This window comes from Streptomyces sp. NPDC059897 (assembly GCF_042730865.1).
GTDB lineage: Bacteria > Actinomycetota > Actinomycetes > Streptomycetales > Streptomycetaceae > Streptomyces.
The window spans coordinates 505,233-555,826 of sequence record NZ_JBHWKQ010000001.1 but is presented as its reverse complement, the minus strand read 5'-3'; the positions used below and the strand labels follow the sequence as shown (position 1 = coordinate 555,826).

53 protein-coding genes (1 of these 53 only partly in view) are annotated in these 50,594 nt (G+C 71.3%); 26 read left to right on the top strand and 27 right to left on the bottom strand.

Annotated features, from left to right (window positions below):
* The first annotated feature begins 179 nt into the window (after positions 1 to 179).
* Together ACFV9W_RS02680 and ACFV9W_RS02675 are read left to right on the top strand one after the other, a co-directional pair.
* Positions 180 to 791 carry a TetR/AcrR family transcriptional regulator gene (locus ACFV9W_RS02680; RefSeq protein ID WP_385754835.1) on the top strand — a complete coding sequence of 204 codons (612 nt, stop codon included), beginning with the start codon at positions 180 to 182 and terminating at the stop codon, positions 789 to 791.
* Positions 792 to 969: 178 nt separating this feature from the next.
* A complete protein-coding gene (locus ACFV9W_RS02675) occupies positions 970 to 1,707 on the top strand; it encodes a class I SAM-dependent methyltransferase (RefSeq protein ID WP_385754832.1) in 738 nt (245 codons plus the stop codon).
* A gap of 9 nt (positions 1,708 to 1,716) precedes the next feature.
* Here ACFV9W_RS02675 and ACFV9W_RS02670 read toward each other — a convergent pair whose 3' ends face one another.
* The 4 genes from ACFV9W_RS02670 to ACFV9W_RS02655 are packed head-to-tail and all read right to left on the bottom strand — an operon-like array spanning position 1,717 to position 6,111.
* Entirely contained in the window at positions 1,717 to 2,517 is an 801-nt protein-coding gene (locus ACFV9W_RS02670) for a GntR family transcriptional regulator (RefSeq protein ID WP_385754829.1), read from the bottom strand.
* A gap of 41 nt (positions 2,518 to 2,558) precedes the next feature.
* Positions 2,559 to 3,431 (bottom strand): sulfite exporter TauE/SafE family protein, encoded by an 873-nt coding sequence (locus tag ACFV9W_RS02665; RefSeq protein ID WP_385754825.1) that lies wholly within the window; start codon positions 3,429 to 3,431, stop codon positions 2,559 to 2,561.
* Complete coding sequence (locus tag ACFV9W_RS02660; RefSeq protein WP_385754821.1) at positions 3,428 to 4,861, bottom strand: rhodanese-like domain-containing protein; 1,434 nt, start codon at positions 4,859 to 4,861, stop codon at positions 3,428 to 3,430. Before ACFV9W_RS02660 ends, ACFV9W_RS02665 begins: the two co-directional genes overlap by 4 nt.
* 47 nt (positions 4,862 to 4,908) lie before the next feature.
* Positions 4,909 to 6,111, bottom strand: a complete 1,203-nt coding sequence (locus tag ACFV9W_RS02655) for an FAD-dependent oxidoreductase (RefSeq protein WP_385754817.1) — start codon at positions 6,109 to 6,111, stop codon at positions 4,909 to 4,911.
* A gap of 169 nt (positions 6,112 to 6,280) precedes the next feature.
* On the opposite strand from ACFV9W_RS02655, the gene ACFV9W_RS02650 reads away from it, so the two are divergent.
* From ACFV9W_RS02650 to ACFV9W_RS02640, 3 genes are all read left to right on the top strand, one after another.
* A complete protein-coding gene (locus tag ACFV9W_RS02650) occupies positions 6,281 to 6,859 on the top strand; it encodes a DUF5655 domain-containing protein (protein ID WP_385754814.1) in 579 nt (192 codons plus the stop codon).
* Positions 6,860 to 6,957: 98 nt separating this feature from the next.
* Positions 6,958 to 7,344 carry a VOC family protein gene (locus ACFV9W_RS02645; RefSeq protein ID WP_385754813.1) on the top strand — a complete coding sequence of 129 codons (387 nt, stop codon included), beginning with the start codon at positions 6,958 to 6,960 and terminating at the stop codon, positions 7,342 to 7,344.
* 138 nt (positions 7,345 to 7,482) lie between these two features.
* Complete coding sequence (locus ACFV9W_RS02640) at positions 7,483 to 8,862, top strand: aminopeptidase C (protein WP_385754812.1); 1,380 nt, start codon at positions 7,483 to 7,485, stop codon at positions 8,860 to 8,862.
* Between the two features lie 8 nt (positions 8,863 to 8,870).
* On the opposite strand, the gene ACFV9W_RS02635 is transcribed toward ACFV9W_RS02640, so the two are convergent.
* From ACFV9W_RS02635 to ACFV9W_RS02600, 8 genes are read right to left on the bottom strand one after another with little or no spacing between them, the layout of a single operon-like run.
* The gene (locus tag ACFV9W_RS02635) at positions 8,871 to 9,482 is read right to left on the bottom strand and encodes a hypothetical protein (protein WP_385754810.1); all 612 of its coding nucleotides are present in this window, start codon (positions 9,480 to 9,482) and stop codon (positions 8,871 to 8,873) included.
* Entirely contained in the window at positions 9,479 to 9,763 is a 285-nt protein-coding gene (catC, locus tag ACFV9W_RS02630; protein WP_385754807.1) for a muconolactone Delta-isomerase, read from the bottom strand. The genes ACFV9W_RS02635 and catC overlap by 4 nt, the downstream gene beginning before the upstream one ends.
* Before the next feature lie 28 nt (positions 9,764 to 9,791).
* Positions 9,792 to 10,640, bottom strand: coding sequence for a catechol 1,2-dioxygenase (gene catA, locus ACFV9W_RS02625; RefSeq protein WP_385754804.1), 849 nt, complete (start codon positions 10,638 to 10,640; stop codon positions 9,792 to 9,794).
* Between the two features lie 38 nt (positions 10,641 to 10,678).
* The gene (locus ACFV9W_RS02620) at positions 10,679 to 11,782 is read right to left on the bottom strand and encodes a mandelate racemase/muconate lactonizing enzyme family protein (RefSeq protein ID WP_385754802.1); all 1,104 of its coding nucleotides are present in this window, start codon (positions 11,780 to 11,782) and stop codon (positions 10,679 to 10,681) included.
* Positions 11,779 to 13,140: an MFS transporter gene (locus ACFV9W_RS02615; RefSeq protein WP_385754800.1), complete on the bottom strand. Its 1,362-nt coding sequence runs from the start codon at positions 13,138 to 13,140 to the stop codon at positions 11,779 to 11,781. Before ACFV9W_RS02615 ends, ACFV9W_RS02620 begins: the two co-directional genes overlap by 4 nt.
* 23 nt (positions 13,141 to 13,163) lie before the next feature.
* Positions 13,164 to 14,117: a PDR/VanB family oxidoreductase gene (locus ACFV9W_RS02610; RefSeq protein ID WP_385754797.1), complete on the bottom strand. Its 954-nt coding sequence runs from the start codon at positions 14,115 to 14,117 to the stop codon at positions 13,164 to 13,166.
* On the bottom strand, positions 14,114 to 14,632 hold the full coding sequence (locus ACFV9W_RS02605) for an aromatic-ring-hydroxylating dioxygenase subunit beta (protein ID WP_385754795.1): 519 nt from the start codon (positions 14,630 to 14,632) through the stop codon (positions 14,114 to 14,116). Before ACFV9W_RS02605 ends, ACFV9W_RS02610 begins: the two co-directional genes overlap by 4 nt.
* A complete protein-coding gene (locus tag ACFV9W_RS02600; protein ID WP_385754791.1) occupies positions 14,625 to 15,923 on the bottom strand; it encodes a Rieske 2Fe-2S domain-containing protein in 1,299 nt (432 codons plus the stop codon). The genes ACFV9W_RS02605 and ACFV9W_RS02600 overlap by 8 nt, the downstream gene beginning before the upstream one ends.
* A gap of 151 nt (positions 15,924 to 16,074) precedes the next feature.
* On the opposite strand from ACFV9W_RS02600, the gene ACFV9W_RS02595 reads away from it, so the two are divergent.
* From ACFV9W_RS02595 to ACFV9W_RS02555, 9 genes are all read left to right on the top strand, one after another.
* Complete coding sequence (locus tag ACFV9W_RS02595; RefSeq protein ID WP_385754788.1) at positions 16,075 to 16,614, top strand: flavin reductase; 540 nt, start codon at positions 16,075 to 16,077, stop codon at positions 16,612 to 16,614.
* Entirely contained in the window at positions 16,611 to 16,904 is a 294-nt protein-coding gene (locus ACFV9W_RS02590) for a hypothetical protein (protein WP_385754787.1), read from the top strand. The genes ACFV9W_RS02595 and ACFV9W_RS02590 overlap by 4 nt, the downstream gene beginning before the upstream one ends.
* Positions 16,901 to 18,163: an amidase gene (locus tag ACFV9W_RS02585; RefSeq protein WP_385754784.1), complete on the top strand. Its 1,263-nt coding sequence runs from the start codon at positions 16,901 to 16,903 to the stop codon at positions 18,161 to 18,163. Before ACFV9W_RS02590 ends, ACFV9W_RS02585 begins: the two co-directional genes overlap by 4 nt.
* Positions 18,160 to 18,768, top strand: coding sequence for a nuclear transport factor 2 family protein (locus tag ACFV9W_RS02580; RefSeq protein WP_385754781.1), 609 nt, complete (start codon positions 18,160 to 18,162; stop codon positions 18,766 to 18,768). Before ACFV9W_RS02585 ends, ACFV9W_RS02580 begins: the two co-directional genes overlap by 4 nt.
* 127 nt (positions 18,769 to 18,895) lie before the next feature.
* Entirely contained in the window at positions 18,896 to 19,528 is a 633-nt protein-coding gene (locus ACFV9W_RS02575) for a response regulator transcription factor (protein ID WP_385754778.1), read from the top strand.
* A 6-nt stretch (positions 19,529 to 19,534) separates the two neighbouring features.
* Positions 19,535 to 21,037, top strand: coding sequence for an ATP-binding protein (locus ACFV9W_RS02570; protein WP_385754775.1), 1,503 nt, complete (start codon positions 19,535 to 19,537; stop codon positions 21,035 to 21,037).
* Positions 21,038 to 21,162: 125 nt separating this feature from the next.
* Complete coding sequence (locus ACFV9W_RS02565) at positions 21,163 to 22,308, top strand: acyl-CoA dehydrogenase family protein (protein WP_385754772.1); 1,146 nt, start codon at positions 21,163 to 21,165, stop codon at positions 22,306 to 22,308.
* Between the two features lie 48 nt (positions 22,309 to 22,356).
* The gene (locus ACFV9W_RS02560; RefSeq protein WP_385754769.1) at positions 22,357 to 22,719 is read left to right on the top strand and encodes a hypothetical protein; all 363 of its coding nucleotides are present in this window, start codon (positions 22,357 to 22,359) and stop codon (positions 22,717 to 22,719) included.
* Positions 22,716 to 23,495, top strand: coding sequence for an SDR family NAD(P)-dependent oxidoreductase (locus ACFV9W_RS02555; protein WP_385754766.1), 780 nt, complete (start codon positions 22,716 to 22,718; stop codon positions 23,493 to 23,495). The genes ACFV9W_RS02560 and ACFV9W_RS02555 overlap by 4 nt, the downstream gene beginning before the upstream one ends.
* 49 nt (positions 23,496 to 23,544) lie before the next feature.
* On the opposite strand, the gene ACFV9W_RS02550 is transcribed toward ACFV9W_RS02555, so the two are convergent.
* The 9 genes from ACFV9W_RS02550 to ACFV9W_RS02510 form a co-directional block, all read right to left on the bottom strand.
* A complete protein-coding gene (locus tag ACFV9W_RS02550) occupies positions 23,545 to 24,300 on the bottom strand; it encodes an enoyl-CoA hydratase/isomerase family protein (RefSeq protein ID WP_385754763.1) in 756 nt (251 codons plus the stop codon).
* Positions 24,297 to 25,544: a cytochrome P450 gene (locus tag ACFV9W_RS02545; RefSeq protein ID WP_385754761.1), complete on the bottom strand. Its 1,248-nt coding sequence runs from the start codon at positions 25,542 to 25,544 to the stop codon at positions 24,297 to 24,299. Before ACFV9W_RS02545 ends, ACFV9W_RS02550 begins: the two co-directional genes overlap by 4 nt.
* Before the next feature lie 89 nt (positions 25,545 to 25,633).
* A complete protein-coding gene (locus ACFV9W_RS02540) occupies positions 25,634 to 27,061 on the bottom strand; it encodes a cytochrome P450 (RefSeq protein WP_385754760.1) in 1,428 nt (475 codons plus the stop codon).
* 10 nt (positions 27,062 to 27,071) lie between these two features.
* Positions 27,072 to 27,635: an ATP/GTP-binding protein gene (locus tag ACFV9W_RS02535; protein WP_385754910.1), complete on the bottom strand. Its 564-nt coding sequence runs from the start codon at positions 27,633 to 27,635 to the stop codon at positions 27,072 to 27,074.
* A 2-nt stretch (positions 27,636 to 27,637) separates the two neighbouring features.
* A complete protein-coding gene (locus tag ACFV9W_RS02530) occupies positions 27,638 to 28,021 on the bottom strand; it encodes a DUF742 domain-containing protein (RefSeq protein WP_385754757.1) in 384 nt (127 codons plus the stop codon).
* Complete coding sequence (locus ACFV9W_RS02525; protein WP_385754908.1) at positions 28,014 to 28,832, bottom strand: roadblock/LC7 domain-containing protein; 819 nt, start codon at positions 28,830 to 28,832, stop codon at positions 28,014 to 28,016. Before ACFV9W_RS02525 ends, ACFV9W_RS02530 begins: the two co-directional genes overlap by 8 nt.
* Before the next feature lie 17 nt (positions 28,833 to 28,849).
* Positions 28,850 to 30,052: an ATP-binding protein gene (locus ACFV9W_RS02520; RefSeq protein WP_385754754.1), complete on the bottom strand. Its 1,203-nt coding sequence runs from the start codon at positions 30,050 to 30,052 to the stop codon at positions 28,850 to 28,852.
* A gap of 261 nt (positions 30,053 to 30,313) precedes the next feature.
* Positions 30,314 to 31,084 carry a FadR/GntR family transcriptional regulator gene (locus tag ACFV9W_RS02515; RefSeq protein ID WP_385754751.1) on the bottom strand — a complete coding sequence of 257 codons (771 nt, stop codon included), beginning with the start codon at positions 31,082 to 31,084 and terminating at the stop codon, positions 30,314 to 30,316.
* Positions 31,081 to 32,511, bottom strand: coding sequence for an amidase (locus tag ACFV9W_RS02510; RefSeq protein ID WP_385754748.1), 1,431 nt, complete (start codon positions 32,509 to 32,511; stop codon positions 31,081 to 31,083). The genes ACFV9W_RS02515 and ACFV9W_RS02510 overlap by 4 nt, the downstream gene beginning before the upstream one ends.
* Positions 32,512 to 32,633: 122 nt before the next feature.
* Between ACFV9W_RS02510 and ACFV9W_RS02505 the strand changes: the two genes are divergently transcribed.
* The 7 genes from ACFV9W_RS02505 to ACFV9W_RS02475 are packed head-to-tail and all read left to right on the top strand — an operon-like array spanning position 32,634 to position 40,187.
* On the top strand, positions 32,634 to 34,184 hold the full coding sequence (locus ACFV9W_RS02505) for an ABC transporter substrate-binding protein (protein WP_385754746.1): 1,551 nt from the start codon (positions 32,634 to 32,636) through the stop codon (positions 34,182 to 34,184).
* A 16-nt stretch (positions 34,185 to 34,200) separates the two neighbouring features.
* The gene (locus ACFV9W_RS02500) at positions 34,201 to 35,148 is read left to right on the top strand and encodes an ABC transporter permease (protein WP_385754744.1); all 948 of its coding nucleotides are present in this window, start codon (positions 34,201 to 34,203) and stop codon (positions 35,146 to 35,148) included.
* Positions 35,148 to 36,014, top strand: coding sequence for an ABC transporter permease (locus tag ACFV9W_RS02495; protein WP_385754741.1), 867 nt, complete (start codon positions 35,148 to 35,150; stop codon positions 36,012 to 36,014). Before ACFV9W_RS02500 ends, ACFV9W_RS02495 begins: the two co-directional genes overlap by 1 nt.
* Positions 36,011 to 37,051 (top strand): ABC transporter ATP-binding protein, encoded by a 1,041-nt coding sequence (locus ACFV9W_RS02490; RefSeq protein ID WP_385754740.1) that lies wholly within the window; start codon positions 36,011 to 36,013, stop codon positions 37,049 to 37,051. Before ACFV9W_RS02495 ends, ACFV9W_RS02490 begins: the two co-directional genes overlap by 4 nt.
* Positions 37,044 to 37,892, top strand: a complete 849-nt coding sequence (locus tag ACFV9W_RS02485) for an ATP-binding cassette domain-containing protein (protein ID WP_385754737.1) — start codon at positions 37,044 to 37,046, stop codon at positions 37,890 to 37,892. Before ACFV9W_RS02490 ends, ACFV9W_RS02485 begins: the two co-directional genes overlap by 8 nt.
* Complete coding sequence (locus ACFV9W_RS02480; protein WP_385754734.1) at positions 37,889 to 39,388, top strand: aldehyde dehydrogenase family protein; 1,500 nt, start codon at positions 37,889 to 37,891, stop codon at positions 39,386 to 39,388. Before ACFV9W_RS02485 ends, ACFV9W_RS02480 begins: the two co-directional genes overlap by 4 nt.
* 4 nt (positions 39,389 to 39,392) lie before the next feature.
* A complete protein-coding gene (locus tag ACFV9W_RS02475; protein ID WP_385754732.1) occupies positions 39,393 to 40,187 on the top strand; it encodes an SDR family NAD(P)-dependent oxidoreductase in 795 nt (264 codons plus the stop codon).
* A gap of 17 nt (positions 40,188 to 40,204) precedes the next feature.
* Here ACFV9W_RS02475 and ACFV9W_RS02470 read toward each other — a convergent pair whose 3' ends face one another.
* Complete coding sequence (locus ACFV9W_RS02470) at positions 40,205 to 40,933, bottom strand: class I SAM-dependent methyltransferase (protein WP_385754729.1); 729 nt, start codon at positions 40,931 to 40,933, stop codon at positions 40,205 to 40,207.
* 178 nt (positions 40,934 to 41,111) lie between these two features.
* Between ACFV9W_RS02470 and ACFV9W_RS02465 the strand changes: the two genes are divergently transcribed.
* Positions 41,112 to 41,414, top strand: coding sequence for a hypothetical protein (locus ACFV9W_RS02465; RefSeq protein WP_385754726.1), 303 nt, complete (start codon positions 41,112 to 41,114; stop codon positions 41,412 to 41,414).
* A 28-nt stretch (positions 41,415 to 41,442) separates the two neighbouring features.
* Here the strand turns inward: ACFV9W_RS02465 and ACFV9W_RS02460 are convergent, their stop codons facing one another.
* On the bottom strand, positions 41,443 to 42,288 hold the full coding sequence (locus ACFV9W_RS02460) for a helix-turn-helix transcriptional regulator (protein ID WP_385754723.1): 846 nt from the start codon (positions 42,286 to 42,288) through the stop codon (positions 41,443 to 41,445).
* 154 nt (positions 42,289 to 42,442) lie between these two features.
* On the opposite strand from ACFV9W_RS02460, the gene ACFV9W_RS02455 reads away from it, so the two are divergent.
* Positions 42,443 to 43,498 carry an aldo/keto reductase gene (locus tag ACFV9W_RS02455; protein WP_385754721.1) on the top strand — a complete coding sequence of 352 codons (1,056 nt, stop codon included), beginning with the start codon at positions 42,443 to 42,445 and terminating at the stop codon, positions 43,496 to 43,498.
* Here the strand turns inward: ACFV9W_RS02455 and ACFV9W_RS02450 are convergent.
* Positions 43,476 to 44,462, bottom strand: a complete 987-nt coding sequence (locus tag ACFV9W_RS02450; protein ID WP_385754718.1) for an ornithine cyclodeaminase family protein — start codon at positions 44,460 to 44,462, stop codon at positions 43,476 to 43,478. The genes ACFV9W_RS02455 and ACFV9W_RS02450 overlap by 23 nt on opposite strands.
* 53 nt (positions 44,463 to 44,515) lie before the next feature.
* Positions 44,516 to 45,274: a helix-turn-helix domain-containing protein gene (locus ACFV9W_RS02445; protein WP_385754716.1), complete on the bottom strand. Its 759-nt coding sequence runs from the start codon at positions 45,272 to 45,274 to the stop codon at positions 44,516 to 44,518.
* A 246-nt stretch (positions 45,275 to 45,520) separates the two neighbouring features.
* On the opposite strand from ACFV9W_RS02445, the gene ACFV9W_RS02440 reads away from it, so the two are divergent.
* Both ACFV9W_RS02440 and ACFV9W_RS02435 read left to right on the top strand, forming a co-directional pair.
* Positions 45,521 to 46,192, top strand: coding sequence for a DUF4097 family beta strand repeat-containing protein (locus ACFV9W_RS02440; protein WP_385754714.1), 672 nt, complete (start codon positions 45,521 to 45,523; stop codon positions 46,190 to 46,192).
* Between the two features lie 111 nt (positions 46,193 to 46,303).
* The gene (locus ACFV9W_RS02435; RefSeq protein ID WP_385754712.1) at positions 46,304 to 47,119 is read left to right on the top strand and encodes an alpha/beta fold hydrolase; all 816 of its coding nucleotides are present in this window, start codon (positions 46,304 to 46,306) and stop codon (positions 47,117 to 47,119) included.
* Between the two features lie 11 nt (positions 47,120 to 47,130).
* Here ACFV9W_RS02435 and ACFV9W_RS02430 read toward each other — a convergent pair whose 3' ends face one another.
* Positions 47,131 to 48,021: a hypothetical protein gene (locus ACFV9W_RS02430; RefSeq protein WP_385754710.1), complete on the bottom strand. Its 891-nt coding sequence runs from the start codon at positions 48,019 to 48,021 to the stop codon at positions 47,131 to 47,133.
* Between the two features lie 282 nt (positions 48,022 to 48,303).
* On the opposite strand from ACFV9W_RS02430, the gene ACFV9W_RS02425 reads away from it, so the two are divergent.
* Positions 48,304 to 49,758 carry a tannase/feruloyl esterase family alpha/beta hydrolase gene (locus ACFV9W_RS02425; RefSeq protein WP_385754707.1) on the top strand — a complete coding sequence of 485 codons (1,455 nt, stop codon included), beginning with the start codon at positions 48,304 to 48,306 and terminating at the stop codon, positions 49,756 to 49,758.
* 28 nt (positions 49,759 to 49,786) lie between these two features.
* Here ACFV9W_RS02425 and ACFV9W_RS02420 read toward each other — a convergent pair whose 3' ends face one another.
* Positions 49,787 to 50,594, bottom strand: partial view of an SLC13 family permease gene (locus ACFV9W_RS02420; RefSeq protein WP_385754704.1) — the 3' portion only. It continues 446 nt past the right edge of the window; the window shows 808 of its 1,254 coding nt (coding positions 447–1,254); the start codon falls outside the window, past its right edge — the gene reads right to left on this strand; its stop codon occupies positions 49,787 to 49,789.

The window sequence follows — 50,594 nt, the reverse complement described above, 5'->3', positions numbered from 1 at the left end:
GTCCGCACGGGGGCGGGCCGCCGAGCCGGACACTTTCCCTGAACGTTCGTTAGGCACAAAACGAGACCGGTGCGGGCTCGGCGCCGAGGACACACGGCGCTACGATAACGGCTCCCGTCGCCGGCTTTACGAATGTTCAGTCGCGGGGCGGACTGAGCGGCCCAGCAGATCGGAGCATCGTGTCCACTCGCCCCGCAGGTCACCGGGCCATCATCGAGGCCGCCCGCGAAGAGTTCTCCGAGCAGGGCTACGGGGCCACCTCGATCCGCGACATCGCGGGGCGCGCGGGCGTCAGCCTGTCCGCGCTGTACTACTACTACAAGGGCAAGCAGGACCTGCTCGTCGCCATCCTCGAAGAGGGCCTCGACGCCTACTTCGGCGCCTGCGGCACCGCCCTCGAGGAAGCCGGCGACGACCCCGCCGAGCAGCTCGAAGCCCTGGTCACCGCGACGGTCCAGTTCCGTATCGAGCACCCGGTCAAGAGCAGCATCGTGCTGACCGAGGGCCGCAGCCTGGAACCCGAACACCTCGCCCGCTACCGCAAGAACGAGGAACGCGGCACCCAGCAGTTCCGCGAGGTCATCGAACGGGGCGTCGCCGAGGGCGTGTTCCTCACCCCTCACCCGGACGACGCCCGCCGCGCCGTGATCGCCATGTGCAACGCCATCGCGCAGTGGTACCGCACGGACGGCGAGGTGACTCCCGACGAACTCGTCGAGCGGTATGTGTCGTTGGCGCTGACGGTGGTGGAGTACCGGCCGCGTTCGGTGCGGAGGGCGGCTCGTGCGTAGCCCTGGACTCCACCAGGCCCGTATGGCAAGGGAGTTGGCTTGCGCATGCCCTCTCGCCCACCCGCCCCGGCACGGCTACGGTGACCCGGTGGATCACGAACCGTTCTCATCCAGGCACGTAAAACAGGCACGAGACGCTGAGCAACGGCAGCGGCATCGGCACGCCTCCTCGTTCGGGGTGGCGGCGGTCTCGTATGCCGAGCATCGGCCCGACTACGCGCAGGACGCCGTGAGTTGGGCGCTCGATGTCGCGCCCGGGGCGCGTGTGCTCGATCTCGGGGCCGGGACCGGGAAGCTGACGGGCACGCTCCACGCGCTGGGCTCCGATGTCGTCGCCGTGGAGCCGGATGCGGCCATGCTCGCCGAGCTGCGCCGCTCGCTGCCGGGTGTCCGGGCTCTGGCGGGGAGCGCGGAGAGGATTCCGTTGCCGGACGCCTCGGTCGATGTCGTGCTGGCCGGGAACGCCATGCACTGGTTCGACATGGCGGTCGCGGGGCCGGAGATCGCCCGCGTCCTCGCGCCCGGCGGCGTACTGGCCGGGCTGTGGAACCTCATGGACGACGAGGTGGAGTGGGTCGCCGGGCTCGCACAGGTCGCAGGACCCGCGGCCGTCGGTCCCCGTGACACTCCCGCCGCCTGGCGTGCCGCGACCGCGGGCATGCACCTTCCGAAGCGTGGGGCGGCTCCGCGGTTCGGGGCGCCGGAGCAGGCCGAGTTCGGGCACGGGCAGCGCCGTACCGCGGACTCGCTCGTGCGGACGCTCGCGACGCGGGCGGGGGTGCTGGTCATGCCCGAAGGGGAGCGGGAGGCCCTGTTGGGGCGGATCCGTGGCTTCCTCGCGAGTGTGCCGGAGACCGCCCACGGCGAGTTCACCCTGCCGATGCGGACCGGGGTGCTGCGTGTGCGGCGGCTGTGAGCGCCCGCGTCACGGTGTGGGGACGGGGCCGCCCAGGCGGTAGCCGTCGTCCGCCGAGAACGCGGCGGCCACCGCGAAGCGGTCCGCGCGGACCAGGGTCTGGCGCCACTCCACCTGGCGGCGGTCGGCGTCGTGGCCGAGCCGGTCGATCGCGAACAGCGCCGTGGACTCGGGGCAGTCGAGCAGCTTGCGTTCCGCGCGGGTGGGCACGACGGCCCGGATCCGCTCCCAGCCGCCGCTGATGTGCGTACGGCAGTGGCGTTCCAGCTCGTCGTAGAGCGAGGTGTGCGTGAAGTCGACGGACAGCAGCGGGCGGGCGAGGTCCGCGGGGAGCCAGACCCGGTCGACGGCGAGCGGCTCCCCGTCGGCGAGGCGCAGGCGTTCGAGGTGGACGAGGGGAGTGGACTCCTCCAGGCCGAGGCGCGCGGCGATGACACCGTCGGCCCGTTCGTCGAGGCGGCGGACGACGCTGCGCTGGACCGCTCCCACCTCCTCGACGGAGCGGAACAGGCTGTACGCCTCGCCGACCTTCTGTTCCAGCGGCCGACTGGCGGCGAACCGTGACACCCGGCCCCGCTGCGCCGTGACCAGGCCCTCCGCGCGCAGCGTGCGCAGTGCCTCGCGGACGGTGTGCCGGCTCACCTGGTACTCGGCGACGAGGTCGTGCTCGCCGGGGAAGACGTCCCGGAACTCGCCGTCCTCGAGGCGCCGCAGCAGGTCGGCGCGGAGCTGGGACCACAGCGGCCTGCCCTTGGACCGGGTGAGCGGACGGGGGCCGGACTGTGAGCTGCTGGTGGGCACGGGATGCATGCTCGTCGATTTACGGAGGCGGTGCAAACGGCGGGACCCGCTCACGCGAACGCGTCCACCAGCATGAACGCCGCCGTCGCGAGCAGCAGGACCGCGAACGTGCGTTGCAGTGCCGGTCCTGACAGCCTGGCCGCGAGCCGCCTCGCGTCCCACGCCCCGAGGATCGCGGCGCCGACGAAGGGGCCGAGCACCGCCGGGTCGATGGAGATGCCCTCGGTGGTCAGGCGCGTGGTGAGGGACACCAGAGAGTTGAGGAGGGTGACGACGAGGCTGGTGCCGACGGCCACCCGCATCGGCAGCCGCAGCACGGACACCAGGGTGGGTACGGCGAGGAACCCGCCGCCCACCCCGAGCAGCCCGGTCACCGCACCGAGCCCGGCCCCGGCGCCTGCGGTGCGCAGCGGGCCGCCGCGGTCGGCTTCGATGACTGTCTTCGTCTCTCGTGTCCCCTGTGTCTCTTGCGTCTCTTCTGTCTCTTGGACTTGTACGACGGCGGGGGCGGGCCCCGCCGTCGCCCGTGCGGGCAGGCGGGTCCGGGCCGTGTCGCCACGGGCGCGGGTGCCGCGCAGCATCACCGTGGCGGCCACCCCGGCCAGTACGGCGAACGCGCCGGTCAGCAGGTTCTGCGGGAGGCGGTGCGCGAGCATCGACGCCCCGATCGTGGGCACCGCGCCGACCGCGGCGAACAGGACGCCCGTGCGCCAGCGGACGGTTCCTGTGCCGGCGTGGCGGGCGAGGGCAGTGGCCGAGGTGACGGTGACGATGACCAGGCTGGTGGTGCCCGCGTCGGCCGGGTCGACGCCCAGGAGGTAGACGAGGGCCGGGACCGCGAGGACGCCACCGCCGCCGCCGAGTCCGCCGAGGGCGAGGCCGACGACGGCGCCGCAGAGCACGGCGAGGATCAGAGTGCTCACGCGCGGACGCCGCCCCCGTCGGCCGGGCGCTCGACCGGTCCGTGCCATGCGGAGAAGCCGCCGCGCAGGTCGTCGGCGTCGAAGCCGCGGGCCCGGAGCACGGAGGCGGCCACGGAGGACCGGTTGCCGCTGGCGCAGACGACGATGAGTGGCTGGTCGGTCGTCAAGTCGCTTAGGCGGGCGGTCAGTTCGGGCAGTGGGATGAGGCGGGCGCCGGGGAGTGTGCCGGTGTCGTGGATCTCGCCGGGGCCGCGTACGTCGAGCACCGTGAAGGGGCGGGGGGTCTCCGTCAGGCGGTCGGCGAGGGGCGCTGCCTCGACGCGCGGCATCGAGACCGTGTGTTCGGTGGGCAGTGTGTCGGCGGACAGGGCGCCGATGACCCGGTCGTAGCCGATGCGGGCGAGGCGGTTGCGGGCCTCGCGCGCGGTGGCGGGGTCCCCGCACAGGACGAGGTCGGTGCCGGACGGGAGGACCTCGCCGCAGAGTTCGGCGAACCGGCCGCCGAGCGGGACGTTGATCGAGGCGGGCAGATGGGTGGCGGCGAAGTCGTCCGGGGCGCGGGTGTCGAGGACGGTCGCGCCGCCCGCGACGGACTGTCGTACGGCGTCGGGGGTGAGTGTGGGCACGGGTGCGTCCTCGTCGAGCACCGGACGTGTCTCGCGGTTGCGTGCGGAGGTGAACGAGAAGTAGGCGGGCGCGGCGGACTGGCCCGATGTCACGGCCTCGACGAAGGTGTCCTCGGACATGTCGGCCAGGGCGTAGTTGGTGCTGCGCTGGGTGCCCATGGTGCAGCTCAGCGCGGTCGAGAGGTTCTTGCCGCAGGCCGAGCCCGCCCCGTGCGCAGGGAAGACGCGGGTCGCGTCGGGGAGTGTGAGCAGGCGCTCGCGGGTGGAGCGGTACAGGGCGCGGGCCATCTCCTCGGCGGACCTGCCGCGCGCGCTGAGCAGGTCGGGGCGGCCGACGTCGCCGATGAACAGGGTGTCGCCGGTGAGGACGCCGTAGGGAACGGGGTCGGCGGGGTGCTCGCGGACGACGACGCACACCGACTCCAGGGTGTGGCCGGGGGTGTGCAGGATCTGCAGGTCGACCTCGCCGAGGCGGATGTGCTGTCCGTCGGCGAGGGGGTCGGTGTCGAAGGCGACGTCGGCGGCGGCGCCGTAGGAGATGCGGGCGCCGGTGCGTGCGGCCAGTTCCAGGTGGCCGGAGAGGAAGTCGGCGTGGACGTGGGTCTCGATGACACGCTCGATGGTGAGGCCGTGGTGTGCGGCGGTGGCGAGGTAGTCGTTGACGTCGCGCTGGGGGTCGACGACGACGGCGCGGCCGGTGGTGCGGTCGCCGATGAGGTACGAGGCGTGCGAGAGGCAGTCGAGGTAGAACTGCTCGAATATCAGCGGGCCGGTGCCGTCGTGGGTGACGGGCTCCTGGGGCATGACGGACTCCTGGGTCGTGAAGCTGCCGGCGGCGGGAGGTGTGGGGGTCACGCGAGTCCGCGGAGCATGAGGTTCCAGTACAGGAACGGCAGTCCGTGCCGCTTGAGGTACCACATGTCGGTGCGCTCGCGGACGGTGTCGATCAGCGGGATCGACGGGGTGGGCCGGCCGCTGTAGTCGAACTCGGCGAGCAGCATCTTGTTGCGGGCCGTGGTCAGTGGGCACGAGGAGTAGCCGTTGTAGACGGCGAGCGGTTCCTTGCCGTGTGCCGTCGCGAGCAGGTTCTCGACGACGACGGGCGCCTGCTGGCGCACGGCCGCGCCGGTCTTCGAGTTCGGTGAGGAGCCGGCGTCGCCGAGGGCCCAGATGTTGGGGTAGCGGACGTGCCGCATCGTGTGCTTGTCGATCTCGACGTAGCCGGCCGGGTTGGCGGCGTCCGCGAGCGGACTGCGCTTGATCCAGTCCGGGGCGCTCTGCGGGGGTACGAGATGGGCCATGTCGTACGGGATGGTGGTCTTGTCGCCGGTGCCGAGATCGCTGACGACGACCTCGCGGGACTCGGGGCGGACCTCGGCGACCTCGCTGCCGTAGTGGACGTGGATGCCGTACCGGCGGGCCACGCCCTCCAGGACCCGGGCGAACTCCGGGACACCGAAGATGGTGTCCGTCGGGAGCACCAGGTGGATGTCCATCCGGCCGAGGACGCCCTGTCGGCGCCAGTGGTCGGCGGCGAGGTAGGCGATCTTCTGCGGGGCGCCGCCGCATTTGATGGGTCCGGGCGGCATGCTGAACACGGCGCTGCCGGAGCGGGTGTCGCGGATGAAACGCCAGGTCACGGGCGCGGTGTGCGGCAGGTAGTTGCTGGAGAGGCCGTTGTGGCCGAGTCCGTCCTCGAGGCCGGGCACGCCGCCCCAGTCCAGCTGGATGCCGGCGCACACCACGAGGTGGTCGTAGTGCACGACACCGCCGTCGTCCAGGGTCACCTCCTGGCTCTCCGGGTCGACGGCGACCGCGGCGCGCCGGATCCACCGCACCCCCTTCGGCATCACGGAGCCCTGCGGCCGCACGCTCTCCTTGAGTGGCGCCCGTCCGCCGCCGACCAGCGTCCACAGCGGCTGGTAGTAGTGCCGCTCGCTCGGGTCGAGGACCGCGACGTCCCGCTCACCGGCGCGCCGGAGCCGCGCCGCGACCGAAATCCCGGCCGAGCCGCCACCCACGATCACCGTCCGGTGGTGCTGCTTGGTCACCAAGAGAATCCCTCCCGATAATGTACGTACATCTACGCTAGGTCGATTTCCTCGCGACGTACAAGTGGCTGTGGGGATTCTGGCGCAAGCTGTACGTACATTTGAGCCCGCTGTGCTTCTGCCGCGCTGCCGCTGCCCTGCTGTCGACGCCCGCGATCGATACGGTGACCCCATGGCGGAGACCCCCAGAATCAAGTCCTGGCAGGACATGCGGGAGTGGCAGATCGGGCTGCTGGAGCGCGGCACCGGGGAGACGCTCACGGCCTGGACCGGACGCATCCGGGAGCTGGCGCCGGACGGCGAACAGGAGCTGCGCGAGTGGCTGGGCGCGCGGGGCGTGACCGGGTACGCGCAGATGCTCCTGGTGCACGAGACCTTCGGCTACCCCGACTTCCTGCGGCAGAGCGCGGACGACCTGATCGACGCGCAGTACGCCGACCGGCCGGAGCTGCGGCCGGTACTCGACGCGGTTCTCCTGCGCGCCGCCGAGCTGCAACAGGTGACGATCCAGGCACGCAAGACGTTCGTGGCCCTCGTCGGACCGCGCCGCACCTTCGCCCGCATCCGCCCCACCACCCGCACCCGCGTCGACGTGGGGCTGCGGCTGCCGGGGGAGCAGCCGGCGGGCCGCCTGCTCACGGCGAAGGGGATGGGTGACGAGATGGGCCTGCGGGTCCCGCTGGGCGAAGTCGGCGAGGTGGACGAGGAGTTCGCGCGGGTGTTGGGGAGGGCGTACGACGTGAATACGTGAGCGGTGGCGGGGTGCGGCGGGAATAGTCCTTGCCGTCGGGCTGCTGCTGGGCTAAGCAGGCCAGCAGTAAGCAGCCGACAGAAACGGGGACGGAACCCATGCGTGTCAAAGCTCTTGATCACTTGGTGCTGAACGTGGCCGACGTCGACAAGTCGCTCGAGTTCTACACCGGACGCCTGGGGCTCGCGCCCGAGCGGGTGGAGGAGTGGCGGGCCGGGAAGGTGCCGTTCCCGTCCGTGCGGATCGACGGCAGCACCGTCATCGACCTGTTCGCCGCCGCTCGGGTCGAGTCCAACGTCGATCACTTCTGCCTCGTCGTCGACCCGCTCGACTGGCAGCAGGTCATCGACTCGGGGGAGTTCGAGGTTCTGGAGGGGCCCGTGCCGCGGTGGGGTGCGCGGGGGCAGGCGCAGTCCGTGTACGTCAAGGATCCGGACGGGAACACGGTCGAACTGCGGTGGTATCCGCAGGACGCCGAGAACTGAGTGGCGGGGCCAACTACCGTGCGGGTTGGTCCGTTGACTGGCTAGAACGGCCGTGCGACGGTGAGAGCGCGTTACCCCTTTTACCTGCCGAAGGCCCCGCGTGAGCACGGGCCGATTCAAGAACGGGAAGCGGATACTGTGACGCTCGGACACCCGCACACCTCTCGCTCCACCGACGCTTCCGCCGACGGCGACCGGGGCCTGACCGCCGCTCATATCGCGGGGTATGAGAAGGAGTTCGCCGCTCGTCCGGCGAACCGGTTGATGCAGAACGCCGTGACGCAGACGACGGTCGACGACATCGCACTGGACCGGCGGATCGTCACGGCGATCGACCACACCGTCTCGCACCACCTGGACGACTGGAAGGTCACCAACCAGAAGCGCAGCGGCCGTTGTTGGATGTTCGCCGGGCTCAATCTGCTGCGCGTGGGCGCCGCGCGCAAACTCGGTGTGAAGGACTTCGAGTTCTCCCAGAACTACGTGCTGTGGTGGGACAAGTTCGAGCGCGCGAACCACTTCCTGGAGAGTGTCATCGACACCTCGGACCGGGATGTCGACGACCGCACCGTGGCGCATCTGCTCGGCGATCCGATCAGCGACGGCGGGCAGTGGAACATGTTCGTGGCGCTGGTCGCCAAGCACGGCCTCGTACCCAAGTCGGCGATGCCGGAGACCGAGAGCTCGTCGGCGACCGGGCCGATGAACCGGGCCCTGATGAGCCTGCTCCGCCAAGGAGCCCGTGACGTGCGCCGCGCGGCGGCCGACGGCGTCGAGGCGCAGCGCGCCCGCAAGGCGGAGGTGCTCGGCGCCGTCCACCGCGTACTCAGCATCCACCTCGGCACGCCGCCCCGGACGTTCCTGTGGCAGTGGCGGGACAGCGACCAGGAGTTCCACCGCGAGGGCTGGCTGACACCGACCGAGTTCGCCGACGCGTACGTGCAGATACCCCTCGACGAGTACGTGTGTCTCGTGCACGATCCGCGCGAGTCCAGCCCCGTCGGCCGTACGTTCACCGTCGAGCACCTCGGCAATGTCGTCGAGGCCCCGCCCGTGGTGTACCTCAACGCGGACGTCGACCTGCTCAAGCGGCTCACCATGGAGGCCGTGGTGGGCGGCGAACCGGTCTGGTTCGGGTGCGACGTCGCCCAGCAGATGCGCCCCGACCTCGGGATCTGGGACGCCGAACTCTTCGACTACGAGGCCGTCTACGACGCGCCGTTCGACCTCGACAAGGCGGACCGGCTCCTCCACCACGAGACGCAGATGACCCACGCGATGCTCTTCACCGGCGTCGACGTGGTCGACGGCGTGCCGCGCCGCTGGCGGGTCGAGAACAGCTGGGGCGACGAGAAGGCCGACAAGGGCTTCTGGACCATGAACGACTCGTGGTTCGGCGAGCATGTCTTCGAGGTCGCGGTCCGCCGCTCCGCGCTCCCACCGGAGCTGTCCGCGGCCCTCGACGAGCCGCCGATCGTGCTGCCCGCCTGGGACCCGATGGGCGCGCTCGCCGACTGACCGGACAGTCAGGGGAGCACCGGTGAGGCCGGGTCCATCGGCACGGCCTCAAGGTCCGGGTGTGCGAGCAGCTGCTCCGCCGTCGCGGCGGAGCAGGCGATCCACGTCGCCGTGAGATCGGTGTCCCCGTGCACGAACCAGGAGCGGTCGGCCGGCCACCACAGGTCGGGGACGAGGGCGTCCTCCACGTCGGCCGGCTCGCCGAGTTCGCCGACGAGATCCAGCGACAGGGCCGTCACCGCGGTGAGCGGGCCATGGAACACGGCGTATCCGCGGTGCGGCAGTTCGAGGCGGGGCGCGCCCGTGACATCGACCGCACTCCGGTCGTCCTCCAGGTAACCGCATCCCTCCCACACCCCGAAGAAGCAGTCCCGGGGTGTGGCCGTGCCGACCGCCAGGATCTCCGCCAGCGGTGCCGCGAGCGGGCCCGGCAGCGTGCCCTCGCCGGGCCCGTCCCCGTCGCAGTCGGCCGGGTGCAGCACCCGCACGTACCGCTCGTACCCGGCGGGCAGCAGTGAGCCGACCATGCCGGCCGCGAAGTCCGGCAGGGCCGCGCGCACCCATGTCGTCGGGGTGAGGTCATGGCAGAGCGCGAGCCCTGCGGGAAGCGCAGACGTCATTCGCGCAGTATGTCCGACGGGTGCGCGGCCAGCGGTGTCACCTCCAGGGACATGTACGGGAACAGTGGCAGGCCCCACAGGATGTCGTGGAGCTCGTCGTTGTCGCGGACGTCAAAGACGCTGAGGTTGGAGTACTGGCCCACGCAGCGCCAGATGTGCCGCCAGACACCCTTGTGCTGGAGCTCCTGGGAGTACGCCTTCTCGCGGGCGATGGTGTCCGCGCGTACCTGGGGGTCGAGATCGGTGGGGATGTGGACGTCCATCTTGACGGCGAACAGCATGGCCGGGCTCCTCGAATCGGTTTCAGTGTCAGGCGGGGTCGAGGGTGAAGTCGTAGGTGACCTCGTGTCCCGTGCCGTTCGTGGCGGTGGTCGGGGCGAGGACCAGCTCCGGCTTCACGGCCTGCGCGATGTCGTCCTCGATGTGGCTGCCGCCCTTGAAGTACAGCTGGGTGGTGATGAGTTGGTGGCCGGCCGCCGACACCTTGAGGTGCAGATGGGCGGGGCGCCACGCGTGCCAGCCCGCGGCGGCGATCAGGTTGCCGCAGGAGCCGTCGGTGGGGATCTGGTACGGCGCCGGCTCGATGGTGTGTATGGCGAAGCGGCCCTCGGCGTCGGCGACGACGGTGCCGCGCAGATTCCACTCGGGGAGCTCGGGGGCGTACTGGGAGTAGTAGCCGTCGTCGTCGGCGTGCCACATCTCGACGCGCGCGCCGGGCAGCGGAGTTCCGTCGACGGAGGTGACCTGCCCCTGGAAGACGAGGGGTGTGCCCTGCTCGTCGGGGCGCATGGGGAGCGTGGCCTCGGCGGGCAGTTCGGGCGCGTCCGGCACGTAGTAGGGGCCCTCGATCGTGCCCTTGGAGCCCTCGCGGGACTCGTTCGCGACCTCCTCGACGACGTGCTCGATCCACACGTCGAGGAACAGCGGCCACTCGCCGTCCTCACCGACCTGGATCAGCCACGCCTTCAGCGCGTCGTACTCGGCGTACGTGACCTTGTGGCGGCGGACGATGTCATGGACGGCGGCGATGAGTTCGGAGGCGAGGGTGTCGACGCGCTCGGTGCTGCTGGCGGCGCCGGAGCGGGATTTCTGGGCGAACGCGGCGGTGGCGGCGTTGCCCGACGCGGAGGCCGTGGCCTGCTCGGTGGACGTGGTCATGATGCGGCTCCTTGAGGATGCGGGATGCGGAAGGGGATTCAGATGTCCTGGCGGTAGCGGTTCAGCTTCTCGGTGTCGAGTTCGATGCCGAGGCCCGCGCCCTCGCGGACGCGCAGTGTGCCCTCGCTGATGCGCAGCGGTTCGGCGAGCAGGTCGTCCGTCATGTCGAGGAAGTTGGAGAGTTCGCCCGCCCGGCGCGAGGTCGCCTCGTACGCGGCACCGAAGGCGACCGAGCACAACGAGCCGAGCTGGCCGTCGATCTGATTGCCCATCACCACCTCCACGCCGAGCCCCTCGCTCTCGAAGAGCACGCGCTGGGAGTGGCTGAAGCCGGTGCGGGCCGTCTTGATGCTGATGGCGGTGGCCGAGCCGCCGAGCAGTTCGCGCGTCACCTCGCCGGTGCGGGTGACGCTCTCGTCGGCGACGAAGGGGACCGGGCAGCTCTCGACGAGCCGGCGGCGGCCGAGCACGTCGTCGGCCGGGCACAGCTCCTCGGCCAGTGTCAGGTCCAGGTCGTCCATGGCGCGCAGGGCACGCGCCGCCTCCGAGGGCGTCCAGCCGCGGTTGCCGTCGACGTACAGCTCGACCTCGTCGCCGAACGCCTCGCGCAGCGCCCGGCACACCTCGACGTCGAGGCGGTAGGGGCGGCGGCCGACCTTCACCTTGAACGTCGTGATGCCGTACGTGTCCCGCATCCGCCGCGCCTCGTCCACCATCTGCTGCGGCGGGGCGAAGCCCAGCATGTGCGAGACCCGCATGAAGTCGCCGTGGCCGCCGAGGAGTTCGGACACGGGCAGGTCCGCCGCCTGGCCGACGATGTCCCACAGCGCCATGTCGATCGCGGCCTTCGCGGTCGGATTGCCGACGGTGCGGTTCAGACGGGCGTGCACGGCCTCGCGGCGGACGGGGGAGAGGCCGAGCAGCTGCGGCTCGAAGAGCTGCCCGATCACGGCGACGATGGACGCCTGCGTCTCGCCGTACGTGAACGGCCGCGGCGGCGCCTCCGCCGTCCCGGTCAGGCCGTCGTCGGTGTGCACGCGGACGAGGACGTGCTCGGCGGTGTGCACCTCGCCGCTGGCGAACTTCAGGGGCTTTCGGTACGGGATGGCGAAGGGGATCGCTTCTATCGCGGTGATCTTCATCGTGCTCCTGGAGTGACGGGCTCGGGGGCGGCCGGGGCCCGCTCCCGCTCGGAGGTACGGGCCGGCGCCGTCTCCGGGAGGGCGAACAGGCAGGCCAGCGTGAGGAGAAGGAGCGCGGCCAGGTAGTAGCCGACGTTGAGGGCGTCGCCCGTCCCCGAGATGATCCGGTTCGCGACCATCGGGGAGATGCCGCCGCCGAGCACGGCGCCGACGTGGAAGCCGACCCCGAGCCCCGACTGGCGCTGCTCGCGCGGGTAGAGCTCGGCGAAGTACGTGTACATGGGGCCGAACAGCAGGCCGGTCGCGGAGAAGCCGATGATGACGGCCGTGTTGACGGCGGCGACCGTGCCCACGCTGGTGACGTGGAACATCGTCAGGGCCGAGGCCAGGGAGAGCAGCGCGCCCACGATCATCACGGGCTTGCGGCCGATCCGGTCCGACAGCCAGGCGGAGCCCACGTTCAGCAGGGCGTGGCACAGCAGCCCGATCAGGCTGCCGTTCACGATGGGCTGCCGGGGCAGGCCCAGGCCCTCGGGCGCGGCGGCGGTGGCGTAGGAGAGCATGAAGGTGGCGAGCGCGAACGTGCTGGCGTTGAGGCCGATGTTCACACCGGCGGTGAGCGCCACTCGCCGCCAGTTGGTGCGAAGGACCTCCAATACGGGGGAGTGGGAGGGCAGTTGACCGCCTTCCTTGTCCGCCATCTCCTGGAAGACCGGGCTCTCGGCGACGCCCTTGCGGATCCACAGGCCGACGAGGACGACGAGGCCGCCCACGAGGAACGGGATCCGCCACCCCCAGCCGACCACGTCGTCCTCCGGGAGCAGCAGCACCAGGGCGAACGCCAGGTTGGCGAGGATCGAGCCGACCGGCGAGCCGATCGCGACGAACGAGCCGTACAGGCCGCGCCGCCGGTCCGGCGCGTGCTCGATCGCGAACACCGCGGCACCGGCGTTCTCCCCGCCGCGCGCCGCGCCGTGCACCAGGCGCAGCAGCACCAGGAGGACCGGTGCCGCGATGCCGATGGCGGCGTACGGCGGCAGCACACCCATGGCGAAGGTGGCCGCGCCCATCGCGACGAACGCCGCGAGCAGGGCCACCTTGCGGCCGCGCCGGTCGCCCAGCGAACCGAACAGGGCGGCGCCCAGCGGCGCCATGAGGAAGCCGATCGCGAACGTCGCCAGGCTCATGAACGTGCCGAACCAGGCGTCGCCCGTCTTGAAGAACAGCTCGCCGAACACCAGGGCGGCGGCGGTGCCGTAGATCGCGAAGTCGTAGAACTCCAGCGAGGTGCCGACGCCGGCGGCGAGGCCGACTCTGAGCACGCTCGGCTTGCGGGACGTGGTTCCGGTCGAGGTCATGCGTCTCCTTCGGTACGGCTCGGTCAGTACAGCTCGATGACGAGCCGCTCCGTCCCGGCCCGTGACACGCACAGCGCCATCTGTGTGCCGGCCGCCCTGTCCGCGGCGGACAGGCAGTTGTCGCGGTGGTCCGGGGTGCCTTCGAGGACGCCGGAGACGCAGGAGCCGCAGATGCCCTCCTCGCAGGACTTGAAGACGTCGATGCCGCCCTCTTCCAGGACGGAGAGGATCGACCGGTCGGCGGGGACCTCGAAGACCTCGCCGGTGTCCAGCTCGACGGTGAACGCCCGGTCGGCGCTCGTGTCCACCTCGGCGGCCTCGAAGTGCTCGATGTGCACATGTGCCGCGCCGACCACCGGCTCGAAGACGTCGGTGACCTGCCGCATAAAGCCGTCGGGTCCGCATGTGTACACATGGGACGCGCCCGTGAGTCCCGCGGCCGTCGCGGCGAGCAGTGCGGGCCGCTCGGGCCTGGCCGTACCGAAGTGCAGCCGCACCCGGTCGGGGAACTCGACGCGCCGCTCCAACAGGTCGACGAACGCGGCCTGTTCGCGGCTCGTCGCGAAGTAGTGCAGCTCGAAGTCGGCGCCCGTGCGGTGCAGTTCGTAGGCCATGCTCAGCAGCGGCGTGATGCCGATGCCGCCCGCCACCAGGACGTGCCGGTCGGCGTCCTCGGCGAGGCGCAGCAGGTTGCGCGGGCCGTCGATCTCCAGGCGGTCGCCCTCGGCCACCCCGTGCAGGGCCAGCGAGCCGCCGCGCGAGGAGGGTTCCCGCTTCACCGCGATGAGCAGCGAGGACGGGTCGGACGGCGGGCCGCACAGCGAGTACTGGCGCAGCACGCCGGTGGGGCCCTTCACGTCGATGTGCGCGCCCGCCGGGTACGCGGGAAACGCCGCGCCGTCCGCCCGCACGAGCCGCAGCGCGCGGATGTCGGGGGTCTCCTCGGTCACCTCACGGACCCGGACCTCGACGCTCACAGCAGGAACCCGGCCGCCGGTACGGCGTCCTCGCTGTCCACGAGGCGTACGACCTTCAGGGCGATGCGGTCCCCTTCGGTGGAGAGCCGGACCCGGTGCGTGACCTCGCCGGCCCACAGGTCGTGCCGGCCCCGCTTGTACGCGACGAGCACCTGCGCCGAACGCAGCGTCACCTCGGCGTCGTTGACCTCCTCGGGCACGAAACGGGACACCGTCCGCACGGTGCGCGCGGCGTCGACCGCGGCGATGGCGTAGCCCTCGGTCATCCGGGTCACGCGCATCCGCCGCATACGGGCGTCGTCGTACACCATGTTCAGGGAGCCGGCGAAGTCCTCGGTGTCCGGGTCGATCGGGATCACGTAGTGCGCGTCGTCGGTGTAGAGCTGCTGCCACTGCTCGTAGAGGCCGCGGTCGAGGAGGTCGGCCTCGTGCCAGACGAGGGAGATCGCGCGCAGCACGCGGGGGTCCGACAGGCCGAGCAGGCCCTCGGCGGGAGTCGCCAGGGTGTCAGTCATCGCGCATCATCTCCTTCCACTGCGCGTACGCGGCGCGCATGCCGGTCTCGTCGGTGACATGTGCGGTCGGCCAGCCCTCGGGGCTGGGTGTCTCGCGGGACAGGCCGCGGTTGACCAGGATCGGCATGTCGGGCGCGGCCTGGGCGCCGCGCTGGACGCGGTCCCAGCCCTCGGCGTCGTCGGGGGTGCCGAAGCCGAAGGGGCCCTGGAAGTGCTCGTGGATGCGCAGCCGTTCGCGGTTGACCGGGTCGACGACCTCGGGCGGCCCGTCGGGGCCGAGGGCCACGTGCTCGATGAGGGTCTCGTTCGCCGACAGCGGGCGCAGCACCCGCAGGAACGAGTTGGACATCGACACGTTCGGGAACAGGTTGAGGTTGAACCCGGTGCCGTGCACGGCCCGCACCAGCTTGCGGACGGCCGTGTCGTCCAGTCCCGCGGACCTCAACTCGTCCACCAGGCCGTCGAATCGGGGCTGGAGCGGCTCCGTGCCGTCGTCGGCGTCGAGGTCCGCGTGCCCGGGCACCATCTGCATGACACTGTGGCCGTGGCCCAGGTCGTGGGTGACCGCCGAGGGGTCGGTCATGAACGACATCATGTCCGCCGTCTCGGCGTCCACGGACGCCATCCACGAGCGGTGCACGATCGGGAAGTGGTAGCCGTCGGTGGTGTTCTCCAGCTGGATCTTCCAGTTGCCGCGGAAGCGGAACTGGTGGGTGCCCAGCACCTTCACCGGATAGCCGCCGCCCTGCTTCATGAACCGGTCGATCCACAGCTTCACATCACCGAGGAAGTCCTCCAGCGGCTCGATGTCCTCCGCGAACGTCGCGAAGATCATGCCGGCGTACGACTCGGTGCGCAGCTTGCGCAGCCCCAACTCGCCCTTCTCGACGACGCCTTCGTAGCCGTCGGGGTACGGGATGCCGCGCAGCTTGCCGTCCAGGCCGTAGGACCAGGCGTGGTACGGACAGGTGAAGCCGTTGGCCTGGCCCGTCCGCTGCTCGCACAGGCTCGCGCCGCGGTGCCGGCAGCGGTTGAGCAGGGTGTTGACGTTGCCCTTGCGGTCCTTCGTCACGATGACCGGCTGCCGGCCCACGTACGTCGACTTGAAGCTGCCCGCCTTCGGCAGCTCACTGTCGTGGGCGACCCACACCCAGGTCCGTTCGAAGATCGCGGTCATCTCCCGCTCGAAGAGCCGGGGATCGGTGTACATGCGCCCCGCCACGCGGTCCTCGCCCACCAGATCGTGCGGGGCGAGGTCGTGGACGGTGTCCGCACTGAACTCAAGCGTCATCGTGCCTCCGTCGTTCGATGCCCAAGACGCTAGAACCGTGGCGGGGGCGGGCCAATTGGGAATGGCCTCGCCCGGAATAGGGGAAATCCTGAGGCGCCCCGAAGGAACTCTCGATATCGCGGGCCGCCCGCCGCGTCCTACCGTGACAGCCATGACACCCGTGACTCGCAGGGCAGCGGTGGGCCGACTCACCCCGAACCAACTCTCGTTCCGTGACGCGATGGCGAACCTCTCCGCAGGCGTCAACATCGTCACCACGGACGGACCGCGCGGCCGCGCCGGCATCACGGTGAGCGCGGCCTGCTCCGTCACCGACGACCCGCCCACCATGCTCGTCTGCATCAACCAGTCCAGCCGCAGCCACGACCTGTTCACCGAGAACGGCCGCGTCTGCGTCAACGTCCTCGGACCCGACCACGCCGACGTCGCCAAGGCCTTCGCGGGCGGTGTGCCCGCCGAGGAACGCTTCGCGGCCTGCGGCGACGTATGGGACCACACACTGGCCGGCGTCCCGGTGCTCAAGGGCTCCGCCGCCTCGGTCGTCGGCCGGGTCACCGGCACCGCCGTACGCGGCTCGCACACCGTGATGTTCATCGAGGCGGAGCGGGTGCTCGTCGGCGAGGACGGATCGGGGGCGCTCGTCTACTTCCGCCGCCAGTTCCACTCGATCCCCACGTCGCTGACCGCGTGACCGGCGCGATGCGGGGCGCGCCGACGGACGGCCGGCGCATGACGCTGACCTGCTACAACGACACGTTCGACTACGGATGGCGGCACGTCGACCTGTTCACCCACGACGCCGAGGGGCGCGAACTCGGCTGGGTGCACTGGACCGTCGACGCCGACGGCCCCGACGCGGCCGACGCCGTCACCGCCCGCGTCGAACCGACGCTGCGGCGCACCTCCCCGTGGCGCCATGCGGTCAGCGCGGCGGGGATGGACTACTGGGAGGCCGACGCGCAATGGGAGGACAACGCATGAGCCTGTGGCAGCCCTGGTCCCTGCGGGAGCTGGTCGACGACCTCGCGGCGGGACGCGCCAGCGCGGCGGCGGCGCGCGCCCGCGCCGAGGCCCGCATCGCGCAGACGGAGTCCGAGGTACGGGCGTGGGTCGCGCCGGTTCGCGAGCCCGCGCCAACCACGGGTCCGCTCAAGGGAGTTCCCTTCGGCGTCAAGGACATCATCGATGTGACCGGGCACCCCACCCGCTGCGGTTCGCGGCTGCGCGCCGACAGCCCGCCGGCCACGGCCGACGCGGCGATCGTGCGGGCCTGGCGGGACACCGGCGTCGATGTCATTGGCAAGACCGTCACCACCGAGTTCGCCTTCTTCGCGCCCGGACCCACCCACAATCCCGCCGCCCCCGGACACACCCCGGGCGGCTCGTCCAGCGGCTCGGCGGCGGCCGTCGCCGCCGGACACGTGCCGCTCGCGATCGGCTCCCAGACGGCGGCCTCCGTCACCCGGCCCGCCGCGTTCTGCGGTGTCGCGGCCCTGGTCATGACCCACGGGCGCTTCCCCGTCGACGGAGTGGTCGGCCTCAGCCCCAGCCTGGACAGCCACGGTTTCTACGCCGCCGGGGTCCGCGACCTCGCCGTCGCCTGGCATGCCCTCACCGGCGAGACACCAGGGCGGGCGGCGCCGCCGCGCGTCCTGCTGTGGGGCGCCGAGTTCGCCGACGTGAGCGACGCGATGCGGGAGGCGGTGGAGACGACACGGGCACGGCTGACCGCCGCCGGGGCCGTGGTGGAGCCCTTCCCGGAGGAGAAGCTCATCGCGGAGGTCACCGCCGCGCACCCCGTCGTGATGGCGTACGAAGCGGCCCGCGAACGCGCGGCGGAGCTCGACCTGTCCGCCCGGCTGAGCGAGCCCCTGCGGAACTTGCTGCACACCGGCGCCGCGACCTCCGGGACCGACTATGCGGCGGCCCGCGGCACCGTCGAGCAGGCCCGTGCCCGCGTCGCCGCACTGTTCGCCACGTACGACGTCGTCGTAGGCCCGGCCGCCCTCGGTGCCGCACCGGAGGGCATCGACGCCACCGGCGACCCCGTGCTCAGCCGCGCCTGGCAGGCCCTCGGCCTCCCCGCGGTGACCGTGCCGGGGCTGCGCGACGCGCACGGACTGCCGCTCGGCATCCAGGCCGTCGGCCCGGCCCGCGCCGAATCCGCGCTCCTCGCGCACGGCGCCTGGATCGAGTCCGCGCTCACCACGCCCGACACCACGGAAGGCGCCCACCGATGACCGACACGCACACCAACACGCACACCGATCCACACGCCGCCACGCACACCGATCCGCACACCCTCGCCGCCCTCGTCGGCCGCATCGAGACCCTTGAGGCCGAGGCCGACATCCGGCGCCTCCAGGCCCGCTACATGTTCCTGTGCGACACCCCGTGCCCCGAGTTCGGCGTGCGCGACGACACGCACCGCATCGACCTCATCATGGAGCTGTACGCCGAGGACGCCGTGTGGGAGGGCGTCGGCGAGTACTACGACGGCCAGTTCGGCCGCGCCGAGGGGCACGCCGCGGTCCGGGCCCACTTCGAGGCGTTCTGGGGCGAACGCCACGACCCCGAACTCGTCCTCAACGCCCACTACTTGACGTCCGAACAGATCCACGTCGACGGCGCCACCGCCACCGGCCAGTGGATCCACATGCAGCCCTGGCTCTACTCCGACGGCACCGCGCTGCTGCGCTCCAGCCGCCTCAACAACGCCTTCCGGCGCGAGGACGACGGCACGTGGCGGATCGCCCGGACCCGGACCGAGAACGTGCTCGTCGCGCCACTGCCCGGGAACTTCGCCGAGAGCCATCCGTCGGCCTCCGTGCTGATGCGGCCGTGATCGTGTTCTTCCGCAGGACGCGGCTCGATGAAAGGATCTGGCACACCGTGCTCGCCGTGTTCGCAGGGGGAATGGTCCTCGGCCGCCCGCGGCCGGAGGCCCGTACACACGACGAAAGCGAGGAATCATGACAGGTGAGCCGGCGGCCGACCTCGTCTACGTGCTCGACGACGACGAGCAGCTGTGCCTCTCCCTGGCCTGGCTGCTGGAGTCCGTGCACATCAGGACCGAGTGGTTCACCGACGCCGACGCCTTCCTCGACGCCTTCGACCCGGACCGCCCGGCCTGCCTCGTCCTCGACGTACGCATGCCGGGCATCGGCGGATTCCACGTACAGGAACTCCTCAACGACCGGGGCGCGGCCTTGCCCATCGTCTTCGTGTCCGCGCACGGCGACATCCCCATGTCGGTACGCGCCCTGCAGGCCGGGGCCGTCGATTTCCTGGAGAAGCCCTACGACCCCCAGCGGCTGCTCGACATCCTGCAGAACGCCCTCCGCGTGGCCGGGGAACGCTACGCGCGCCGCGCCGAGCAGCGCTCCCTGCGCGAGCGGATCACCCACCTGAGCCCGCGCGAGCGCGAGATCCTGCGCCAGGTCGTCGAGGGTGTGCCCAGCAAGGTGATCGCCCGGCAGCTCGGCATCAGCCTGAAGACGGTCGACGCCCACCGGGCACGCATCCGCGAGAAGACGGACGCCGACACCCTCGGCGCGCTCATCGGCGACATGATGCGCTGCGGACTGCGCCCCGAGGAGGTGTGAGATCCGATGCCCGCCACCGCCGACCTCGCCTGCCCCGACCTGGCCCGCCTCTTCGAGGCCATCGACGGCTGCGTCCTGGTGCACGACGCCCGCACCAAGGACATCCTGTGGGCCAACCCCGCGGCGCGCACCGCGCTCGGCTTCACCCTCGACGAGCTCAAGCCGCTCAAGGCCCCCGACATGAGCTCCAACGCGGCGCAGTACGCGCGGCACATCGGCGTCGCCTGGCTGCAGCGCGCCGCCGACCAGGGCCGCAGCCGCATCGAGTGGTGCTACCGGTCGAAGACGGGCACCGACATCCTCAGCGAGGCACTCGCCGTGCGCGTGGAACTGTCGGTGGGGCCCGTCGTCATGGTGCAGTTCCGCGACATCGCCGAGGAGAAGGCCACCCGCCGCGATCTGACCCGCACCGAGGCCAGGCTGCAGGCGTTCCTGCGCAACCTCGACGAGGGCATCGTGGTGCTCGACGACGCCGGCCGGATCGTCTTCGCCGGTGAATCGGCGGGCATCCTGCTCGACCGGGACCCCGACGACATGCTCGGCACGGACTTCACCGAGTTCCTCGCGGCGGACTCCACCGCCGTCCTGCGCGACGTCCTGAAGGACACCTCACGGGGAGGCCGACCCACCGACACCCGCTACCGCCTTTCGGTGTCCGACGAGGCGGGCGGCGGCCCCGACCGCTGGTTCGCGGCGCGCTGCCAGTACATCGACATCGAGAACGACCTGCGGGGCCTGCTGCTCCTCTTCCACGACATCACCGACACCGTGCACACCGAGGAGGAGCACCGGCGCGACGCCCAGTACCTCAACCACCTCGCCCGCTACAACGCCATGGGTGACATGGCGATGGCCATCGCCCACGAGGTCAGCCAGCCCATCGCCGCAGCCCACAACTTCGTCGCGGGCGCCCTCGGCCGCATCGACGACACCCCGGAACACGCCCCGCTGCGCTGGGGCCTCGACCACGCCGCCCGCCAACTGGAGCGGGCCACCACGATCCTGTCGAGCCTGCGCGCCTACGTGGTGCGCCTGGAGGACGCGAAACGGGCCGTCGACCTGAACGACATCGTCGCCGACTGCGCGTACTTCGTCCACGTACGGGCCAGGGCTCACCAGGTCGCCGTGCGCTGGGAACGCACGGCCGCGGACCTCCCCGTCAGCTGCGAGAAGGTGCTCATCGGGCAGGTCGTCATGAACCTCGCCTTCAACGCCCTTGAAGAGATGGCCCGCTGGCCCGACGAACCGGGCGAGGTCACCGTCTCCACCCGCCGGGACGGCGACCGCGCGGTGGTCGAGGTGCGCGACACCGGCGGCGGCCTCCCGGCCTCGTCGGACGGGCGGATCTTCGACGGGGTGTTCACCTCGAAGGGCAACGGGCACGGCATCGGCCTCGCCCTGAGCCATCGCATCGTCACCCGCCACGGCGGCGACATCGAGGCGTGCCCGAACTCCCCGCGCGGCACCGTCTTCCGTTTCCGGCTGCCGCTGCGGGCCACGACCCCGTAAACGATCAGGGAAATCCCCTACGCGGCGCCGCCCATTCCCAATTGTTGGCGCACCGCCGCCCGCATAGCGTTATGGGTGCATCGAGTTCGAGCGATCAACTCGCAGCCCAGGCAGGGGAATTACTCATGACACAGACACTGGATCCGCCCTCGACCGCCACCGGCGCGGCCTTCGAGCACGTGCTTGACCTGGTGGCCGAGCGCAGGGCGGAATTCGAGAACGCGCGGCACGTACCGCGCGACATGATCGCCGAATTCAAGAAGGCGGGCCTCTACCGGGCAAGCGCCCCGCGGCGTTTCGGCGGCGAACCGCTGCCGCCCGCCGAATTCCTGCGACTGATCGAGCGGATATCCCGGGTCGACGGCTCGGCCGGCTGGGTCGCCAGTTTCGGCTCCTCCCTGATCTACCTCGCGGCGCTGCCCCTGGAGACCCAGGAGCGGCTCTACGCCGACGGGCCCGACGTCGCCTTCGCCGGCGGCCTCTTCCCCGTGCAGAGCGCCGAACCGGTCGACGGCGGCTACCGGGTCTCGGGCCGCTGGAAGTTCGCGAGCGGCTGCAAGGGTGCCGACGTCCTCGGCGTCGGCATCAAGGCCGGCGAGGACCGGACGGGCCGGCCGCGCACCGCGGTGCTGCGCCCCGAGGACGTCGAGATCGTCGAGAACTGGAACGTCATCGGGATGCGCGGCACCGGCAGCCACGACCTCGCCGTCGACGGCGTCGTCGTGCCCGAGGAGTGGACCTTCGTGCGCGGCGGCGAGCCCACCGTCGACGAGCCGCTCTACCGCTACCCGGCCGTCCCGTACGCGGCGCAGGTCCTCGCCGTCGTCGGCCTCGGCGTGGCACGGGCCGCGCTCGACCAGGTCATCACGGAGGGCGGGCGCGCCAGTTACACCGGGGGACCGGTCGCCGCGGACCGCGCCGCGTACCGGATCGCGGTGGGCCGCGCCGAGGCCCGCCTCCGCTCGGCCCGCGCCTTCTTCTACGAGATCACCGAAGAGGTGTGGGAGACCGTGCTGAGCGGCGACCCGGCCACCTCCCACCAGGCCAGCCTGCTGCGCCTCGCCTCCACGACCCTCGCGCACGACTCCTTCGACGTCGCCCGCACCGCCTACCAGCTCGCCGGCATCCGGGCCATCGCCGACGGCAGCCCGATGCAGCGCTACCTGCGCGACGCCTCCGTGGTGCCGCAGCACGCCTTCCTCCAGGAGGGCCTGTACGACGGGGCGGGCGCGGTGCTCATGGGCGTCGACCCGTTCCCCGGCTATATCTGACCCAGTCCGGCCTGCTCCCAACTTCTGTTCACGAAAGGTGACATCACCATGTCCACTTCCCCCCAGGCACCCCTGCGCGTGCTGTTCTGCATCGGTGTCAACCAGAACTTCTTCGACCTGCCGACCGGGCAGGGCAAGGCGGTCTGGGACGGCTTCACCAGCATGCTGCGCCAGCTGCACGAACTGCCGGGCGTCCAGGTCATCGGCACCATCGACGACGACCAGCACATGGTCGGACCCTCCGGCTCCTGGCCCTGGACCAGCTATGTCCTCGCCGACGTCGTCGACCAGCCGACCGTCGCCGCGGCCTGCAACCTCTTCCGTACCGTGCAGGTCGGTGAGCACGGCCTGTGGCGGTACATGAAGATCGAGGCCCGCGTCGGCCGCCCCCTCCCGGACGTGACGAAGTGAGCCCGCAGGGCACGGGGGAGCGCTGGGAGGACGACGCGCACCGCGTGGTCCTGGTCACCGGGGCGGCCGGCGGCCTCGGCGGTTGCATCGCCGCGCGCTTCTACGACCACGGGTACCGGGTCGCCCTCACCGACCTGGACGAGGAGGCCGCGGCCAAGGCGGCGGCCGAACTCGACCCCACCGGCGAGAACGCCGTCGGCCTCGCCCTCGACGTCCGCGACAAGGACGCCTTCGCCCGCGCCCGCGACCGGCTCGTCGAACGCTGGGGCGCGGTGCACGTCCTCGTGAACAACGCCGGGCACTCCAAGGTCGAGTCACTGATGGACATCACCCCGGAGAGCTTCGCCGCCGTGCTGGAGACCAACCTGCACGGCACCTTCTTCGGCTGCCAGGTCTTCGGCTCGTACTTCGCCGAGCGCGGCTACGGACGCATCGTCAACCTCGGCTCGCTCGCGGGCCAGAACGGCGGCACGGCGACCGGCGCGCACTACGCGGCGTCCAAGGGCGGCGTCGCCACCCTCACCAAGGTCTTCGCCCGCGACCTCGGCCCGCGCGGCGTCACCGTCAACGCCGTCTCGCCGGGCCCGCAGGACCTCCCCGTGGTGCGCCGCACCGTGGCCCCGGAGAAGCTCGCGCAGGTGGAGGCGGCGATCCCGGTGGGCCGCCTCGGCCGCCCGCAGTTCATCGCCGACATGGTCGTCCTGCTCTCCGCGGAGCACGCCGACACGGTGACCGGGGCGTGCTGGGACGCGAACGGGGGGCTGTTCATGCGGTGATCACGGCCGGGAGCGGTCGACCGGTGCCCACAAACGAACTCGTCCTGAGCTACAGGTGTGCGGTGAGGAGATTGGCGTCGAGTGGGCCCAGGTCGGCGGTGCGGTCGGCGCGGGCGTAGCCGGTCAGTATGCGTTTGGCGGCGATCATGGACTCGTGCGAGCGGCGGCCGAGCAGGCGCGTCCAGGCGTTGACCGTGCGGTCGAGGTCCTCTTCGGGCACGGATTCGTGCAGGAGGTCGATCCGGTGCGCCATGGTGGCATCGAACTCTCGGCAGGTGAGCATCAGTTCGCGGATGCGCGAGACCCCGACCTCGGTGATGAGGCGGCCGGTGGCGCCGCCCCAGGCCGGCGGGAGCCCGAGGACTCCTTCGGGCATGCGGTAGCGGCTGGTGTCGGCGCCGACCCGAAGGTCGCAGTAGGAGACGAGCGCGAGGCCGGCGCCCGTGACCCGGCCGTTGAGGCGCGCGATGGTGATGGCATCGGTGGTCTCCAGGGCCTGGCACAACCGGTAGCCCTTGTCGACGATGCGGCGCAGGGCCGCACCGGACGGGTCGGCCTTGCGTGCCTCGGCGAACTCGGTGCGGTCGGCGCCCAGGCAGAAGTCCGCGGACAGCGAGGACAGGACCAGGACCTTCACGTCGGTGCGCTCGGTGAGGCTGTCGAGCAGTTTCAGGAGATCGTCGATGGCGGCGACGTCGAGCACGGCGTCCGGGCGGCCGGCGTGGAGCCGGGCGTTCAGGACGGGGCCGTCCTGGTCGACGCGGAGGGTCTTGTAACCGTCGGAGGGCTGGGGGTGGTCGGTCATGTGAGGGCGAGGTCCAGATTCAGGAGGCGGCGGAAGGCGACGCGGGGCGCCCAGGTGGGCGGGCGTACGAGGGTGAGGCGGGGGATGCGCCGCGTGAGGTGGGTGATGAGGGTCTGTGCTTCGAGGCGGGCCATGGGGGCGCCCAGGCAGTAGTGGGCGCCGCTGCTGAAGGCGAGATGGCCGGCGGTGCGCCGCGGGTCGTAGGCGGCGGGGTTCCGGTGCCGGTGCGGGTCGTGGTGGGCCGCACCGATCAGGAGGTGGGTCATCTCGCCCTCGCGGATGTCCTGGCCGGCCAGGACGGTGTCGTGGGCGGCGACGCGGCTGATCACGTGGGTGGGCGGGTCGTAGCGCAGGCTCTCCTCCACAGCGCCCGGGGCCAGCTCGGGGTCGGCGGTGAGCGCGTCCCAGTGCACGGGGTGTTCGACGAGGCGCAGGACCGCTTGCGAGAGCAGGGTCGCGGTGGTCTCCAGCGCGGCCAGCAGGACGAAGCGGGCCAGGTGGTACACCTGGTGGTCGGCCTGGTCACGGTCGGTTTCGAGGGTGTCCCAGGTGCGGATCCACTGCGAGACCGGGTCGTCGCCCGGGCGGGCGCGACGAGCCCGCACGAGGTCGGTGAAGTACGCCCGCAGTTCCACGGTCGCGGCGTCCGAGCGGGCGAGCTGGCTGGCCGTGGGCAAGAGCTCCTGCGTGAACACCTGCTCGTGGGTGAGCTCGCGCAGCCGGGGCCAGTCGGCGCACGGCAGGCCGAGCCAGTGGCCGACCGTGGCGATGGGCAGTTCCTCGCCGACCAGGGTGGCGAAGTTGGCTTCTCCATAGCGGAGTTGCTCGTGGAATGCGTCCAGGAGACGGTCCGTGGCCGATGTGATCACGGGGGCGAGGCGGCTGATGGCGGTGCGGTCGAAGCCGCCGGCCGCCCGGCGTATTCGGTTGTGCTCAGGTCCGTTGAGAGTGGGCAGGGTGTGGCTCATCTCCTGCGCGGAGGGCGCCGTCCAGCGGGTGCCCTGGCCTTGCTTCTCACGCCAGGACCGGTCGGGTTCGAGCCAGTCGCGGTCGCGCAGGACCTGGTCGCACTCGGCGTAGCCGGTGATGAGGTGGCCACCCCAGGGGGCGGGGCTGACCGGTCCTGGGGCGGCGAGTTCGGCGTAGAAGGGGAACGGGTCCGCCTGCCCCTGCGGGGTGCGCAGGCGCGAGAAGACTTTGGCGGCGGCGCGGCGAAGATCCTGCGGCAGCAAGGCGATTCCCACTGTGCTCCTTCCCGAGCATCAGTCGTCATCGATACCCGCAAGATCATTTGAGTATCCAATAGCACCGCAGCAAAGTGGAATGGCCTCTGTCACTCTCCCTTGGTCCATGCCACGAAGCGGCTGAAGAGTCCTCCCTTGCGGGGTTTGTGCTGCGGGCCGGGCTCAGGAGCGCTGCCGAGGGAAGGGGCGACGGTGGGCTGAGCGGCGGGCTGCTGGAGGTCGGGCGTGGGCTGGGAGACCACGGGGGCCGCGGACTCGTACGGTGCCGGGGCCATGGGGGCGGATCGCGGGGAGAAGCGGACGGGCAGCTCGCTCAGTGCGCGGCTCCACGGCGAGGGAACCCAGCCGAGCGCCGTGAAGGCGTCGTCCAGTTCCATGTCGGGCAGCCGGTTGACCAGGCACTCGACCGCTGTGACCGCGATCATGAAGGCCGGGTCCTTGGCGGGGCACGCGTGGGGGCCCGCGCCGAAGGCCAGATGGGCCTTCGAGTTGAGCTGGGCACGGTGTTCGGTCAGCCGCGGGTCCGTATTGGCCGCGGCGAAGGAGATGAGCACCGGGTCGCCGGCCCGTACGGTCCGCCCGCCGAGGTCGATGTCCGTGGCGGGGTAGTGGCCGGCGTAGTTGGCGATCGGTGCGTAGTTCCACAGGGCCTGGGAGACGGCGTCCTCGACAGGGAGTCCGGTGGGCCAGTCCTCGCCGAGGTAGAGGGCGCTGCTGGTGCCGATGGCCGCGGCGAGTGGCGCGGTGCCGCCGGAGAGCAGTGTGACGAGCTGCTGGAGCACGGCCTCGTCGGCTTCGGACTGATCGTGCGTGAGGAGCGCGTGCTGGTGGATCAGTTCGGTGGTGAGGTCCTCGCCCGGCCGGCGGTGCTTGAGCGCGATCAGTTCCGCGAGCGCCTGGCCGAGAATCTCGTCGGCGCCGGCAGTACCTTCGAAGATGCCGCTGATCCCGGTGATGACCCGGTCACCGATCTCGGGCGGGCAGCCGAAGAGGTGGGAGAAGACCAGGAGGGGCAGCGGGCCGGCGTACTCGGCCATGAGCTCCGCGCGGCCGTGGCGGTCCGAGCTGAACCCGCTGATCAGATAGTCGGCGGACTTCTGGGTCTGGCGGATCAGGGCCCGCTCGTCCACGGTGTCGAGGGCGGCGGTGACGGCCTGGCGGAGCTTGGCGTGGTCGGCACCGTCGGCGAACAGCGCGTTGCGCCGCCAGGCCATCATCGGCAGGGCCGGGCTGTCGGCCGGCACGCGCCCTTCGGCCAGCGCGTTCCAGCGGCGCGAGTCGCGCGGGAAGGCGGCCGGGTTCTGCAGGATGTGCAGGGCGGCGTCGTAGCCCGTGACGAGTTCGACCTCGACGCCGGGGGCGATGTCGACGGGGGCGCTGGGGCCTTGCGCGCGCAGGTGCGCGTAGTAGGCCTCGGGGTCCGCCGCGAAGTCGGGCCCGTAGAGCTGGACGTTGCCACCGTGTGCGTGCGCGGGGCAGCCGGGCGGTATCGAGCGGGGGTCGGTCGGCTGGGACATGCAGGGGCTCCTAGGCGGCGAGCTGGGTCATGAGGTGCTGCACGAGGGTGATCAGGGCCTCGGCGGAGGAACGCTCGTCGCGGACGTCGCACCGCACGATCGGTGTCCGGGCCTCGAGGTTCAGCGCCTCGTGGACTTCGTCGAGCGCGTACTCGGCCTGGCCCTCGAAGGAGTTCACACCGATCGTGTACGTCAGCCCGAAGGATTCCACGAGGTCCAGGACGGCGAAGCTCTCGTCGAGGCGCTCGGGGTCGACGAGGACGAGCGCGCCCAGCGCGCCGCGCGAGAGGTCTTCCCACATCTCCGTGAACCGCTCCTGGCCGGGTGTGCCGAACAGGTAGAGGACCAGGCTGTCCGAGAGGGTGAGGCGGCCGAAGTCCATGGCCACGGTGGTGGTCGTCTTGTTGGGTGTGTTCGTGAGGTCGTCGAGTCCCACGCTGGCCATGGTGATCTGCTCTTCGGTCCGCAGCGGTTTGATCTCCGAGAGGCTGCCGATGCAGGTGGTCTTGCCCACGCCGAAGTGACCGACGATGAGGATCTTCACCGCCTGGGTGACGGATGGCTCCAGATACACGCTCACGCTCCGAATTTCTTCTGCAGGCCGGTGAGGACGGCGCTGACGACGTCCATGTCCACCTGTTCGGCGGCGGGGACCGGCTTGCGCACGACGAGCAGGCCGACCTCCGCGAGTTGCGCCAGGAGGATGCGCACGACACCGACCGGGAGTTGGGTGTGCCCGGCGACCTCGGCCACCGACAGAAAGCCGTCGGTGACCAGGTCCATGACCGTGCGCGCTTCCGGTGTCAGGGCGCGCAGGGCGGCCTCGGAGCCCTGGGCCGAGGTCACCATCGCGGTGTGCTCGTACTCGTGCTCGGGGGGCAGGGTCCGGCCGCCCGTGATCACAAAGAGCGGCACGAGGTCGGAGGTGACCACGAGGCCCGGGTCGCTGGGCTCAGGCATGGCCGGGCGCCCTGCCGGCCATGGCAGACCTCGCGATCCTGGTCTCCACTTCGTGCAGTCGGCCCGTCAGGGCCTCGATGCTGCAGTCATGGTCGGCCGAGGCCGCCAGGAGTGCGCCGTCCCCGGCCGCGATGAGGGAGATCCAGCCGTGCTGGAACTCGATGGCCGTCTGCTGCCACACCACGTTCGCGACCGGGCCGGCGAACTGCGCGGCGGCCCGGCTGTTGGCGTGGATGCCGGTCATGGCCGCACAGATCCGGTCGGAGAGATCGCGGGGCAGGCCCGAGGTGGCGCCGCGGGGCAGGCCGTCACCGCCGAGCAGGACCGCGTGCCGGGCACCGTCGACATCGGCGAGTGCCTGGTCGAGTTCGGGCAGCACCTGGGCCAGCACCTCACCGGGCGCCGGCTCACGGTTGCCGTGCCGGCCCCTCTGGCCGGCCGCGTCCACGCGTGGCGCTGAGGTCATGTTGTGCCCCAGCCGGGCCACCAGACGGTGCATCCGGTAACTGATCTGCTGCATGTCCACGTCGGGCTCCGCGGCCGCCGCGAGATAGGCGCCCTGTCCGGCACCGATCAGGAAGATCCAGCCGTGCGAGAACTCGATGACGGTCTGTGTCCAGGCCGCATCCGGAGCGGCCCCGACGAACGGAGCCGTGGCACGGCTCAGGGCCTGGATACCGGACATGGCCGTGGAGATGGTGCGCAGATCTTCTTCGGCCAGGCCCTCGGTGGAGGCGCGGGGCAGGCCGTCGGCGGACAGCAGGACGGCATGGCGCGCCCCGACCACGTTCTTCACGATGTCGTCGAGCATCCACGACAGGTCGGCGCTCACCGCTCATCAGACCCTTCGCCCAGGGGGGCCTCGTCCGCACGGGCTTCCAGGGTGCCGCGCTGGAACGCGCCCAGGCCGCGGCTGGATGCCCGCGGCACGGGCTGTGGGGTGCTCTCCGGGCGGGGCGTGCCCGCCGGGGCCGCGGGTGCGCTCGGCGACTGGCGATTGGCGCGCTTGGGCAGGCCGTTCGGGGTGCGCTGAGGTGCCACCTCGGAACGGCTCGGTCCCTGACTTACGGGCGTGGGCGCGGCCGGTGCGGGCGCGGGCGCGGCCGGCGCGGCCTTCGGGGTCGCCTCTTCCATGGTCCACAACTCCTCGGGCAGCAGGACGACAGCCCGCACACCGCCGTAGCGGGACACACCGGTGACGTCCACCTTGAAGCCGTACTGGCGGGCGATCAGGCCGATCACCGGGAAGCCGAACTTCGGCTGCGTGCCCAGCTGCTGGAGTTGCGGCGGCTCGTCGCCGGACAGCAGGGCGGTGGCCCGCTGGCGGTCCTCGTCGCTCATGCTGACGCCGGCGTCGTCGATGACGATGCACAGGTTGCCCTGCACGCGCTGGAAGGTGACCTCGATCGGCGCGTCGTGCTGCGAGAAGCTCGCGGCGTTGTCCAGCAGTTCGGCGACGGCCAGTGCGACCGGCGCGACCGCGGTGGCCTTGAGGGCCAGACCGGGCTGCTGCATGATCGAGACGCGCTGGAAGTTGCGGATCTGGCCCTGGGCGTTGCGCGCCACGTCGTACACACTGGCCGGCCGGTTGCGGCGGCCCAGCGGCGCGCCGCACATCACCGCGATGCCCTGGGCCTTGCGTGCCATCTGGGCATTGGCGTGGTGCACGTCCAGGAGGTCGTTGAGGACTTCGTTGCCCCCGTACTTGCGCTGCATGCTGTCCAGCAGCGCGGTCTGCTCGGCCGCCAGGCTCTGCAGGAAGCTGGCGGCTCCCTTGAGGACCGATTTCGTGCTGTCCTCCGCGGCGGCCCTCGCCTCGGCGATGACACCGTCCCGCTCCGCGCGGGACCTCTGCAGTTCTGACTGGTGGGCCGCGATCTGCGCGTTGGCCTGGTCCAGCCATTGTTTCTGCTCGGCGTCAGCCTGGCGTCTCTTGTCGGTCAGCGCTCGGTTGCGGGCAATGAGTGCAACGACCGCGGCGACGGATATCAGCGCAATCGCACCCAGGCACCACACAAGTGCGTGTGTCATGGACGCCTCTCTTGGCACGGGCAGGTAGATCGGCGACCCGTACCCCCGCTCTCATCCCGCAGGTACGCGTCAAGGCGGCACGCCGGATGAGTTGATCAAGATCGCCGCGGGGATGCTATCAGGATCGTTTCGCCTCAACCGCCCTGCCCAGCGCCCCTGTTGGCAGATTCCGCTTACACCGCCCAGTCGCCGAATGGTCCCGGCCATCCAACAGGTGGGTTTCAGCCAGGCGTGCCCGTGCGTTCCCGGCACATCCGGGGCTCAGTCCCCCTCTCCTTCCACCAGCGCCAGCAACGGCCCCCGTTCCTTCTCCGCCACATACCCCGCGTAGTAGTCGTACAGCGTCTGCCGTGAGATGCGGGCCGCCGCCAGGCCGTCGCGGGTGCGGATGGCCTCCAGGACCTCCTGGTGGTGGCGGAGCGAGGTGCGCATCAGGGCCTCGCGGTTGTCCGCGTGGGCGACCTTGTCGGCGATCAGGGTGAGGACGGCGCCGCGGACGACCTGGTTGGAGACCTCGATCAGCGCGTTGCGGCTGGCCCGTGCCACCACCTCGTGGAAGGCGACGTCGGCCTTGCTGAACTCCTCGTAGCCCGCGCCGATGGCGTGGGTCATCGCCGTCACCGTCTCCTCCATCGCGGACAGTTCCTCGTCCGTGCGCAGGCGGGCCGCGAGCTGGCTGGCCGAGCCGTCGAGGATCATGCGGAACGAGATCAGCTCGGCCATCGAGATGGTGTCGAAGCGGGCCAGGCGGGTCATCTCCTTGGCCAGGCCCGCCGTCGTGAACGGCAGGATCTCCGGGCCGTGCGGGTCGCCGTGGCGGGAGCGGATGAGGCCGTCGCTCTCCAGGACGCGCAGCGCCTCGCGCACCGTGGGGCGGCTCGCACCGAACTGGTTCACCAACTCGCGTTCGCTGGGCAGGCGTTGGCCCGGTTTGAGGTCGCCGGAGGCGATGGCCTGCTCGATCTGCTCGACGATGCGCTGGTAGAGGCGTACCGGCGCGACCTGTTGAAAGCGTGTCCTGTCGGTCGTCATGGTGTCTCCCTCTTCTGGCTCGGGAGTGCGGCGTCCGGCCATTGGGGGACCGCCTCGGCGGGGCGGTTGCGCTCGTACCAGGCCGCAGCCTGGAGCACGCCCAGGTCGTCGAAGCGGCGTCCCGAGAGCTGTACGCCGATGGGGCGGCCGTCCGCCGTGAAGGCGCAGTTGACCGTCGCGGCGGGCTGGCCCGACATGTTGTACGGGGCGGTGAAGCCGATGTGTGACATGGTTTTGCCCGGTTCCATGAATGGCATCGGCTGCTCCGCCGCGAACGCCGACACGGGCGCCACCGGTGACAGCACGATGTCGTACGGGAGTGTCGCCGCCACCGTCTGGGCCTGGATCCGCATGATCTGCTGGTAGCAGTGGAGCACCCGCGTGCCGGGCACATCGGCGCCCTCGCGACACCAGCCCATGATGTACGGGTGGACGCGCAGCGCCGCCTCGGGGGACAGCTTGCGCAGGTCGTTCCAGGAGCGCACCCGCCAGAACAGGTCGAGGTCGTCCAGGAGGTCCTGCGTCATGAACGGCTCCACCGGTTCGACCGTCGCACCCGCCGACGCGAAGACGTCCGCCGCCCGGCGCACCGCCTCCACCACCTCCGGATCGCGCGGGCCCCCGCAGCCCGCGTCGAGGTGCAGGCCGACCCGCAGCCCGCGCACGTCGTCCCGAGTCTGTGTCCAGTCGATGTCCTGCGGCGGCAGGCTCGTCCAGTCGCGCGCGTCGGACCTGCTCAGGACCCGCATCAGCAGGGCGAGGTCCGCGACCGTGCGCGCCATGGGGCCCGCCACACGACCCAAGTACGGTGTGTCCAGGGGGATGCGGCCGTCGCTCGGCTTGAGCGTGGCAAGGCCCAGCCACGTGCCCGGAAGCCGGATCGAGCCGCCGATGTCCGAGCCGACGTGCAGCGGCCCGTACCCGCCCGCGGCCGCCGCGCCCGCCCCCGAGCTCGAACCACCCGTCGTCCAGGCGGAGTTCCAGGGGCTGCGCGTGATGCCGTGCCGGCTGGAGACGCCGGAGGAGAGCATGCCCCAGTCCGGCATGACGGTCGAGCCGAGGACCGACCCGCCGGACTCCAGGACCCGTTCGGTGATCGGCGCGTCCCGCTCGGGGACGACGGGCTCCACCCCCGCGTTGCCCGAAGGCATCGGGACTCCTCTGCGGGCGATGTTCTCCTTGAGGGTCACCGGCACACCGTCGATCGGCCCCAGCGGCTCCCCGGCCGCCCAGCGGGCCTCGCTCGCCTCGGCCGCCTTGCGGGACTCGGCGGGATCCCGCACCCAGAACGCGTTGAGGACGTCCTCGCGCGCCTCGATCACCGACTGCACGGCGTCGTGCACCTCGACCGGTGACACCGTGCGATCGGCGAAACGGGCGGTCATCTCGACGGCGGACATGGTGGCCAGGTTCTGTTCGGTGAACATCCGCACCCTCTCCTTCGTGCCGGTGGACAGGCACCACCCTCTTGACAGGTACCGCCTCAGTCGTCACGGTACCTGTCAAGTGAGCTTACTGGTCAGGCCAGTTACGGCGGAAGGTGTCGTGCATGCGCAAGGACCGACGGGGCAGACCTCCCGCCCGGACGGCCGCCTCCCTGCTGGCCTGCTGTCTTCTCCTCCTGGTCACGGCCTGCTCGGCGGGTTCCACCGCCGCGGGCTCCCGCCCCGAGGGCCCCGGCGACTCCCTCGCGATCGGTGTCACCGCCGAGCCCGCCAACCTCGACTTCACGAAGACAGACGGCGCCGCCATCCCGCAGGCGCTGCTCTACAACGTCTACGAGAACCTGGTGAAGCTCGACCAGCACGGGAGGATCCGCCCCGCGCTCGCGCGGACATGGGAGCTGTCGAAGGACCGCAGGACGTACACCTTCCACCTCACCAAGGACGCCAAGTTCAGCAACGGCGCACCGTTCACCGCCGAGGACGCCAAGTTCTCCATCGAGCGCGTCGTCCCCAAGTGGACCGTGGCACTCAAGGCCCAGATGAGCGTCGTGGACGACGTACGGGCCGTCTCCCGCGACGAGTTGAAGGTGACCCTGAAGCGGCCCAGCAACGACTGGCTGTACCGGATGACCACCCGCACCGGCGCCATGTTCAGCCGCACCGGCGTCGACAAGCTGGCCACCGACCCCGTCGGCACCGGACCGTACGAACTCAAGCGGTGGAACCGCGGCGACTCCATCACCCTCGCCCGCCGCCCCGGCTACTGGGGCCGCGCGCCGCACTTCGACACGGTCACCCTGAAGTACTTCAAGGACCCGACGGCGATGAACAACGCGCTGCTCACGGGCACCATCGACGCCATCGGCGCGATGCAGTCGCCGGACTCCCTCTACCGCTTCGAGAACAACCCCAAGTACCGCGTCATCGAGGGCTCCACCAACGGTGAGGTGATGCTCTCGATGAACAACGGGTCGGGGCCCATGCGCAGCAAGAAGGCCCGGCAGGCCGCCCGGTACGCCATCGACCACCAGGCCCTCGTCGACACCTGCTGGGGCGGGCGCGGCAAGCTCATCGGCAGCATGGTGCCGCCCACCGACCCCTGGTACCAGGACCTCACCGACCTGTACCCGTACGACCGGGACAAGGCCCGCAGGCTCCTCAAGGGGTCGGGCGAAGCCGGGCGCACGCTCAGGCTGCGGATTCCGACGCTGCCGTACGCCGCCGCCTGCGGCACCGTCGTCAAGAGCCAGCTCGAACAGGCCGGATTCAAGGTCGAGTTGAGCCAGCTGGAGTTCCCCGCGGCCTGGCTTTCGACGGTGTTCAAGAACGCCGACTACGACATGACGATCATGTCCCATGTCGAACCCCGCGACATGCCCGCCGTGTTCGGCGACAAGAACTACTACACCCGCTACGACAACCCCGAATTCCGCGAACACCTCGCGAAGGCGGACACCGGCAGCCGGCAGGAGCAGACCGCCCACATGCGCGCCGCCGCCAGGACGCTGTCGAAGGACGCCGCCGCCGACTGGCTGTTCCTGCTGCCGAACCTGATGGTGGCCGACGCGGACATCACCGGGCTTCCGGTCAACAGCGTCACCGAATCCCTGGACCTCACCGGCCTGAGCCGGTCCGGCCAAACCGACCGGTCCTGAAAGGCGGCCCGAACCGATGATCGTCCGTCTGGTGCAGCGGATCGCGATCCTGCTGGCGAGCCTGTTCGTCAGCTCCGTCGTGGTGTTCGCGTTCATGGCGGTGCTGCCGGGAGACCCCGCGCGCGTCGCCCTCGGGACCGGCGCTTCCGACTCCGCGGTGGCCCAACTGCGCGCACAGTTCGGCCTCGACCGTCCCCTCGTCGACCAGTACCTGGGCTGGCTGCACGACCTGGTCACCTTCGACCTCGGCAACTCCTACATCTCGCAGACACCGATCGGCCCGCAGCTCGCCGACCGCCTCCTGGTCACCCTGTGGCTCGTCGGCACCGGCATGGTGATCGCGATCCTCGTGGCGGTGCCGCTGGGCACGCTGATGGCGGTACGGCACCGCAAGCCGTCCGGGCTCGTCCTGTCGGCACTGTCCCAAGTCGGCGTCGCCGTACCGGCGTTCCTCGCGGGCATCCTCATGATCACCGTGTTCGCGGTGGGACTCGGCTGGCTCCCGGCGAACGGCTGGACACCACCGGCCGACGATCCCGTGCTCTTCCTCAAACAGCTGCTGATGCCCGCGCTCTCCCTCGGCCTCGTGCAGGCCGCCGTCCTCACCCGCTACGTCCGCAGCTCCGTGCTCGACGTGCTCCGCGAGGACTACCTGCGCACCGCCCGCGCCAAGGGCCTGCGCCCGATGAAGGCACTGGCGCGGCACGGCCTGCGCAACGCCTCCGTGCCCGTCGTCACCGTCCTCGCACTGCAGCTGGCGACACTCCTCGTCGGCGCCGTCGTCATCGAGCGGGTCTTCGTCATCCCGGGCCTCGGCAGCCTGCTGCTCGACAGTGTCGCCGGCCGGGACCTCATCGTCGTACAGGACGTCGTCATGATCGTCGCGGCGGCGGTGCTGCTCGTGAACTTCCTCGTCGACCTGGCCTATCTCGTGATCGATCCTCGACTCAGGGTGCGTGGGTGATGGCTGCTACGAACGCCGTGGACACCGGCACGCCGGTACGTCGCCGCCGCAGGCCGCTGCCCGGCTCCCTCCTCGTCGGCGGCACCGTCGTCGCGCTCGTCGTCGCCGTGGCACTGCTGTCCTTCCTCTGGACCCCGCACGACCCGACCCTTGTGGACCCCGCCGTACGGATGCAGGAACCGTCCGCCGAGTACTGGTTCGGCACCGACAAGTTCGGCCGCGACGTCTTCAGCCAGATCATGATCGGCTCGCGCACGACGCTCTACGTCGGCCTGGTCGCGGTCGGCGTCGCCGCGCTCGTCGGGGTCCCGCTGGGCATCCTCGCCGGGACGGGATCGCGCTGGTTCGGCGAACTCCTCATGCGCGGCAACGACCTGATCCTCGCGTTCCCCGCCCTGCTGCTCGCCATCATGTTCGCCGCCGTCTACGGGGCGGGCACGGGCGTCGCCATGGTCGCCATCGGCATCGCCTCCATCCCCGGCTTCGCCCGCCTGATCCGCGGCGGCACCCTCCAGGTCATGAGCACGGAGTACGTCATGGCCGCCCGCGCCGCCGGACGCAGGCCGCTCGCCATCGCGCTGCGGCACGTCCTGCCCAACGTCAGCAGCCTGATCATCGTGCAGGCCTCGGTCGGCTTCGCCATCGCCGTGCTCGCCGAGGCCGCGCTGTCCTTCCTCGGCTTCGGCACCCCGCCGCCCACCCCGTCCTGGGGCCGGATGCTCCAGGAGAGCCAGGAGCTGCTCGGCACGGCGCCCCGGCTCGCCGTCTTCCCCGGCCTCGCGATCGCGGTGGCCGTCCTCGGATTCAACCTGCTCGGCGACGGGCTGCGCGACCGCTTCGACCCCAAGGTGGAGGACCGCCGATGACCGCCGTTGCCGCGACCGACGACGTACTGAGAGTCCGCGGGCTGGACGTGACCACCGGCGACGGCCGGCCGCTCGTCCAGGACGTCGACTTCACCGTCCGCCCCGGCGAACGCGTCGGCCTCATCGGCGAATCCGGCTCCGGCAAGTCCCTCACCTCGCTGGGCCTCATGGGCCTGCTCCCCGAAGGGCTGCGCGCCTCGGGCTCGGTGCGGCTCGCCGGGGTCGGGCACGACCTGGTCGGGGCGGACGAGGCACGGATGTCCCGCGTCCGGGGCAAGGACCTGGCCATGGTGTTCCAGGAGCCCATGACCGCCCTGAACCCGACGATGCGGGTCGGCCGCCAGATCGCCGAGGTGCTGCTCATCCACCGCACCCGGCCCGACCGCGCCTCCGCGCGGGCCGCCGCCGTGGAACTCCTCGACCAGGTGGGCCTGCCCGATCCGGCGGACGCGGCGCGCGCCTACCCGCACCAGTTCTCCGGCGGCCAGCGCCAGCGCGTCGTCCTCGCCATCGCCCTGGCCAACGACCCCGCGCTGCTGGTCTGCGACGAACCCACCACGGCCCTCGATGTCACCGTGCAGGCCCGCGTCCTCGACCTCATCGTGCGCGGGGTCAAGGACCGCGGCTCCGCCCTGCTGTTCATCACGCACGATTTGGCCGTCGTCGCCACCGCCTGCGACCGCGTCATGGTGATGTACGGCGGCCGGATCGTCGAATCCGGCCCAGTACGAGAGGTGTTCACGAACCCGAGACACCGCTACACCCAGGGCCTGATCGCCGCGTCCGACCTGACGGCCGTCGACGAGCGCGGCCGGCTCGCCACCATCGGCGGCTCGGTGCCTCCCGCCGGCGCGTTCCCCGACGGATGTGTGTTCCGCAACCGGTGCGCCAAGGCCACTGACCTGTGCGCGACCCGCCCCGCGTGGACGACGACGGGCCCCGACTCCGGCTACGCGTGCTTCCACCCCGTGCCGCGAGGCCACGGCGGCGTACGGGACGCGGGCACCCCCGACCCCCAGGAGGCCCGCCGTGGCTGACCAGCAGAGCAGCGGCGACGCCCTCCGCGTCACCGACGTCACCCGCGACTACCACCGGCCGCGTGCCTCGCTGCGCACGCCCGCGCGGCCCGTGCACGCGCTGCGCGGCGTCAGCTTCTCCGTGCCGCACGGCGGACGCTTCGGCATCGTGGGGGAGTCGGGCTGCGGCAAGTCGACGCTGCTGCGCATCCTGGCCGGCCTCGACAAGCCGACGAGCGGCACCGTCGAGGTCGAAGGACGGGACATCACGCGGCTCGGCGAATGGCGGCTCCGTTTCGTCCGCGAACGCCTCCAGCTCGTCTTCCAGGACCCCATGAGCTCGCTCGACCCACGCATGAAGGTGGGCGACATCGTGGCCGAACCCCTCGTCGCGCAGGGCATCGGCAACCGCAAGGAACGGGTGGCCGAACTCCTCGAATCGGTGGGGCTCGGCGCGGAGGCCGCGCGGCGCTACCCGCACCAGTTCTCCGGCGGCCAGCGCCAGCGGATCTCCATCGCCCGCGCCCTGGCCCCGCGCCCGAACATCATCGTGGCCGACGAACCGGTCAGCGCCCTGGACGTGTCCGTGCGCGCCCAGGTCCTCAACCTCATCGCCGACCTCGTCGACGAGCTGAGCCTCACCCTCGTCTTCGTCTCCCACGACCTGTCCGTCGTGCGGCACGTGTGCGACCACGTCGCCGTCATGCGGGCGGGCGAGATCGTCGAGAGCGGGCCGACGGAGGAGCTCTACGAGAACCCGCGGCACCCGTACACCCGCAGGCTGATCGCCGCCGTGCCGACGCTGGAGAAGGCGCTGGCCGGAGTGACGGCGGCCGACCTCAACCAGGAGCACCACGCGTGAACGCACACCCCGAACCGGCCGTAGCAGCAACCCTGTTGACGTCGGAGTTCCCCGCAGGACTGCCCGTCGGCGACAGCTGGCTGCCGACGCCCACGACCGACGACGTGCGCTTCCCGTACGACGGGTCGGTCATCGGCCGCGCGCCCGTCGGCGACACGGCGCTGGCCCGCCGCGCCCTCGACGAGGCGGTCGCCGTCCGCACCCAGGTCGGCGCCCTGCCCTCGCACGTCCGCGGCTCGGCCCTGCACGGGACGCACGACGCGCTCGCCGCCCGCCGCGCCGACTTCGAACGCCTCCTCGTCCTGGAGACGGGAAAGCCGCTGGTCGACTGCCGGGTGGAAGTGGACCGCACCCTGCTGACGCTGCGCACGTCCGCCGAGGAGGTGGCCCGGCTGCACGGCGAGACCGTGCCGCTCGACCTGCTGCCCTCCGGCGAGGGACTGCTCGGCTTCTGGACCCGCAAGCCGATCGGCGTCGTCGTCGGCATCGCCGGGTTCAACTACCCGCTGCTCCTCGCCGCGCACAAGCTCGCGCCGTCGGTCGCGGCCGGCTGCCCGGTCATCGCCAAGCCCGCCCCGCAGACACCCCTGGCCACGCTCTGGCTCGTCCACCTGCTGCGCGAGGCGCTGTACGAGGCGGGGGCGCCGCGCGCGGCGGTGCAACTGGTCACCGGAGGACCCGAGGTGGGCGAGGTGCTCACCACGGACCGGCGGATCGGCGCCGTCTCCTTCACCGGCTCCGCCGCCGTCGGCCACCGCATCGCCAAGGACGCGGCCCCGACCAAGACCCTCCTCGAACTCGGCTCCAACGCCGCCCTGTTGGTGGCCGCCGACGCCGACCTCGACGCCGCGGCGGACGCCGTCGTGCGCGGCGGCTACTACGCGTCCGGGCAGGCCTGTATCAGCGTGCAGCGGGTCATCGTGGAGGAGGCGGTGCGCGAGGAGTTCGTGGCGCTCCTGAAGCGGCGCATCCCGCAGATCGCGACGGGCGACCCGAGGGACGCCGAGACACGTGTGTCCGCCCTGATCGACGAGCGCTCGACGAGCCGCGTCCGTACGTGGGTCGAGGAAGCGGTGAAGTCCGGCGCGGTGCTCGCCGCGGGCGGTGACATCACCGCCGGCGTCATCGGGCCCGCGCTGCTCCTGGACCCGGACCCGGCGCTGCCCGTATGGAGCGAGGAGATCTTCGGCCCGGTGGTGTGCCTGCGCTCGGTCCCGGACGTGGACGCGGCCTTCGACCTCGCCAACGACTCGCGCTACGGGCTGCACGCCAGCGTGTTCACCGCCTCGCTGGACATGGCGTTCGCGGCGGTGGAGCGCCTGGAGGCGGGCGGCGTCGTCGTCAACGAGGTGCCCGGCTTCCGCTCCGACACCATGCCGTACGGCGGCGTGAAGGACTCCGGGACGGGCCGCGAGGGGCCGAGGTTCGCGATCGACGAACTGACGGTGACCCGCATGGCAGTGATCCGCCCGACGACGCAGAAGAAGGACAGGTGACACGGTGACGACCCAGGAACCGACGCGGCCCACCGACTACGCGGACCTGTTCCGCCTCGACGGACGCAAGGCGGTCGTGGTGGGCGGGGGTGGCGGCATCGGCCGCGAGAGTGCGCTCGCGCTGGCCGCGCACGGCGCGCAGGTGGTGTGCGCGGACCGCGACCCGAAGGCCGCCGAGGAGACGGCGTCACTGGCACCCGGCCTGTCGGCGTACACGCTGGACGTCCTGGACAGCGACGCGGTGACACGCGCGGCCGACGACCTCGGCCCGGTCGACGTCCTCGTCTTCACCGCCGCGACGAACGTCCGCAAGCGCCTCCTCGACTACACGTCACAGGAGTTCGACCGGGTCGTCGCCCTCAACCTGCGGGCCTCCTTCGACCTGGTGCGGGCGTTCGGCCGCGGCATGGCGGAGCGCGGCCGGGGCAGCATCATCGGCTTCAGCTCGATCCGCGCCGTGACGGTCGAGCCGGGCCAAGGTGTGTACGCGGCGACCAAGGCGGGCCTCGTCCAGCTCGCGCGCACGGCGGCGGCCGAACTGGGCCCGCAGGGCGTACGGGTGAACACCATCGCGCCGGGCGTCGTGGCGACCCCGCTGACCGAGCAGATCCGCGCGGTCCCGGAGTGGTCGGCCGCGTACGCCGACAAGAGTGCGCTCGGCCGCTGGTCCCGCCCCGACGAACTGGCGGGCGCCGTCGTCTACTTGGCCTCCGACGCCTCGTCGTTCGTGACGGGCAGTCAACTCTTCGTGGACGGCGGCTGGACGGCGGTCGACGGCAGGTACACACCACCGAGCTGATCGGGGGAGCGGAGTAGTTAGAGAGGCCGTCGCGCCACGAAGACGAACTCCCGTCCCGGCCGGTCGGGCGCCTCGCGGACGTCGTCCACCACGTAGCCGTGCGCGAGCAGGTCCCGCTCGACCTCCTCCCGCTCCCGGAAGCGCAACGTCGACTGCGAGGTCAGGACCTGCCCGTCCGAGGCGAACCGGTACGTCTGGTCGAAGGTCACCAACGGCCCGTCCACCTCGTTCAGTTGCCCCCACTTCTCGACCCGGCCGACGCCGGGCAGGTCGGCCACCTGGTGGGTCAGATCGCGGGTCCACTCCTCCCACGCGCGGCGGGCCGGGTCGCGGGTCTCGAAGACGAGGTGCCCGCCGGGGTGCAGCGCTTCGTGGGCGCCCCGCAAGGTGCCCTGCCATGTCGACGGATCGACGATGGCCTGAGCGACGTTCGCCGTCATCGTCGCGAGGTCGACCCTGAGCGGGGGGAGGGTCGTGGCGTCCCCGTGAATCCACCGCACCCGGTCGCCGCCGGGCTTGCCACGGGCCACGTCGAGGGAGGCCGCGGCGGGGTCGACCCCGACGACCTCGATGCCGCGCTCCGCCATGAGGAGCGCGAAAACCCCGGTGCCGCACCCGATGTCCAGCACGCGGCGCGCCCCGAACTCCTCCGCGATACCGAGGTAGGCGTCGAGATCGCTGCGGTCGGGGTCGAGCGGGTCGTAGATCGCGGCGAGCCGGGGGTGGTCGAAGCATGCGTCAGTCATGCGGTCGACGGTAGGCGGCACCCGACTTGTTGTCGCCTCAATATGTGTTCAGTACACGCGAGTTGATCGACATCCGTCCGTTTACGGCTGTGTCGGCAGGGCACGGTCCCGGAGCGGTGATCATCAACGGAGACACCGACCACATGACCGAGCGAGATCCGAAACGGGGAGCAGCACCATGCCCACAATCCACTTGAAGACGCTCAAGTGCATCGAGCAGGAGGACTGGACCTTTCACGACGACGTGGTCCTCAAGGTGAACGGGGAGATGGCCCTGTTCGCCTCGATGGACGACGGAGAGAAGTACAAGGTCGACTGGTCCACCTCGTTCACCTCCAAGGCCGTCGTCACGCTCTACGAGGCCGACTACGGCGGCGACGACAACGACTTCCTGGGCGCGCACGCCGTACGGAGCGGCAGTGGCACGCTGCACTTCACCCGTGACGGTGCCAACTACGCGCTCTCGTACGCGGTGAGCTGACGGCTCACCAGGGCGCTCATAAGGGTGCTCATAGAGACGAGGACAGTCGGTCCAGTGCGGACCGGCTGTCCTCGTCCGCCGCGCGGAAGATCAGCAGGCGCTGGTCCGGGTCCTGGAGGGGTGCGAGGACCTCGAACTGCAGCGTGATCGGACCCACCTCGGGATGGCACATCTGCTTGTCACCCCGGCCGCCCGGCCGGATCTCCCGCTCGCCCCACAGTCGAGCGAACTCCTCGTTGCCGGAGAGGAGTTCGGCGATGAGGCCACTCAGCGCCCGGTCCTCCGGATGCGTGGCCCACGCGGAGCGCAGGTGTGCGACGCCCTCCCGCAGGACGCGCTCCCGGTCGACGTAGAACTCGCGGATGCGCGGATGCATCAGGCACAGCCACATCGCGTTGCGGCGCTCCGGCGGCAGTGTGTCGAAGTCCAGGAGCAGGCGGGCCACCTCGGGGTTCCAGGCGAGGATGTCGAACCGGTGGTTCATCAGCATCGCAGGCAGCGGCGACAGGTCGGTGACCAGCCGGGCGAGTGACGGCGCCGCGGCGCCGGAAGGCTCGCCCGCCGTGCGGGGCCGCTGCTGGGCCAGGTCGAAGAGGTAGGCCCGCTCCACGGGGGACAGGCGAAGGGCGCCGGCCAGCGCCTCCACCACGTCAGCGGAGGGCCGCAGCCCCCGGGCCTGTTCGAGGCGCACGACGTAGTCGACGCTGACCCCGGCCAGCTCCGCGACCTCCTCGCGGCGCAGCCCCGGGGTCCGCCGGGTGTGCCGCCGGGGCGGCAGTCCGAGCGAGCCCGGATCCAGCCGCTCGCGCCGGGCGCGCAGGAAAGCGGCCAGCTCCCGCGCGGTGTCGACGGTGTCCACGGTGTGCGTCGTCATGGTCGTTGCAACAACGAGGGTGGGACCGGCCTTCCCAGGATCGGCTTTCCCTTATGCGCGGCCCGTGAGGGACGGAGTCTGGTTCCCGTCAGCAGCCACGAGCACGGCACGAGCTCGGCTGCACACCACGACGCGAACCCAGGAGAACGACACCATGCCCCTCACCCTCGACACCTACCGGCTGCTCGGCCGCTCCGGCCTGCGGGTCTCCCCACTGGCGCTCGGCACCGCGACCTTCGGCACCGAATGGGGCTGGGGCGCGGAGCGGGACGACGCACGCAAGCTGTTCGACCTGTACGTCGAGCGCGGCGGGAACTTCGTCGACACCGCCGACACGTACACCAACGGCAGCTCCGAGCGGCTGCTGGGCGCCTTCGCCCGCGACCGGCGCGACAGCCTGGTCCTGGCGACGAAGTACACGACCTTGCGCGACCCCGGCGACCCGAACTCCGGCGGCAGCCACCGCAAGAACCTGTTCGCCTCGGTGGAGGAGAGCCTGCGCCGCCTCGGCACGGACCGCATCGACGTGCTCTACCTCCACGTCTGGGACGACACGACGCCCGTCGAGGAGACCCTGCGTGCCCTGGACGACCTGGTCAGGCAGGGCAAGATCCTCTACGTGGCGATCTGCAACGCCCCGGCCTGGCAGGTGGCCCGCATGCAGACCATCGCCGACCTGCGCGCCTGGTCACCGCTGGTCGCGCTGCAGATCGAGTACAACCTCATCGAGCGCGGCGGCGAGCGCGACCTCATCCCCATGGCACGCGAGCTCGGCCTCGGCGTGATCCCCTTCTCGCCCCTCGGCGGCGGGGTGCTCACCGGCAAGTACAGCCGCGAGGACCTGAGGCCAGGGCGGGCCGACGGCACCCGCAGGAACTTCAACCTCGCGCTCGGCACCCTCACCGAACGCAATCTCGCCATCGCCGACGCGGTACGGGAGGTGGCCGAAGAGCTGGGCCGCACACCCGCCCAGATCGCCCTCGCGTGGACGCTGCGGAACCCTGGTGTGACGGCCCCGATCATCGGCGCCCGCACCCCCGCGCAACTGGAGGACAACCTGGGCGCCCTGGACGTCGACCTCGGCGCCGCACACCTCGCCCGCCTCGACGATGCGAGCGCCGTCGAACTCGGCTATCCGCACGACATGCTCGCGAGCGGGCACATCCGCACGGTGACGAGGGGAGACCTCAAGTTCGACCGGCAGGACTGACACGGTCGGCCGCGGACCGCACCGCCGCGTCCGCGACGACCGCGTCCTGCCAGGCCATGCCCGAGCCCTTGAACAGCACCGGCCGGTCCGTGGCGTACAGCGAGTCGTCGCGGACGGCCCGGGCCATGGGCAGCAGCCGGTCCGGCGACAGGACACCCTCCGCCACGGGGATCACGATGTCACCGCACTCCCGCAGCGCCGTGTCGACGTCCTCCACGAGCACCTGCGCGCGGGCCGTCAGGGCCGAGTCCACCTCGCGGGCACCGGCGTCGTGCGAACCGACGGCCAGCACGACGGCGGTGTCACCGAGGAGGGCCGAGTCGAAGAGCGGGGCGGGGGAGGGCGTCGCGCACACCACGAGGTCGGCGCGCCGCACGCATTCCCCGGCGTCCGCCGTCGCCACCACCCGGTCGCCCCCGACCAGCGCCGGATCCACCCGCGACGGATCACGCACGACGTACGTCACATCCGCCAGCTCGGCGCCGACATCGCGCAACGTCCGTACGTGACCGGCCCCTTGAGGCCCCGCGCCGAACACCGCCACGCGCCATCGCCGCCCCGGCCGGGTCAGCAGCGGCAGCACCGCCGCCACCGACACGGCCGGCGTACGCAGTGTGGTGAGCGCCGCCCCGTCGACGACCGCGGCGGGTGCGTACGACGGGGGGCGGAAGACGAGGTGCACGCCCTGGATGCGGGGCAGGCCGCGGTCGGCGTTGGCGGGCACTGCCGTGATCGCCTTCACTCCGACGCCGAACTCGGACGCGGCGGGCATGGCGAGCAACTGGCCTTGTGCGTCGGGGAGTTCGAGGATCGAGCGGGGTGGTCCCGCGGCGGCCGGGTCGAGGCCGCCGATGAGCGCCTCGCGGATCGCGGTGACCGCGTCGCGGGGCGGCAGCAGTTTCGTCAGCTCGTCGGCGCCGATGTAGTCGATCTTCGATGGCCGATCGTTCTGTGCCTGGTGCACCTGTGCTCCTCTTCGCATGGGCGAGGGCGGATGATCACCGTATCCCCGAGTGTTCAGTCGGCCGAGACCTCCGTGGTGTCGCCCGTCCCCGCCCCCGTCCCCGGCCCCGGCTCCGGCTTCGTGTGGAGGATCTCGCGCACCTGGTCGGCGGCGCGCAGGATGCTCTCGCTCATGAACTCGCTGTAGCGGGCGATGTTCTCCAGGCGCGAGGCGGCGGGGGATTGGCGGCCGAGCACCCCGACGCCCTGCCGTGCGACCTCGGCGAGCCGCGCGGTGCCGCGGGCGCTCGCGACCGTCGACTGGTACCAGACGTCGTCGTCGACGAGATAGCGCTCGCGGCGCCCGGCGTCCCGCGCGCGTCGGATGAGGCCCTGTTCCTCGAGGAACGCCACGGACTTGGAGACGGACGCCGGGCTGACCTCCAGGCGTCGCACCAGGTCCGCGGCGGTGAGGCTCCCCGCGTCGCTGGTGAACAGGCATGTCAGCACGCGCGCCGTCATCTTGGGCAAACCCTGCTGCATGAGGAGGGTCGTGAACGTCTCCTCGTATTCGCGCACCGCCTCGTCGTCCCGCCCGGAAGTGCCCTCGGGCCCCCGCGGGGCGGCCTGCTTGCGGCGGTGGGCGCGGCGTTCGGTGGCGCGGTGGGCGAGGTCGGGACGGTAGGAGGTGGGCCCGCCGTTGCGCATCACCTCGCGCGTGATGGTCGAGGTGGGGCGGTCGAGGCGGCGGCCGATCTCCGCGTACGCGAGCCCGTCGGCGAGCCCGAGCGAGATCTGCTGCCGTTCCTGCTGAGTGAGTCGGCCTCCCGGCATGGTGGGCACCTCTCCGTCCGCTGTGTGCGCCTGACCGTCCGGCGCCAGCGTAGCGTTCACCGTCATCCCAATGCAACGGAAGCATGCATTCTGTTGCATTAGATCTCTACCTGTTGCAACGAAATAGGTCCACTGGCCTGCTGTTAAGCCCTAGTTGCGCAACAAGTGCCTTGATGGATCAAGAAACGCAACGTAGCTTTTCACTCATCGGAAACACCGGAACGACGACAGCTCAAGGAGCGCATCATGCAGAAGTTCGACACCCCCGCCGCCATCTCCGCCGTCCTGCGCCTGCCCGCCGGACGCATCCAGGTCATCGCAGCCGACCGCACCGACACCACCGTCGAGGTCCGCCCGGCCGACTCCTCGAAGGGCAGCGACGTGAAGGCCGCCGAGCAGACCACCGTCGAGTTCACCGACGGCACCCTGCGGGTCGCGGCCCCGGCCGAGAAGAACAAGCTCCTCGGCGCGTCCGGCGCCATCGAGGTGACCGTCCAACTGCCCGCAGGGTCGGGCGTCGAGGCCGTCGCGGCGGCCGTCGAGTTCCGCGGCGTCGGACGGCTCGGCGAACTCGCCTGCGAGGGCGCGCACGGCACCGTGAAGATCGACGAGGCCGCGAGCGTGCGGCTGTCCTCCTACGCCGGTGATGTCACGGTCGGCCGCCTGACCGGGTCCGCCGACATCAAGGTGCAGAAGGGCGACATCCGTATCGCCGAGGCCACATCGGGCGTGCTCGAACTCGACACGCAGATGGGCGATGTGACGGTCGACGCCGCTCCCGGTGTCTCCGCCACCCTCGACGCCGGCACCGGCTACGGCCGGATCCACAACTCGCTGGCGAACTCCGAGGGCCCGAAGGCCGGACTCACCATCCACGCGACCACCGGCCACGGGGACATCACCGCCCGCGCCCTGTGACACACCACCGCACGACCGCCCACCCCGGCGCGGGGCCCGGCCATCTCGACCACTGAGCACGGGCCCCGCGCGCACCATCTGCCCGACCGTCCCGCCGAACCAGGAGAAGCCATGACGAACAGCACCGCACCCTCGGCCGCCGCGTGGACCGGAATGGTTCCGGTCGACGACACCGCCCTCGCCGTCACCGACTCCGGCGGCCCCGGCATCCCGGTCGTCTACCTCAACGGCCAGTTCGCCACCCAGGGTTACTGGCGCCGCGTCCTGGCGGACCTCGGCCCGCAGTGGCGGCACATCACCTACGACGAGCGGGCCCGCGGCAGAAAGTCGGGGCGCTCGGCGGACTACTCCTTCGAGGCCGCCGTCCGTGACGTCGACGCGGTCCTCGCCGCCCGCGGCGTCGACCGGGCGCTCATCGTGGGCTGGTCCTACGGCGCGTACGTCGGCTCGCACTGGGCGAGCCGCAACCCGAAGCGCACCATCGGCGCGGTCCTGGTCGACGGCGCGCAGCCCTACGACTGGCTGGACGAGGCGATGGAGGCGCGGATCCGGAAGATGTTCCGGCGCGTCAACTGGCTCGCCCCGCTGGTCCGCCCGACGGGCCTGCTCCCGCGGATGTCGGCGGCGCAGATGGCCGAGAGCAACATCGAACTCGGCAGGCTCGGCAGCAAGGGCGAACTCGGCCCCGTGCTCGACGCCATCACCGTCCCGACCCGCTACGTGCTGGCCTCCGGCGCGTCCCTCGGCAGCCGCGGCGACGAGCAGGAACGCATCCGCGCCGGCCTCGCCGAAGTGACCGCCCGCAACCCGCACATCGAGATCCACGCCAAGGTCGCCAGCAACCACGGGGCGATCCTGAAGAAGGACTACCGCGCCATCGCCGAGGCCGTCCGCGAGGTCGCGGCCCTGGACGAGAAGCGCCGGTGACCTCCGGCCGGTCAGGGGGAGAGCCCGTTCGTACCCCGGTAGCGGACCGGGCTCCCCGAGTGCGCGTCGAGCAGGACACGGTCGCCCAAGGGCTTCCGCAGCCGGACCTCGACGCGCTCCAGCTTCCCCTGCGTGGTGCAGACGCTGTCCTCGGCCTGGCCTGTGACGGACGCGGACAGTACGACGCTTCCGTGGCTCTCCAGAGCGTCCACCGCGGGACCGTCGTCGCAGAGGCCGTGCAGGGCGACGACGGTCACCGTGCGCCCGTCGTCGGAGACCTCGAGCAGGCGGTTGAGCGGATGGCCCGGCAGGTCGCGGGCCGGCTTGATCGGGGACCGTGGTGTCTCGGACGGGACGGCGGCGGCCTGCTTGAGCGGGGTGGCGTAGCCGTCGAGGGTGAAGACCCAGGCGGGAACGGATGCCGGTCCGCGACTGGTCGGCATTCGCATCGTCCCCAACTCGATTTCTGTCACGGTGAGTTGGGGCTGTCTGTCGCGGCGGGCGCCCGCCAGGGTGTCGTACGCCTCCTTCGCCTCCACCAGCGGGCGGGTGGCGGACTCGCCCGCCGTCCAGGCCACGTTGCCGTCCTTGGGCCCGGCGCCGGGCAGTGTGCCGCTCAGCTTGAAGTTCCGCCGCTCGTAAGCCTGTTGGTCGGCGCCGTCGTGCAGGCCGCCGCGCGGCAGCTGGATCGCCTCCCCGGTGGGGTGGTATCCGGCCCGCCACGCGGCCGCCGCCGACGAACCGTCCCAGGCGTCGGCCACCAGCCGGGCCCGCTCGGCGAGCGCGTCCCCGTCGTCTCCCGCCACCTTCTCGTCGCCGCAACCGGCCGTGGCGGCGAGCCCGACGGCGGCCAGGGCCACACCCCCGGACAGCCTGGCGGAGCGAACTGCCCCGATACGCATGTGACCTCCTGGACGACGACGCCGGTCCTGCGGCCGACTCCTGCGCCCCTGTGACGTGGCGGAGCAGGAACGGGTTCACCGATCGAGCCGACCGATCAGACCGATCGCTCAGTAGACGTGGCTTTCGTCCGCCAACCGGACGCCCGCCGGACAGAACGCGCCCCGCGCCGCATGGTGCCGCACGCCATGCCGACGGTGCGAAGACTGGTGCCCGCACACGTGGGGTGACGAAGGGGCCGGACCCTACCTTGCGGCACACAGCCGCCGATCCGGAGGAACAGGATGCCCCCGCCCCACGGACACCCCAGATCCAGCCTCAGCCCCAGCAGTCCCACGCGCGCCCGTCCGCGCCGCCTCGCCATCGCCGCGCTCTCCCTGACCGCCGCCTTCACCCTCGCCGCCACCCCGACGGCCGCAGGCTCGCCCCGGCCGCCCGCCACCGCACACTGCGCGGACCGGGCCCACCTCCGCGTACCCGGCGCGGAACACCAACAGGCCGACTGCCTGGCCGAGTTGACGACCGCGGGCACCGTCGCCTCCGGACACACCGACCCGGCCGACTACAACGGCCTCACCCCGAAGGACCTGCCCACGCCCACCGGCGTCCCCGGCATTCAGGTCGACGGCTACTTCCCCGACACCTCGACCACGAACACCAACCACGGCTGGAACCACGACGCCCAGTTCGTGATCCGGCTGCCCGACCGCTGGAACGGCGGCCTGGTGGTGTCCGGTACCCCGGCCAACCGTGAGCAGTACGCCAACGACCGCGCCATCGCCGACTGGGTCCTCGAGCGCGGTTACGCCTACGCCGCCACCGACAAGGGCAACACCGGCCTGAGCTTCCACCGCGACGGTCGCGAGCCGGGCGCCGCCATCGCCGAGTGGAACGACCGCGTCACCCAACTCACCCGTGCGGCCAAGGCAGTTGTCGCCCAGCGCTACCACCGCCCACCGGCCCGCACCCTCGCCACCGGCCTCTCCAACGGCGGCTACCTCGTGCGCTGGCAGCTGGAGAACCACCCCGAGCTGTTCGACGGCGGAGTCGACTGGGAGGGCACCCTCTGGCGCACCCGCGGCCCCAACCTCCTCACCCACCTGCCACCCGCCCTGCGCGCCTACCCGACGTACGCCGCCGGAGGCGAGGGCGCCGAAGTCGCGCAACAAGCCATGCACAAGGCCGGCTATCCGGCGGGCTCCGAGTTCCTGTGGCCCTACCACCACAAGGTCTACTGGGACCTGACCCAGCGCCTCTACCGCGAGGAACTCGACCCGGACTACGACGGCCCCACCGAGGCCGGCGCCCCCCACTGCGCCCCGGGAAGCCCGGCCTGCGACGCCGACTACGACTACGCGGACCGTCCCGCCGACGTCCACCGCGCCGTCGACCGCATCGCGCTGACCGGACGTATCGGCAAACCCCTGATCACCCTCCAGGGCACCCTCGACGTCCTGCTCCCCATCAGCAAGCACTCCGACGTCTACGCGGACATGGTGCGCGCGTCCGGCCGGGGCGCCCTGCTGCGCTACTACCGCATCGAGGACGGCACCCACGTCGACTCCCTGGCCGACACCTTCCCCGACGAGCTCCGGCCGCTGGTCCCGTGCCACCGCGCCGCGTTCCGCTCCCTGGAGGACTGGCTGAACGGCGAGCGCCGCCCGCCGGCGAGCCGCACGATCGCGCGCCCGCCGGGGGCGACCCCCGCCACTCTCCGCACCACCTGCCCGCTCCGCTGACCCGCGGCCCGGCCGGGCGGCGCACCGGCTACGACCAGGGCAGAACCAGCGCTCCCCAGGCGACGATCGGGCCGATGGCCACGATGCTGCCGGTGTAGGAGATGACCTGGCGGTAGAAGCGGCGGGAGTCGACGCCGCGGGCATTGCGCAGGACCAGGGCGCCGTTCGTGGAGAAGGGGGACGTGTCCACGATCGTCGTCGAGACGGCCAGTGCGGCGATCAGCCCCGCGGCGTTGAGGTGGCTCGCCAGGAGCAGCGGTACGGCGACGGGGATGATCGCGGTGATGATCGCCGTGGAGGAGGCGAAGGCCGAGGTGATGGCCACGGTGAAGCACAGCAGCAGGGCGACGAGGAGCGGGGCGCCGAGGCCCGCCACGTGTTCCGAGAGGTTCTCGATGATGCCGGCCTTCTCCAGCATGGCGATGTACGTCATCATCCCCGCGACCAGCAGCAGCGTCGACCAGCTGATCCCGTCGACGGCCTTCTCCTGCCGCTTCATGTCCACCAGGGCGAGCAGCGCGCCCGCCGCGAGGGCCAGCAGCCCGATCTCCAGGTGGAAGCCGAGCGCGCCGACGACCAGGGCGACCAGGGCGCCGAGGGTCAGCCACTGGCGCCAGTCCGGCATGCCGGAGACGGCCTGGTCCTCGTCCTCGGAAGCCGTTTCGGCGTCCACGGCCAGCGGGCCGGGGCGCTTGGCGAGGACCGCGTACGTCACCGCGGACAGCACAAGGTTGATCACGAAGCTGGCGGTGAACAGGGTCACGGGGGAGACCTGCAGCGACGTCTTGTCGACGACCCCCAGCACCAGCGCCCCGGAGACGGCGAGCGGAGAGAAC

Coding starts and splice junctions, on each gene's coding strand:
- ACFV9W_RS02670 (WP_385754829.1), bottom strand. CDS start 2,517: ATGCATCCCGTGCCCACCAGCAGCTCACAGTCCGGCCCCCGTCCGCTC.
- ACFV9W_RS02660 (WP_385754821.1), bottom strand. CDS start 4,861: ATGCCCCAGGAGCCCGTCACCCACGACGGCACCGGCCCGCTGATATTC.
- ACFV9W_RS02650 (WP_385754814.1), top strand. CDS start 6,281: ATGGCGGAGACCCCCAGAATCAAGTCCTGGCAGGACATGCGGGAGTGG.
- ACFV9W_RS02645 (WP_385754813.1), top strand. CDS start 6,958: ATGCGTGTCAAAGCTCTTGATCACTTGGTGCTGAACGTGGCCGACGTC.
- ACFV9W_RS02635 (WP_385754810.1), bottom strand. CDS start 9,482: ATGACGTCTGCGCTTCCCGCAGGGCTCGCGCTCTGCCATGACCTCACC.
- catC (WP_385754807.1), bottom strand. CDS start 9,763: ATGCTGTTCGCCGTCAAGATGGACGTCCACATCCCCACCGATCTCGAC.
- catA (WP_385754804.1), bottom strand. CDS start 10,640: ATGACCACGTCCACCGAGCAGGCCACGGCCTCCGCGTCGGGCAACGCC.
- ACFV9W_RS02620 (WP_385754802.1), bottom strand. CDS start 11,782: ATGAAGATCACCGCGATAGAAGCGATCCCCTTCGCCATCCCGTACCGA.
- ACFV9W_RS02615 (WP_385754800.1), bottom strand. CDS start 13,140: ATGACCTCGACCGGAACCACGTCCCGCAAGCCGAGCGTGCTCAGAGTC.
- ACFV9W_RS02605 (WP_385754795.1), bottom strand. CDS start 14,632: ATGACTGACACCCTGGCGACTCCCGCCGAGGGCCTGCTCGGCCTGTCG.
- ACFV9W_RS02600 (WP_385754791.1), bottom strand. CDS start 15,923: ATGACGCTTGAGTTCAGTGCGGACACCGTCCACGACCTCGCCCCGCAC.
- ACFV9W_RS02595 (WP_385754788.1), top strand. CDS start 16,075: ATGACACCCGTGACTCGCAGGGCAGCGGTGGGCCGACTCACCCCGAAC.
- ACFV9W_RS02585 (WP_385754784.1), top strand. CDS start 16,901: ATGAGCCTGTGGCAGCCCTGGTCCCTGCGGGAGCTGGTCGACGACCTC.
- ACFV9W_RS02580 (WP_385754781.1), top strand. CDS start 18,160: ATGACCGACACGCACACCAACACGCACACCGATCCACACGCCGCCACG.
- ACFV9W_RS02575 (WP_385754778.1), top strand. CDS start 18,896: ATGACAGGTGAGCCGGCGGCCGACCTCGTCTACGTGCTCGACGACGAC.
- ACFV9W_RS02570 (WP_385754775.1), top strand. CDS start 19,535: ATGCCCGCCACCGCCGACCTCGCCTGCCCCGACCTGGCCCGCCTCTTC.
- ACFV9W_RS02565 (WP_385754772.1), top strand. CDS start 21,163: ATGACACAGACACTGGATCCGCCCTCGACCGCCACCGGCGCGGCCTTC.
- ACFV9W_RS02560 (WP_385754769.1), top strand. CDS start 22,357: ATGTCCACTTCCCCCCAGGCACCCCTGCGCGTGCTGTTCTGCATCGGT.
- ACFV9W_RS02550 (WP_385754763.1), bottom strand. CDS start 24,300: ATGACCGACCACCCCCAGCCCTCCGACGGTTACAAGACCCTCCGCGTC.
- ACFV9W_RS02540 (WP_385754760.1), bottom strand. CDS start 27,061: ATGTCCCAGCCGACCGACCCCCGCTCGATACCGCCCGGCTGCCCCGCG.
- ACFV9W_RS02530 (WP_385754757.1), bottom strand. CDS start 28,021: ATGCCTGAGCCCAGCGACCCGGGCCTCGTGGTCACCTCCGACCTCGTG.
- ACFV9W_RS02525 (WP_385754908.1), bottom strand. CDS start 28,832: ATGCTCGACGACATCGTGAAGAACGTGGTCGGGGCGCGCCATGCCGTC.
- ACFV9W_RS02520 (WP_385754754.1), bottom strand. CDS start 30,052: ATGACACACGCACTTGTGTGGTGCCTGGGTGCGATTGCGCTGATATCC.
- ACFV9W_RS02515 (WP_385754751.1), bottom strand. CDS start 31,084: ATGACGACCGACAGGACACGCTTTCAACAGGTCGCGCCGGTACGCCTC.
- ACFV9W_RS02510 (WP_385754748.1), bottom strand. CDS start 32,511: ATGTTCACCGAACAGAACCTGGCCACCATGTCCGCCGTCGAGATGACC.
- ACFV9W_RS02505 (WP_385754746.1), top strand. CDS start 32,634: ATGCGCAAGGACCGACGGGGCAGACCTCCCGCCCGGACGGCCGCCTCC.
- ACFV9W_RS02500 (WP_385754744.1), top strand. CDS start 34,201: ATGATCGTCCGTCTGGTGCAGCGGATCGCGATCCTGCTGGCGAGCCTG.
- ACFV9W_RS02495 (WP_385754741.1), top strand. CDS start 35,148: ATGGCTGCTACGAACGCCGTGGACACCGGCACGCCGGTACGTCGCCGC.
- ACFV9W_RS02490 (WP_385754740.1), top strand. CDS start 36,011: ATGACCGCCGTTGCCGCGACCGACGACGTACTGAGAGTCCGCGGGCTG.
- ACFV9W_RS02470 (WP_385754729.1), bottom strand. CDS start 40,933: ATGACTGACGCATGCTTCGACCACCCCCGGCTCGCCGCGATCTACGAC.
- ACFV9W_RS02465 (WP_385754726.1), top strand. CDS start 41,112: ATGCCCACAATCCACTTGAAGACGCTCAAGTGCATCGAGCAGGAGGAC.
- ACFV9W_RS02460 (WP_385754723.1), bottom strand. CDS start 42,288: ATGACGACGCACACCGTGGACACCGTCGACACCGCGCGGGAGCTGGCC.
- ACFV9W_RS02455 (WP_385754721.1), top strand. CDS start 42,443: ATGCCCCTCACCCTCGACACCTACCGGCTGCTCGGCCGCTCCGGCCTG.
- ACFV9W_RS02445 (WP_385754716.1), bottom strand. CDS start 45,274: ATGCCGGGAGGCCGACTCACTCAGCAGGAACGGCAGCAGATCTCGCTC.
- ACFV9W_RS02440 (WP_385754714.1), top strand. CDS start 45,521: ATGCAGAAGTTCGACACCCCCGCCGCCATCTCCGCCGTCCTGCGCCTG.
- ACFV9W_RS02435 (WP_385754712.1), top strand. CDS start 46,304: ATGACGAACAGCACCGCACCCTCGGCCGCCGCGTGGACCGGAATGGTT.
- ACFV9W_RS02430 (WP_385754710.1), bottom strand. CDS start 48,021: ATGCGTATCGGGGCAGTTCGCTCCGCCAGGCTGTCCGGGGGTGTGGCC.
- ACFV9W_RS02425 (WP_385754707.1), top strand. CDS start 48,304: ATGCCCCCGCCCCACGGACACCCCAGATCCAGCCTCAGCCCCAGCAGT.